At 66.0% G+C, this 54,843-nt stretch carries 54 protein-coding genes, 1 tRNA gene and 2 pseudogenes (1 of these 57 only partly in view); 27 read left to right on the forward strand and 30 right to left on the reverse strand.

Going from position 1 to position 54,843, the window contains the following annotated elements; genetic code table 11:
* Positions 1–1,288 (forward strand): annotated as a pseudogene (locus ACFQ4E_RS07420) (Ti-type conjugative transfer relaxase TraA); the annotation flags it as partial.
* Between the two features lie 130 nt (positions 1,289–1,418).
* A complete protein-coding gene (locus ACFQ4E_RS07425; RefSeq protein ID WP_386802311.1) occupies positions 1,419–1,643 on the forward strand; it encodes a helix-turn-helix transcriptional regulator in 225 nt (74 codons plus the stop codon).
* 213 nt (positions 1,644–1,856) lie between these two features.
* Here ACFQ4E_RS07425 and ACFQ4E_RS07430 read toward each other — a convergent pair whose 3' ends face one another.
* The 10 genes from ACFQ4E_RS07430 to ACFQ4E_RS07475 form a co-directional block, all read right to left on the reverse strand.
* Positions 1,857–2,783 (reverse strand): transglutaminase family protein, encoded by a 927-nt coding sequence (locus tag ACFQ4E_RS07430; protein ID WP_386802312.1) that lies wholly within the window; start codon positions 2,781–2,783, stop codon positions 1,857–1,859.
* A 257-nt stretch (positions 2,784–3,040) separates the two neighbouring features.
* Positions 3,041–3,574 carry a hypothetical protein gene (locus tag ACFQ4E_RS07435; RefSeq protein WP_386802313.1) on the reverse strand — a complete coding sequence of 178 codons (534 nt, stop codon included), beginning with the start codon at positions 3,572–3,574 and terminating at the stop codon, positions 3,041–3,043.
* Between the two features lie 75 nt (positions 3,575–3,649).
* On the reverse strand, positions 3,650–3,829 hold the full coding sequence (locus ACFQ4E_RS07440) for a hypothetical protein (RefSeq protein ID WP_386802314.1): 180 nt from the start codon (positions 3,827–3,829) through the stop codon (positions 3,650–3,652).
* Between the two features lie 90 nt (positions 3,830–3,919).
* Positions 3,920–4,726 (reverse strand): transglutaminase-like domain-containing protein, encoded by an 807-nt coding sequence (locus tag ACFQ4E_RS07445; RefSeq protein WP_386802416.1) that lies wholly within the window; start codon positions 4,724–4,726, stop codon positions 3,920–3,922.
* 34 nt (positions 4,727–4,760) lie between these two features.
* A complete protein-coding gene (locus tag ACFQ4E_RS07450) occupies positions 4,761–5,531 on the reverse strand; it encodes a hypothetical protein (RefSeq protein ID WP_386802315.1) in 771 nt (256 codons plus the stop codon).
* Between the two features lie 212 nt (positions 5,532–5,743).
* Positions 5,744–6,223: a hypothetical protein gene (locus ACFQ4E_RS07455; protein WP_386802316.1), complete on the reverse strand. Its 480-nt coding sequence runs from the start codon at positions 6,221–6,223 to the stop codon at positions 5,744–5,746.
* A 243-nt stretch (positions 6,224–6,466) separates the two neighbouring features.
* Positions 6,467–7,582 carry a protease modulator HflC gene (hflC, locus tag ACFQ4E_RS07460; RefSeq protein WP_386802317.1) on the reverse strand — a complete coding sequence of 372 codons (1,116 nt, stop codon included), beginning with the start codon at positions 7,580–7,582 and terminating at the stop codon, positions 6,467–6,469.
* A complete protein-coding gene (hflK, locus tag ACFQ4E_RS07465) occupies positions 7,579–8,646 on the reverse strand; it encodes an FtsH protease activity modulator HflK (RefSeq protein ID WP_386802318.1) in 1,068 nt (355 codons plus the stop codon). Before hflK ends, hflC begins: the two co-directional genes overlap by 4 nt.
* 107 nt (positions 8,647–8,753) lie before the next feature.
* A complete protein-coding gene (locus ACFQ4E_RS07470) occupies positions 8,754–9,098 on the reverse strand; it encodes a hypothetical protein (protein ID WP_386802319.1) in 345 nt (114 codons plus the stop codon).
* Complete coding sequence (locus ACFQ4E_RS07475; protein WP_386802320.1) at positions 9,095–9,409, reverse strand: hypothetical protein; 315 nt, start codon at positions 9,407–9,409, stop codon at positions 9,095–9,097. Before ACFQ4E_RS07475 ends, ACFQ4E_RS07470 begins: the two co-directional genes overlap by 4 nt.
* Positions 9,410–9,681: 272 nt before the next feature.
* On the opposite strand from ACFQ4E_RS07475, the gene ACFQ4E_RS07480 reads away from it, so the two are divergent.
* The 3 genes from ACFQ4E_RS07480 to ACFQ4E_RS07490 all read left to right on the forward strand — a co-directional run bounded on the left by ACFQ4E_RS07480 (position 9,682) and on the right by ACFQ4E_RS07490 (position 10,925).
* Complete coding sequence (locus ACFQ4E_RS07480; RefSeq protein ID WP_386802321.1) at positions 9,682–10,107, forward strand: hypothetical protein; 426 nt, start codon at positions 9,682–9,684, stop codon at positions 10,105–10,107.
* 89 nt (positions 10,108–10,196) lie between these two features.
* Positions 10,197–10,517, forward strand: coding sequence for a hypothetical protein (locus tag ACFQ4E_RS07485; RefSeq protein ID WP_386802322.1), 321 nt, complete (start codon positions 10,197–10,199; stop codon positions 10,515–10,517).
* A 219-nt stretch (positions 10,518–10,736) separates the two neighbouring features.
* Positions 10,737–10,925 carry a hypothetical protein gene (locus ACFQ4E_RS07490; RefSeq protein ID WP_386802323.1) on the forward strand — a complete coding sequence of 63 codons (189 nt, stop codon included), beginning with the start codon at positions 10,737–10,739 and terminating at the stop codon, positions 10,923–10,925.
* Positions 10,926–10,983: 58 nt separating this feature from the next.
* On the opposite strand, the gene ACFQ4E_RS07495 is transcribed toward ACFQ4E_RS07490, so the two are convergent.
* On the reverse strand, positions 10,984–11,718 hold the full coding sequence (locus tag ACFQ4E_RS07495; protein ID WP_386802324.1) for a Crp/Fnr family transcriptional regulator: 735 nt from the start codon (positions 11,716–11,718) through the stop codon (positions 10,984–10,986).
* Positions 11,719–11,867: 149 nt separating this feature from the next.
* On the opposite strand from ACFQ4E_RS07495, the gene ACFQ4E_RS07500 reads away from it, so the two are divergent.
* The 5 genes and pseudogenes from ACFQ4E_RS07500 to nhaA all read left to right on the forward strand — a co-directional run bounded on the left by ACFQ4E_RS07500 (position 11,868) and on the right by nhaA (position 16,177).
* On the forward strand, positions 11,868–12,104 hold the full coding sequence (locus tag ACFQ4E_RS07500; protein WP_386802325.1) for a hypothetical protein: 237 nt from the start codon (positions 11,868–11,870) through the stop codon (positions 12,102–12,104).
* A gap of 194 nt (positions 12,105–12,298) precedes the next feature.
* The gene (locus tag ACFQ4E_RS07505; RefSeq protein ID WP_386802326.1) at positions 12,299–12,586 is read left to right on the forward strand and encodes a co-chaperone GroES; all 288 of its coding nucleotides are present in this window, start codon (positions 12,299–12,301) and stop codon (positions 12,584–12,586) included.
* Between the two features lie 44 nt (positions 12,587–12,630).
* Positions 12,631–14,294: pseudogene (gene groL / locus ACFQ4E_RS07510) on the forward strand (chaperonin GroEL).
* Between the two features lie 106 nt (positions 14,295–14,400).
* Positions 14,401–14,535: a hypothetical protein gene (locus ACFQ4E_RS07515; RefSeq protein ID WP_386802327.1), complete on the forward strand. Its 135-nt coding sequence runs from the start codon at positions 14,401–14,403 to the stop codon at positions 14,533–14,535.
* A gap of 286 nt (positions 14,536–14,821) precedes the next feature.
* A complete protein-coding gene (nhaA, locus tag ACFQ4E_RS07520) occupies positions 14,822–16,177 on the forward strand; it encodes a Na+/H+ antiporter NhaA (RefSeq protein ID WP_386802328.1) in 1,356 nt (451 codons plus the stop codon).
* Here nhaA and ACFQ4E_RS07525 read toward each other — a convergent pair.
* From ACFQ4E_RS07525 to ACFQ4E_RS07540, 4 genes are all read right to left on the reverse strand, one after another.
* On the reverse strand, positions 16,174–17,958 hold the full coding sequence (locus tag ACFQ4E_RS07525; RefSeq protein ID WP_386802329.1) for an SLC13 family permease: 1,785 nt from the start codon (positions 17,956–17,958) through the stop codon (positions 16,174–16,176). The two genes, nhaA and ACFQ4E_RS07525, sit on opposite strands and share 4 nt — an antisense overlap.
* A gap of 985 nt (positions 17,959–18,943) precedes the next feature.
* A tRNA-Leu gene (locus ACFQ4E_RS07530) sits at positions 18,944–19,030 on the reverse strand.
* Between the two features lie 80 nt (positions 19,031–19,110).
* The gene (locus tag ACFQ4E_RS07535) at positions 19,111–19,899 is read right to left on the reverse strand and encodes a metallophosphoesterase family protein (protein ID WP_386802330.1); all 789 of its coding nucleotides are present in this window, start codon (positions 19,897–19,899) and stop codon (positions 19,111–19,113) included.
* The gene (locus ACFQ4E_RS07540; RefSeq protein ID WP_386802331.1) at positions 19,896–20,888 is read right to left on the reverse strand and encodes a diacylglycerol/lipid kinase family protein; all 993 of its coding nucleotides are present in this window, start codon (positions 20,886–20,888) and stop codon (positions 19,896–19,898) included. The genes ACFQ4E_RS07535 and ACFQ4E_RS07540 overlap by 4 nt, the downstream gene beginning before the upstream one ends.
* 126 nt (positions 20,889–21,014) lie before the next feature.
* Between ACFQ4E_RS07540 and lipB the strand changes: the two genes are divergently transcribed.
* Positions 21,015–21,668, forward strand: a complete 654-nt coding sequence (gene lipB, locus ACFQ4E_RS07545) for a lipoyl(octanoyl) transferase LipB (RefSeq protein ID WP_386802332.1) — start codon at positions 21,015–21,017, stop codon at positions 21,666–21,668.
* Between the two features lie 71 nt (positions 21,669–21,739).
* On the opposite strand, the gene ACFQ4E_RS07550 is transcribed toward lipB, so the two are convergent.
* On the reverse strand, positions 21,740–21,973 hold the full coding sequence (locus ACFQ4E_RS07550) for a hypothetical protein (protein WP_386802333.1): 234 nt from the start codon (positions 21,971–21,973) through the stop codon (positions 21,740–21,742).
* Positions 21,974–22,814: 841 nt separating this feature from the next.
* Here ACFQ4E_RS07550 and ctaD point away from each other — a divergent pair.
* From ctaD to ACFQ4E_RS07570, 4 genes are all read left to right on the forward strand, one after another.
* The gene (ctaD, locus tag ACFQ4E_RS07555; RefSeq protein ID WP_386802334.1) at positions 22,815–24,485 is read left to right on the forward strand and encodes a cytochrome c oxidase subunit I; all 1,671 of its coding nucleotides are present in this window, start codon (positions 22,815–22,817) and stop codon (positions 24,483–24,485) included.
* 90 nt (positions 24,486–24,575) lie between these two features.
* A complete protein-coding gene (locus tag ACFQ4E_RS07560; protein WP_386802335.1) occupies positions 24,576–25,130 on the forward strand; it encodes a hypothetical protein in 555 nt (184 codons plus the stop codon).
* Positions 25,131–25,188: 58 nt separating this feature from the next.
* Entirely contained in the window at positions 25,189–25,683 is a 495-nt protein-coding gene (locus tag ACFQ4E_RS07565) for a DUF2244 domain-containing protein (RefSeq protein WP_386802336.1), read from the forward strand.
* A complete protein-coding gene (locus ACFQ4E_RS07570; protein ID WP_386802337.1) occupies positions 25,683–26,585 on the forward strand; it encodes a hypothetical protein in 903 nt (300 codons plus the stop codon). The genes ACFQ4E_RS07565 and ACFQ4E_RS07570 overlap by 1 nt, the downstream gene beginning before the upstream one ends.
* A 46-nt stretch (positions 26,586–26,631) precedes the next feature.
* On the opposite strand, the gene ACFQ4E_RS07575 is transcribed toward ACFQ4E_RS07570, so the two are convergent.
* On the reverse strand, positions 26,632–26,892 hold the full coding sequence (locus ACFQ4E_RS07575) for a YjhX family toxin (RefSeq protein WP_386802338.1): 261 nt from the start codon (positions 26,890–26,892) through the stop codon (positions 26,632–26,634).
* Between the two features lie 196 nt (positions 26,893–27,088).
* Entirely contained in the window at positions 27,089–27,550 is a 462-nt protein-coding gene (locus ACFQ4E_RS07580; protein ID WP_386802339.1) for a GatB/YqeY domain-containing protein, read from the reverse strand.
* A 193-nt stretch (positions 27,551–27,743) separates the two neighbouring features.
* On the opposite strand from ACFQ4E_RS07580, the gene carA reads away from it, so the two are divergent.
* Together carA and ACFQ4E_RS07590 are read left to right on the forward strand one after the other, a co-directional pair.
* Entirely contained in the window at positions 27,744–28,895 is a 1,152-nt protein-coding gene (carA, locus tag ACFQ4E_RS07585; protein ID WP_386802340.1) for a glutamine-hydrolyzing carbamoyl-phosphate synthase small subunit, read from the forward strand.
* An 84-nt stretch (positions 28,896–28,979) separates the two neighbouring features.
* Complete coding sequence (locus ACFQ4E_RS07590; protein WP_386802341.1) at positions 28,980–30,863, forward strand: glycosyltransferase; 1,884 nt, start codon at positions 28,980–28,982, stop codon at positions 30,861–30,863.
* A gap of 5 nt (positions 30,864–30,868) precedes the next feature.
* Here ACFQ4E_RS07590 and ACFQ4E_RS07595 read toward each other — a convergent pair whose 3' ends face one another.
* Positions 30,869–31,519: a GntR family transcriptional regulator gene (locus ACFQ4E_RS07595; RefSeq protein WP_386802342.1), complete on the reverse strand. Its 651-nt coding sequence runs from the start codon at positions 31,517–31,519 to the stop codon at positions 30,869–30,871.
* Positions 31,520–31,630: 111 nt separating this feature from the next.
* Between ACFQ4E_RS07595 and ACFQ4E_RS07600 the strand changes: the two genes are divergently transcribed.
* Both ACFQ4E_RS07600 and ACFQ4E_RS07605 read left to right on the forward strand, forming a co-directional pair.
* Positions 31,631–32,275 carry a pyrimidine 5'-nucleotidase gene (locus tag ACFQ4E_RS07600; RefSeq protein ID WP_386802417.1) on the forward strand — a complete coding sequence of 215 codons (645 nt, stop codon included), beginning with the start codon at positions 31,631–31,633 and terminating at the stop codon, positions 32,273–32,275.
* Positions 32,276–32,356: 81 nt separating this feature from the next.
* Positions 32,357–33,550, forward strand: a complete 1,194-nt coding sequence (locus tag ACFQ4E_RS07605; protein WP_386802343.1) for a UbiH/UbiF family hydroxylase — start codon at positions 32,357–32,359, stop codon at positions 33,548–33,550.
* A 15-nt stretch (positions 33,551–33,565) separates the two neighbouring features.
* Here the strand turns inward: ACFQ4E_RS07605 and ACFQ4E_RS07610 are convergent, their stop codons facing one another.
* The 3 genes from ACFQ4E_RS07610 to ACFQ4E_RS07620 are packed head-to-tail and all read right to left on the reverse strand — an operon-like array spanning position 33,566 to position 36,545.
* Entirely contained in the window at positions 33,566–34,486 is a 921-nt protein-coding gene (locus ACFQ4E_RS07610) for an endonuclease/exonuclease/phosphatase family protein (protein WP_386802344.1), read from the reverse strand.
* Positions 34,483–35,835, reverse strand: coding sequence for an ATP-binding protein (locus tag ACFQ4E_RS07615; protein WP_386802345.1), 1,353 nt, complete (start codon positions 35,833–35,835; stop codon positions 34,483–34,485). Before ACFQ4E_RS07615 ends, ACFQ4E_RS07610 begins: the two co-directional genes overlap by 4 nt.
* Positions 35,832–36,545 (reverse strand): response regulator, encoded by a 714-nt coding sequence (locus ACFQ4E_RS07620; protein WP_386802346.1) that lies wholly within the window; start codon positions 36,543–36,545, stop codon positions 35,832–35,834. The genes ACFQ4E_RS07615 and ACFQ4E_RS07620 overlap by 4 nt, the downstream gene beginning before the upstream one ends.
* A gap of 232 nt (positions 36,546–36,777) precedes the next feature.
* Between ACFQ4E_RS07620 and ACFQ4E_RS07625 the strand changes: the two genes are divergently transcribed.
* Positions 36,778–37,362 (forward strand): EF-hand domain-containing protein, encoded by a 585-nt coding sequence (locus tag ACFQ4E_RS07625; protein ID WP_386802347.1) that lies wholly within the window; start codon positions 36,778–36,780, stop codon positions 37,360–37,362.
* Between the two features lie 94 nt (positions 37,363–37,456).
* Here the strand turns inward: ACFQ4E_RS07625 and ACFQ4E_RS07630 are convergent, their stop codons facing one another.
* From ACFQ4E_RS07630 to ACFQ4E_RS07655, 6 genes are all read right to left on the reverse strand, one after another.
* The gene (locus tag ACFQ4E_RS07630; RefSeq protein ID WP_386802348.1) at positions 37,457–39,346 is read right to left on the reverse strand and encodes a bifunctional sugar phosphate isomerase/epimerase/4-hydroxyphenylpyruvate dioxygenase family protein; all 1,890 of its coding nucleotides are present in this window, start codon (positions 39,344–39,346) and stop codon (positions 37,457–37,459) included.
* Positions 39,343–40,194, reverse strand: a complete 852-nt coding sequence (locus ACFQ4E_RS07635) for a shikimate dehydrogenase family protein (RefSeq protein ID WP_386802349.1) — start codon at positions 40,192–40,194, stop codon at positions 39,343–39,345. Before ACFQ4E_RS07635 ends, ACFQ4E_RS07630 begins: the two co-directional genes overlap by 4 nt.
* Complete coding sequence (locus tag ACFQ4E_RS07640) at positions 40,191–41,705, reverse strand: tripartite tricarboxylate transporter permease (protein WP_386802350.1); 1,515 nt, start codon at positions 41,703–41,705, stop codon at positions 40,191–40,193. The genes ACFQ4E_RS07635 and ACFQ4E_RS07640 overlap by 4 nt, the downstream gene beginning before the upstream one ends.
* Entirely contained in the window at positions 41,702–42,280 is a 579-nt protein-coding gene (locus ACFQ4E_RS07645; protein WP_386802351.1) for a tripartite tricarboxylate transporter TctB family protein, read from the reverse strand. Before ACFQ4E_RS07645 ends, ACFQ4E_RS07640 begins: the two co-directional genes overlap by 4 nt.
* Positions 42,281–42,380: 100 nt before the next feature.
* On the reverse strand, positions 42,381–43,382 hold the full coding sequence (locus tag ACFQ4E_RS07650; RefSeq protein WP_386802352.1) for a Bug family tripartite tricarboxylate transporter substrate binding protein: 1,002 nt from the start codon (positions 43,380–43,382) through the stop codon (positions 42,381–42,383).
* A 118-nt stretch (positions 43,383–43,500) separates the two neighbouring features.
* Positions 43,501–44,427 carry a LysR family transcriptional regulator gene (locus tag ACFQ4E_RS07655; protein WP_386802353.1) on the reverse strand — a complete coding sequence of 309 codons (927 nt, stop codon included), beginning with the start codon at positions 44,425–44,427 and terminating at the stop codon, positions 43,501–43,503.
* Positions 44,428–44,546: 119 nt separating this feature from the next.
* Here ACFQ4E_RS07655 and ACFQ4E_RS07660 point away from each other — a divergent pair, with 119 nt between their 5' ends.
* From ACFQ4E_RS07660 to ACFQ4E_RS07675, 4 genes are all read left to right on the forward strand, one after another.
* Positions 44,547–46,250, forward strand: coding sequence for an FAD-dependent oxidoreductase (locus ACFQ4E_RS07660; RefSeq protein ID WP_386802354.1), 1,704 nt, complete (start codon positions 44,547–44,549; stop codon positions 46,248–46,250).
* On the forward strand, positions 46,247–47,065 hold the full coding sequence (locus tag ACFQ4E_RS07665; RefSeq protein ID WP_386802355.1) for a sugar phosphate isomerase/epimerase family protein: 819 nt from the start codon (positions 46,247–46,249) through the stop codon (positions 47,063–47,065). Before ACFQ4E_RS07660 ends, ACFQ4E_RS07665 begins: the two co-directional genes overlap by 4 nt.
* Before the next feature lie 103 nt (positions 47,066–47,168).
* A complete protein-coding gene (locus tag ACFQ4E_RS07670) occupies positions 47,169–48,458 on the forward strand; it encodes a PQQ-dependent sugar dehydrogenase (RefSeq protein WP_386802356.1) in 1,290 nt (429 codons plus the stop codon).
* 18 nt (positions 48,459–48,476) lie between these two features.
* Positions 48,477–49,259, forward strand: coding sequence for a hypothetical protein (locus tag ACFQ4E_RS07675; protein WP_386802357.1), 783 nt, complete (start codon positions 48,477–48,479; stop codon positions 49,257–49,259).
* 10 nt (positions 49,260–49,269) lie between these two features.
* Here ACFQ4E_RS07675 and ACFQ4E_RS07680 read toward each other — a convergent pair whose 3' ends face one another.
* Positions 49,270–51,315, reverse strand: a complete 2,046-nt coding sequence (locus ACFQ4E_RS07680) for an oxidoreductase (protein WP_386802358.1) — start codon at positions 51,313–51,315, stop codon at positions 49,270–49,272.
* A gap of 102 nt (positions 51,316–51,417) precedes the next feature.
* Between ACFQ4E_RS07680 and ACFQ4E_RS07685 the strand changes: the two genes are divergently transcribed.
* Positions 51,418–52,065: a TetR/AcrR family transcriptional regulator gene (locus ACFQ4E_RS07685; RefSeq protein WP_386802359.1), complete on the forward strand. Its 648-nt coding sequence runs from the start codon at positions 51,418–51,420 to the stop codon at positions 52,063–52,065.
* Positions 52,055–53,335 (forward strand): NAD(P)/FAD-dependent oxidoreductase, encoded by a 1,281-nt coding sequence (locus ACFQ4E_RS07690; protein ID WP_386802360.1) that lies wholly within the window; start codon positions 52,055–52,057, stop codon positions 53,333–53,335. Before ACFQ4E_RS07685 ends, ACFQ4E_RS07690 begins: the two co-directional genes overlap by 11 nt.
* A gap of 12 nt (positions 53,336–53,347) precedes the next feature.
* Here ACFQ4E_RS07690 and ACFQ4E_RS07695 read toward each other — a convergent pair whose 3' ends face one another.
* Complete coding sequence (locus ACFQ4E_RS07695; protein WP_386802361.1) at positions 53,348–54,238, reverse strand: hydrogen peroxide-inducible genes activator; 891 nt, start codon at positions 54,236–54,238, stop codon at positions 53,348–53,350.
* A 115-nt stretch (positions 54,239–54,353) separates the two neighbouring features.
* Between ACFQ4E_RS07695 and katG the strand changes: the two genes are divergently transcribed.
* Positions 54,354–54,843: the beginning of a catalase/peroxidase HPI gene (gene katG / locus ACFQ4E_RS07700; RefSeq protein WP_386802362.1), read on the forward strand. It continues 1,685 nt past the right edge of the window; the window shows 490 of its 2,175 coding nt (coding positions 1–490); it begins with the start codon at positions 54,354–54,356; its stop codon lies off the right edge, out of view.

A 54,843-nucleotide genomic window follows, 5' to 3' on the forward strand; every position in this document is an offset into this window, starting at 1 on the left:
TTGCTGCTGCTCATCATGGCCTCCTTGCCTCAAAATTAGCGAAGAAGGCGTCCACGATACACGGGGCTATTCAGACAGCGACCGGCAGGCCGACCCCGAGGCCAGCCGCATCATCCTGACCCATACGAACGATGAGGTGCGCGCGCTGAACCTCGCCGCGCGGGAGCGGATGCGGGACGCGGGCGATCTCGGCCCGGAGGTCCGGCTGACGGTCGAGCGCGGCGAGCGCAGCTTCGCCCCCGGCGACCGCGTGATGTTCTTGCAGAACGACCGTGGGATGGGCGTGAAGAACGGCACGCTCGGAACCATCGCGGAGCTCGAACGCCAGGCGATGACGGTGCGCACCGATGACGGCCGCGCCGTCCGCTTCGACCTAAAGGACTACGACCGGATCGACCACGGCTACGCCGCCACGATCCACAAGGCGCAGGGCATGACGGTCGACCGCGCCCATGTGCTGGCGACGCCGGGGCTGAATGCGCATAGCAGCTATGTGGCTCTCACCCGGCACCGCGACGGAGTGGATCTGCATTACGGCCGCGACGACTTCGCGACACCTGAGCGTCTCGCTCGCACCCTCGGGCGCGAGCGGGCGAAGGACATGGCGCTCGACCACACCGGGCCCGATCCGGCGGAAGACTTTGCCGCGCGCCGAGGCATTGACTTCGGACAGCATGTCCCCGAGCCGCCTGAGATGCGCCTGCAGCCCGACGATCTGGCCGAGACCCGCGAGGCTGCGCTCCGGCCGGCCCGTGCCCGCGCGATGATCCGCCATGCCGAGGCCGTTCACGAGGTCTTCGAGGCGCAGGCCGAGGGCGGCAAGGCCAGCTCCGAACAGCTGCGCACTCTCAACCGCGCCCGCGATGCCTTCGACGTTCTGCGCCCCGATGCCTGGCGCGACGCCGAGGCGGCGTACCTGAAGGACCCAAGCCTCGCGCGGGATGCCGCCAAGGGTCAGCTCCCCCGCGCAATCCGCGCCCTGCAGCTCGAGACCGAGCTCCGCACCGATCCCCGTACCCGCGCCGACCACTTCGTCGACCGCTGGCAGACACTGGACCGCCGGAGCAGCGCGCAGTACCGCGCGGGCGATTACACGGGCTACCGCGCCTCCCGGAGGGCCATGACCGACATGGCCCGCAGCCTTCAGCGCGATCCACAGCTGGAATCGCTCCTCGCGAACCGCAAGCGCGACCTCGGTATCTCCAGCGACATGGGGCGGCGACTCGGCCAGGAACTCGCCTTCAGCCACGGGCTGGATCTCGGTCGCAGCCGCGGTCTCGGACTCTGACACCCGTCCGATCTGCCGCCGTCAGTACGCGCTGACCCTACGCCGAGCCGGACGCGCTTGCCCTCCCATCCCGGCCCTGCCTGACTGGATCAAGACCCCTCACGCGACCCCAGCAGGAGCCAGCAAGACCATGCCCGACCCCGACCGCATCATCCGCCTTCGCACCGTCCTCGCCCGGACCGGCCTGTCCCGCTCCACCCTCTACCGCAAGATCGCCGAGGGCACCTTCCCGGCCCAGCTTCGCATCTCCGTCCACGGCGCGGGGTGGCGCGAATCCGAGATTGACCGCTGGGTCGCGGACCCGGTCGGATGGTGGCCGGAGGGGGAGGAATGCGCTACGGTAAAGAATGGCTAGCCAGCGTGCTGCAAACAAATGAAGCGAGTCGCCCTGCGTGGACTTGCCAGCACGAAGACCTACTCGAGGCACGGGGTGCCGACGTGCGCTACACCGCGCGATGCGTATTTTCCTGACGGAGGTCCGAATAGTCGGCCGATCAAAAGTAGGTCTGCCTTTCGAACCCGGCATTTCCTTGTCGGTGATTGCGCACAGAACGCTAACGATGAGCAGCTAGCGCGCTGGTTTCGCGACCAAACTGGTCCGAACCTCAAGAGCAGATGCATGATCCTGTGCTGCAAGTCGCACCACAACTCCGACCGTAAGGTCACAAAGGGCACCAGGCCGTCCTGAATAGCTTCCAGAGACCGGCACGAGATGATGAATGTCGCGCCCGACTGCGACTGGAATCAGGTTCTGAAACCCGACGCTTCGGTTCGTTGGATCGAAGGCAATCCATCCAGCACCGGGAACAAATATCTCGACCCAAGCATGGGTAGACCCTGAACCCGCCGACCCGACGAGGCTCATTTCGGGATCGGACAGATAGCCTGAGACGATGCGGGCGCCAAAACCAAGTCGGCGGGCTGACTCGGCAAGCAGGACCGCGAAATCTCGACAAGAGCCCCATCGCCGGTCGAGCGTCTCGATCGGCGACTGGGTGCCTTCAGGGTCACGGCTCTGGTAGGAAATCTGGGTGAACACACCATTGCTGATGTCCTTCAGCAAGGACAGCGTGTCGGTCGGGCGCGCCATGACAAAGCCCTCGACCCATAGGGAAAGCCGACCGTCCGGGTCGGGGTATTGCGGAACCGTCAACGCGCCCAGATCCGTCCATTCGTCGTCGGCGTAGACAAAGGGGTACTGCGCGGCCGAGGCGGCGATGGCAAAGACCGGCCATGCAGGCGCGGTGAGATCCACTGTGGCACGGCTCTCGATCACCAGATGATCCGTCACGCCGTTAAAGACGGCGGTGGCGACAGCGTTGCCGGCCACGTCATGCGCCCAGGTTACCGTCGCCGTTGGAGAAATGGAGAGGGCATGCGCAAGTAGTCGCAATTCCCTTGTTTCGCGGGGACGCAGCATCAACCTGTGCGGCCCGAGAGACACCTCGTGACGGTATCGGTAGGTTGTGGTGTGAACGATGTCGAGGCAGGCCAAAATGATGTTCCAGTTAGGTTTGAGGAAGACGGCGCGCGGCTGTGGGGATCAGCGGCGGCGAGATGCGCCCGGGCTGATTGGCGCGGCGTTCCGCCAGGCATTCAACCCCTTGCGGCGTCGGCAAATCCGTTCTCCGAAGCCTTCGCTCCAGAACGAGGTTTCACATCGCAGGCATTTGCGGTCTTGCGGAACGTCACCCACGGCTCATGGGGTCGCGATGTCCGGTATGTCACCTTCGGCGATGGCCTCGTCCGCCATCACGTTTTCCCCTCAGCCAGACGGGTGCGCAAGGGCGGCGGCGAGTCCGGTCGCGTAGGCATGCCTTCGTTTTCGGCGGTCCGGATCGACTCTTCGTCCCGCGCTCCTCGGGCGGTCGTCTTCGAAGGCGGCGCAGCCAAGTTCGGATCGGACGTCCCAGACCGGGAATAGAGATGTCGCAGGTGCGCCTCAGAGACCCCGTCGGCCTTCATCACGAGCTGCACCATCGGATCAGCCAGCATTTCTTCAAGGAAAAAGTCGGACAACTCCCTGTCGGTCAGCTTGTCCCTGGCGCGTGCTTGGTCGAGGTCGGCAAGGGAAACAGTCAGAGTCCGTGCAAGCCCCGGATGAGATATCCGGGGATGAAGCTTCACAAGGACGGAGGCTTTCCAGGCTGCGGGATCACGTTGATCAAGGGGTGAAGCCACCTCCGTTTCAATCTCGTACTCTCCCGCCGGGAGCGTCTCGTCAAAGCCTGGCACGCTGAAGGGCCGGGAAAAAACCGCAACGGACTTACTCGTCAGAACTTCCATTGGCGCGTTCCTTTCCCTTGTTGCTGTGAATGGTCCGCGCCCTGACAGGAATGAGGCGCGTAACCTCTGTAGGTCTCAAGATGTCTTGGACTTCGCGGGTGGTTCCTTGCCAGCGGCCTTGGGCTCGGTCTCCTTGGCAGGGGTCGTTGCTGTTTTCGCAGGCTTGGGCTTTAACGCAGCCGCAGCTCTGGCGGTCAGGTCCTTGAAGGACATTTCATCGATCCATTGATGTTCCGAAGCCAACTCCTCGTCCATGTCGGACCGGGGTACTTTGCATCGGTACTGTAGATATGGGGGCTGGCGACCCGAATTGCGATGGTGCATCGAAAAAGAAGCCGAGGTCAGTCAGGCCAATTCATCCGTCCAGACCTTGAATTCCATCAACGTGTTCTGGCCGAATGTCTGGGTCAGAGGGACATCGGCAGCATCGCGACCGCGCGCGATCAGGATTCTCGCAAACCTCGGCTTATTGTTGCGCGGGTCGAACATGTGCCATTCACCAGCAAGGAACACCTCCATCCAAGCGGCGAAGTCCCCAGGCGGATGAGGCAGAGGTTCACCGATGTCGCTCAGATATCCGGTGCAGTAGCGGGCCGGAATGTTCATGCACCGACACAGGGCGATGGCGAGATGGGCAAAGTCGCGGCAGACACCCTGCCCCTCGGCGAGGGTCTGAGACGCGGTGCGCGTCGCCTTCGCCTGCATATAGTCGAAGCGGACATGTGCATGCACGAAATCGCAGATCGCCTGGACGCGTGACCATCCGGCGTCCGAGGTCTCGAATAGGCGCCAGGCCTCCTCCGATAGAAGGTCGGTGTCGCAATACCGGCTGCCCTGCAGAAACACGAGCGTCTCGAAAGGCAGATCCTGAACCGCGTGCTGCCGCGCGCCGGGCATGGAGGGATCAGGCTGGCCCGTGTCGCGGAAGATGCCATCCGTCGACAGGCAGAAGTTGCCCGCCGGAGCCATGAGGCGCGTACACCAGTTGCCGAAGCCGTCGCGGTAGCTTTCGAGCGGTACGCTCGGCGAGGTCACGAGATAATCGGCACGCTCCAGATCACCGAACCGCGAGTAGTGCACGTTCAGAAGCGCAATCAGCGGCGTCGGTTGAAGGAAGCTGTATCGAAGACGACACCCGATGCTGACCCGCATGCCGGACACACGACCGCGCATCGTTCTGTCACCCTCATCTTCCAAGGACGCACGCCCCGTCCGAAAGCTGGAAACCTCGATTGCAGCTCCACCGGTTGCCGGATCGGTCGAGATAGGCGTTCTCTGGCAGATCGATGGCGACGCAGGCGCCATTCAGCACCTCGAATCCGCGCTCGCAGCTCCAGCCCGGTCCATGGGATGCCTCGTCCAGATAAGCATTCGATGGCACGACAACCGCGTCGCATCGGTCGTCGATTCGGACGAAGCCTCTCTCACAAGCCCAGGCGGCGCCGTAGTCTGCGTTGGTCAGATACGCGTTCTCTGGCACGGCAATCGGCGAACATGTCTCTGCAGCGGCCTCATAGCCACGGTCACAGGTCCATCCCCTCCCCGAGGCATCGTCCGTCAGGTAGGCACGCTCGGGCAGAACAATGGGCACGCATGCCTCGTTCTCCTGCCGGAACCCGCGTTCGCATTGCCAATCGTAACCGGAAGACCGGAGGAAGGCATTGGCGGGCACCGGGATGGGATTGCAGGACGTCCCGTCAACCTCCTCGTAACCTCGGTTGCACTCCCACCCCGTCCCGTAGGAGCGCCCGGTTGGATAGGCATGCTCGGGGATATCGAGAGCCAGGCATTCGGCGCCCGCCAACCGGTATCCGGGCGCGCAGTTCCAACCGCCGCCATAGCTGCGCGGCTGGGCGTTCTCCGGCATTGGGCCGGTTCCATCCTGCGCAAGCACGGGAAAGGCGAAAGAGGCGATCATACCGGCTATGGCTGCCGTCCGCGCGATCAGCCTCGCCAAGGGATGTCTCATCGCAACTTGTTCCTTGGCGGACCAGAGCCCGCCGGTTGCCGCGCGAGTCCTCGATAGCCCAAGCGTGAGCGTTCCGGTCAGCCGTCGAGTGGGCGCGGCCGGTAGCGGGGAGGCTCTGGAATTCGATCTCGTTGGCATGCCTTCGTTCTCAGCCACCTGGATCGCGAAGTCCCGCGGGAGTGTCGGGTGGGTGCTGCTGGTCATCGGGGCGACAATTTGTGCAAGGCTGCAGCGGCAATAGCATGTTCCTTCTGGTCGTAGTCGCCCCGGAACTTGCCATCGACCTGCACCTCCCAGATGCCATTTCTTTCGCGCACCTGAACCCCATCGCGCTGCGTCGGCCAGTTCATGGAAGAATCTTGTGCTCCTCTGCTTTTCGGCGGCACGGGTTTCATGTCGGTCATTTCCGGCTCCCTCTCGTTTGGCACGCGCGCGTCTCCGAGGAGCATCACAGCGCGAATGAATTCTTCCGCATAATCATCGGTTTCGCGGTGGTCGTGTTCGCGCTGGGTCAATCTCATCGGTTCTACGAACCGTTCCCGCAGGTGGTCGACGAAATGCGGCTCGGTACGGGCCATGTAGGCGATCAGGGCCTGCAGGATTCGTTCATGGGCCAGCACGCGCCGCTCAAGATCGGTCGTCTCTGCGGCCATCCTGGTGAGATGTTTGCCTGATGTCATAGCGTATTGTCCTCCTCGCTGCGCGGTGCGACGCTGGATGTCGTGTCCTTGAGCCTGGGCAGGCAGGCCCTCGCATCATCGTGATCCAGATCTTGCCATCCACCTACCAGCCAAGCGCAAATCGTGCGCTGACGCAGGTTAGGGGCACGGAATTTAAGTGGGTGTGTCTTGCTCAGAAGCGGACAGAAACCGGCCTCGGTGGTCCAGGTGTCATTGACGTGCTTCCCGATTGATACCCTCTATTCATGCTTGAAACCTTCCACCATGAACCTTTCGGCCTGCTTCGACCTCCGTCTGTGTCAAGATTGGCGTCGCGGGGTCTTGCGCTGGTCGGACCCTGCCGGTTGACGCCACGCCACCGTCGCCCGGGTCACTGCCGGGATCGAGGAAGGGGTCTGCCTCGCCCTGCATGCCGCGCAGGAACCGGAACAGATCGCTGTCCGTCGTCAGGACAAGCGTCGTGTCGTCGGAGATCATGTCGCCGTAGGCCTGCATGGTTCGGGTAAAATCGTAGAATTCCACCGAAACGGCATCGACATTATAGGCGCCCGCATAGATTGCTGCTGCTGCGGCATCGGCGGCACCGCGGATTTCCTCGACGGCGCGATAGGCTTCGGACTGGATCTTGTTCAGATCCCGCACCCTGTTGCCTTGAATACGGGCCGCTTCGCCGTTGCCTTCAGACAGGAAGCGTTCGGCGATCTGCCGGCGCTCCGAGATCATGCGGTCATAGATCTTGGGTCGCACGCTTTCGTTGTAGTTTATGCGTTTGAAGCGGATATCGAGAAGCTCGATCCCGAAAACGCGCACCTTCTCCGCCGCCGCCTCGAAGATCTGCTGCTCGACCAGCGCCCGCCCCTTGGTGATGGGAACCAGTGCGCCAATGTCCTGCGCAAGCTCCTGATCAGTTAGAAGCGTGTCCCGAAGCGGCGTCCGGCCCCTGGTCGTGCGCACAATCTCGATAAGTTCGTGCTTGGCGACGGCGTTCCGCGTCTCGCTACCGAGGATATCATCGAGGCGCGACTGGGCGCTGCGCTCGTCGCGCAGACGCAGAAAGTACTGCAGAGGATCGGTGATCTTCCAGCGCGCGAAGAGATCGACCGAGATATAGAGCTTGTCCTTGGTTGGCATGTCCGATGGCGAGCCGTCCCACTCCAGAACCCGGCTGTCGATCCGGTTGACCTCCTGAACGAAGGGGAGTTTCAACTTGAGACCAGCCTCGGTGATCGGCGCGCCGACCGGCTTGCCGAACTGGGTGATGATGGCCTGTTCGACCTCGCCGACCGTGTAGACGGCGGATGACGCAGCGACGACCCCGGCAACCGCGATCACCGAGGCAATAAGCGAAAGGGTCTTCATCGTTGCTCTCCTGTCTGTCGATCAAGGTTCAAAAGCGGCAGGATGCTTGCCGTGGACCCGTCGACAATGATCTTGGAACCAATTCCCGGCAGAACATCCTGAAGGGTTTCGATGTAGATCCGGCGCCGGGTCACTTCGGGCGCCAGACGGTATTCCGTCAGGAGCGCCGTGAATCTGGCCGCATCGCCCTCGGCTTCGTTGATCCGCCTCAGGCGATAACCATCGGCTTCGCGGATGCGCTGGTCTTTTTCGCCTTCGGCCAGAGGTATGACGCGGTTGTATTCGCGGCGGGCCTCGTTGATGATCCGCTCCTTCTCTTGTTGTGCCTGGTTGACCTCGTTGAACGAGGCTTGAACCGGCTGGGGCGGATTGATGTTCTTCAGCTGTACCTGATCGATGCTGATGCCCATCGCGTATTTGGTCGCGAGCGCCTGCATCTTCAGCAGGGCTTCGCTTTCGATTTCCTGGCGCCCGACGGTGATCACCTCGTCGACTGTGCGGTCTCCCACGACTTCGCGCATGACGGACTCCGAGACGTAACGCAGGGTCGCGCTCGGCTCACGCACCTCGAACAGAAATTTCCGAGGTTCGGAAATCCGGTACTGCACCACCCACTCCACGAGCGCGGCGTTGAGATCGCCAGTCACCATCTCGGTCTCGCGGCGACCGTCCGTCGGGCTCTGATAGGGATCGGAGGCACCCGGAGTCGTGAACCCGAACTCCTGTTTCAGCTGGCGCTTGACCGGGACCAACGTGGTCACGTCAATCCCGAACGGGATCTTGAAGTGCAGCCCCGGAGGGACCTCGGCCGCGTACTTCCCGAACCGTTGGACAATTGCGACGGAGTCGCTCGGCACCGTGTAATATGCGGTCCACGCCCCAAACGCCGCAAGCGCAATGGCGGCCCCGATTGCAAGACGCTTCACCGGTGGCAGACCGTCCGGCAGGATGCCGTGCAGCCGATCCCGGCCCCGCCTGAGAATTGCATCAACCTCAGGGGGAACGCGGGTCTGCTTGTTTTTCCAAGGTCCGCGATCTTCCGGTCCATTGTCATCAGAAGGCATCGCAAGCTCCTGTCTCGGTTTTGGCACTCGGGGCGATGCCTGGCTCGCGCGTTTGACGGTGCGGCCCGTTTTGCGCCATCACATCGTCGGCTCTGAACGGCATGACCTCAGAGGTCCAGTTCCTTCAGGCAGGCTTCAGCAATGTCACGGTCCGGGGCATCGGTTCCTGGCATCGTCGCCCAGCCCGCCTCCATCAGGGCATCGCGCCTCTGGTAGGTTGAAGCTGCCCGGATCGTTGCAAGCTTGTCCGCCCGAGCCGGGTCTGACCGCGCCATGTCGAGGCAGACCGGTACCATTGAGGCGACGACATCGTTACGGGACATCGCCATCGCCCGGTCATTCGAGGTGCCGCCGGTCACCCAGCCACCCCATGAAAATCCGACGACGCCGACAAAGACAGCACCGATCACGGCGCCATAGATGCCGGGTTTGAGCCGTTCGGGAGTATTCATTTCAAGTCCTCCTGCGGAGAAAGCGCCGCTTCGCTGTGGTTGTTCATCTCAGTCCGACCCTGATCCCGGCTCAGCGCCTCATTCAGGCCGCGCTCTGATATCGTGTGCAATTCCATCCAACCCGTCCGATCCCCTCTGCCAGGAACGGTCATATGGGTCGCCTTTCTCTGATACGTTTCGAACCCTTGCCCGCGGAGAAGTTCTTCCTGAATCAGGACTTCGTAGTCCCCGGCCGGTAGTTCGTCCGGAAAATCGGCTAGGCTGAACGGGTACATGAAAGTCACCCTCAAACTGGATGAACGCACGCTCATCTCTGGCCTCCACGATTTTGGCAGATCCGTCGCTCGCCACTGTTGACGGCCCCTTGGATTCCGGACCTGATCAGTCGAACGATTTCTCCTCTTGTACTTCGGAACCGTTCGACTCGTGCTGACACATGTTAGTCCCGGGCGCCGCGCGGGTAGCGAACACCCTGGAGAGGTTTGCGGGCACTGACCTGTGTAAGGGCGCGGGGACCGACCAGCGCGTACATTTTGGGAAACAGGGATGATCTGCATTCCTGCTACCCTTGAAAGGATTGGCTATGGCCGACCCCAATGTACTCAACCCGCACCCGCCCGAGTTCGATCGGTTTCTCCATGCCTCCGTCGGCGAGGACCGGAACGGCTATGCGGTGACTGTGCTCTCCACGCTCGCGCGGCTTGGCCTCGATCCCTGGAAGGAAACTGATGAACTGGTCATGCTGGGGCACGACGCCGCGCAGGCACGCTTGGGAAGGCTGCTTGCCCGATTTCGGGACGTACCCGCGCTCGCCAGCGATCATGGCAGGATCGCACGAGACTTGAGCCAGCTGCTTCCTGAAAAACCTAAGTCAGGTGCCATGCAGCGCGCTGCCTCGACGGTGTGCGGCGGTCGCCCTGAAACAAGTGGAGCGATCTGGACGGTGATCGCGCTCATCTTTGTGCTGTTTCAGATGTTCATGGTTGGCGGGTCGGGGTCAGGCGAATGACAGTCTCAACTGCAGCCATTGGCAGACCGGCACATGCGGCACACAAGTCGAGTACGCTTTCTCCACACGAACAGGGCATACTCTGGGACATGGAGGAACGCTTCTGGACCAGTGGCGCCGACAACGCGCGGGTGACGACAGCGACCAACGCCGTCATGGTCTTCCCTTATCCGCCCGGCATCCTCCAGGGCGACCAGATCTGGACCCACATTCGCGAAAACACTGGCTGGCGCACCGTTGTCATGGCCGAACGGCGCGTGATGCGGTGTCATGACATCGCGATCCTCACCTATCGTGTCTCGGCGGAGAAGCCCGACGTGCCAATCTACAAGGCGCTCTGCGCCTCGGCCTATCTTAACGATGACGAGGCTTGGGTAAGGATTTCCCACCAGCAAACTGCGGTTACTTGAGACGCGCAGAGGCATACGACCTGACCTGCCTCATGCGTCGGGGCTAACCTGCGTCAGTGCGGCGGGGCGCCGACTCCGGTTAGGTGAGACGTGCTCACCGAATATTTGGTGGTGCATCTTTTTCCAAGCACCCGAGAAGCGTGTGGGCGCGTCGGTCCCCAAGGGACGGCGTGTCGACACGCTTCTTATTCTCGGAACGTTCAAGAAAGGACAACTCCAGTGACTCCCGAAAAGGACAAAACCGCCGAGAAGATGACCTCCTTGAAGGCCGCATGGGACAAAGCGCCCGCTGGTCCGAAGAAAGATGCAGCGCTGAAGCACTACCGGGCAGCCGAGAAGGCGCATACGGCGAAGAACGACGCCGAGACCAACAAGGAACTCGATGCGGCGACCCACGCCCTTGCGTAACCTCCGGCGTCTGACGTGAACACTGGGGACGCCTGTAGAGCAAGAGAGGGAGGCTCTCTCACTTCAGGAGCGGGCCGCTCTGATCCAGATAGGCTGCATCAAACTCAGCCAGTTCCACCAACCCGGCATGATCTTCAAAGGACACGCGACCGTCTCGAAAGGTCACCAGCCCTCTTTCGCGCAGCTGGCGCAGGACGCGATTCACATGAATTGCACTTAACCCCAGCACATCCGCGAGGTGGTACTGGGTCAGCGGGCAGTCGTACCCATCCTTGGTCCCCATGCCCACCAGCGCAAGCCGCGATCCCAGTTCCAACAGAAAATGCGCCATCCGGGCGTCCGCATCACGCCGACCGATCCCGACGAGATGTTCGACCACCATTGCCTCGTCCCGTGACGCGGCCCAGAGTATGGCCGTCGCAAGCCTGGGCGTCTGCGCGAAGGCGTCCAAAAGGTCACTCTTGAGAACCTCGGCGGCCATGATGTCCACGATCGGCTCGAAACTGTGGTCCGAGGTCCGCAGCAGCACGCTGCGCAGGCCGAGGAAATCCCCGGGCACCTGGAAGTCGACGATCTGGCGCGTTCCGTCAGGTTGAAGCTTGTAGGAACAGACCCAGCCTTCCGACAGGATATACGCGGCTTGATCGGATTGCCCCTGATGCACCATATCGCGCCCCGCGACGAAGGAGCGACGGCGCTGGTGCAGGCGCTCGAGCACGTCCAACTCTGCCTTTGACAAAGCGACAAAGGCCGAAAGCTTGCGGGTCAAAGGGCTGTGTTCAGTTGATGTCATTGAGTCTCCCGGCGTGTCGCGGCCCAAGAGCGGAAATCGGCCCGGACACTGCTCTGGATCAGTCCAGCATAGAGCACTTCCTGCGAAAAGTACGGATGCATTAGAACCCCACCTTTCACCGGTTCGCTATGCAAAGGAAGGAGACCCAGATGTTCACCGCAAGCGAACATGCAGGTCAGGCCGCCCTTTCGATCTGTGAGGCGCTGCTGCTTGCCATGAACGATCGCGGACTGCTGCCAGAGCACGAGATCGTGGGGGTTCTTCGCGACGCCGCAGCGACCCACGAGAACGCGGTCGGTACCGACCATGAGACGGATATCCACCGAGCTGTCGCGGACCTGATCAACGCGATCATCGCCGGCGGCTACTCAGGTCGACGCTTGTGAAGTCGAGCTTCGACGAACTGCGGGAGCAATTATGGATATCAAGTGATTAGAAGTCGAATGATTATCTTTGAGACGCTATTGTAGACCCCCTGCTGAGCCATCACTTCAATGGCATGGCACTCCGGTATGGCGAGTGCCAAAGCACCTTCGAACATCGCCATGCTCCCTTGGACATCCGAAAAAGGAGCACTCAATTGACGTTCACTCCCCTCCACGACCGGGTGCTCGTTCGCCGCATTGAAGGCGACGAGACGACCAAGGGCGGTCTCATCATTCCCGATACTGCCAAGGAGAAGCCTCAAGAAGGCGAAGTTGTCTCCGTTGGTGCCGGGGGAAGGCGCGAGGACGGCGAGCGCATCCCGATGGATGTCAAAGCCGGCGACCGGATCCTGTTTGGAAAATGGTCCGGCTCAGAGATCAAACTCGATGGCGAAGACCTTCTGATCATGAAGGAGAGCGACATTCTCGGCGTGATCGCCTGAGTCCGAAGCCTTTCACATCAACCTCAGTCTCAGGAATTCACACCATGTCTGCCAAGGAAGTTCGGTTCAGTACCGATGCCCGCGACCGAATGCTGAATGGCATCAACACGCTGGCCAATGCCGTCAAGATCACCCTCGGCCCCAAGGGCCGAAACGTCATTCTCGATAAATCCTGGGGTGCGCCGCGCATCACCAAGGACGGTGTGACCGTCGCCAAGGAGATCGAGCTGTCGGACCAATTCGAGAATATGGGCGCCCAAATGGTCAAGGAAGTCGCGCAGCGCACGAACGACGAGGCCGGCGACGGAACCACCACGGCAACCGTGCTCGCCCATGCGATTGTCCGGGAAGGCATGAAGTCGGTTGCGGCCGGCATGAACCCGATGGATCTCAAGCGCGGGATCGACAAAGCCGTCGCTGCGGTCGTGGCCGAGATCAAGACCATGTCCAGACCGGTCGGCGACAGCGACGAGATTGCCAAGGTCGGCACCATTTCGGCCAATGGAGAGGTCGCGGTCGGCCGCCAGATTGCAGATGCGATGGCCAAGGTCGGCAACGAAGGTGTGATCACCGTCGAGGAAAACAAGGGGTCGGAGACCGAGACCGAAGTGGTCGAAGGCATGCAGTTAGACCGCGGTTATCTGAGCCCCTATTTCGTCACGAATGCTCAGAAAATGGTCGTCGAGGTGGATGACTGCGTCGTCCTGCTTCACGAGAAGAAGCTGACCTCTCTCATATCCATGGTGCCGTTGCTGGAGGCCGTGATGGAGGCCGAGAAGCAACTGCTAATCGTGGCCGAGGATATCGAAGGCGAGGCGCTGGCGACGCTGGTCGTCAACAAGCTGCGCGGCGGATTGAAGGTGGCGGCCGTCAAGGCGCCGGGCTTCGGGGATCGCCGCAAGGCGATGATGGAAGACATCGCCGCAAGGCGATGATGGAAGACATCGCCGTGCTGACGGGCGGTCAGGTGATTTCCGTGGAAATGGGCACCAAGCTGGAGAATGTCACCATGGACATGCTCGGATCCGCCAGAAAGGTCAGGATCACCAAGGATGACACGACCATCATCGACGGTGCCGGCGACAGAGACGCGATCGCTGCGCGCGTGACGCAGATCCGGGCGCAGGTCGAGGACACCACCTCGGACTACGACAAGGAGAAGCTGCAGGAACGGCTCGCCAAGCTTGCCGGTGGCATTGCCGTAATCCGGGTCGGCGGGGCAACCGAGATCGAGGTGAAGGAGCGCAAGGACCGCGTCGACGACGCGCTGAACGCCACCCGCGCTGCGGTTCAGGAAGGTGTCGTGCCCGGCGGCGGCGTGGCCCTGGTTCACGCTAGCAAGGTGCTGGCGACTCTGGAGGGTGAGAACAATGATCAGGATGCCGGCATCAAGATCGTCCGCCGCGCGATCCAGGCTCCGCTGCGCCAGATCGCCGAAAATGCCGGGGTCGACGGATCGGTTGTCGTCGGAAAGGTGATCGAGAACGACAGCCCAAACTTCGGTTTCGACGCACAGGCCGAAGAATACGGCGACATGCTGAAGGCCGGTGTCATCGATCCGACGAAAGTCGTTCGGATCGCCCTGGAAAACGCCGCGTCCATTGCCGGGCTATTGATCACGACCGAGGCGATGGTCGCGCAAAAGCCCAAAGTGGGCGGCGCCGGTAACGAAATGGCCGATATGAGTGGAATGGGCGGATTGATGTGAATGGGCGGGGCCTGTGCGCAGGAGCCTCGGGACGAGAAATCACATTCCTGAAGGATATGAATGCCGATCTGTTCAGCAAAATAATTCACAATCAGGAGAAACGGAAATGACCAAAGGTAACAAGCAACGCGGCAACCGTGAAGCGAAGAAGCCCAAGAAGGTGAAAGAAAAGGTGGTTGCAACAGCCGATTTCACGAAGGGCAAAGCCCTGACCAATCTAGGCGAGCACAAGAAGAAATAAGTAGAGGGCCAAGTGATTGGCTATCACTGAATATCGGCTATCACTGAATACGGAGCCAGATGGCGGCGGGAGACGACGCGCATAACTCTTGGCAGAGCTTCCGCTGCGCAAGGCTGCACCTATGAGACGGGAAGCACCGGAGATTCCTTTCTTTCGCGGAGGCCCGGACGCTTGCCGCCTGAGCCGTCCGGGACGCGGCTGAGGCGCCGGCGACTGCGTCTCGTGGTCAGCGCACCTGCGTTGCGATGACAAAGACTCTGTCGACCCGCTAAGGTATGTTTCTCCCGTGATCGATACTCATCAAGGCCTGCCCCATGAGGCCGCCGACAGCATAACGAAACCCTTCGCACGCTTCCTGAAGATCGAAGCGGCAGCTGGTGGGCTCCTGCTCCTGGCTGTTCTGCTGGCTTTGGGGCTGGCCAACTCGCCGTGGCAAGAAGGCTTTCTTCGTTTCTGGGAGACCCCCATCGGTCTCACATTCGGCTCGTTGGATTTCACCCGCTCTCTGCGGCACTGGATCAACGACGGTCTGATGACCCTTTTCTTCTTCGTGCTTTCGCTGGAACTCAAGCGCGAGTTGGTGCTGGGCGAATTGCGAAACCCTCGACAGGCCGCCCTGCCGTTCGCAGGCGCCTTGGGTGGCATGGTCGTGCCGGTCTCTCTGTATCTTGTGTTGATGTCCGGGCAACCCGGCATGCACGGCTGGGGAACCGTGATGGCGACTGATACGGCCTTCGTGATCGGGTGCCTGGCGCTCTTCGGAAGCCGGATACCGCCCACCTTGCGATTGTTCCTGCTGTCTCTGGCCATTTTTGATGACGTCGGTGCAATCCTCGTGGTCGCCTTCGGTTACGGTGAGGCGTTAAACTGGTCGGCTCTCGGATTGGGCTTTCTGGGGATTGGTATCGTCGCAGGCGCCTCGCGACTCGGGATCAGAAGCGTACCGGTCTATTTCCTTCTGGGAGCGGCAGTCTGGTTATGCTTCGATGTTTCCGGCGTCCACGCGACCATTGCAGGTGTCATTCTGGGCCTGATGACGCCAACGCGCATATGGGTGAGCGATGCCCGCCTGCGTGAGATCCTTGGGCGGGTACTCGCCGTTCCTACTAGCGAACGCCGACAAGGAGATGCGGCAAGCCACCGCGATCTGCGTCAAGCCGGCAGAGCGGTCACAGAGTCGCTCTCACCAGTCGAACGGCTCGAGATGATGCTGCACCCCTGGGTCGGCTTTGCAATCATGCCGATCTTCGCACTGGCAAATGCCGGCATCACGATTGAGGGTGTCGATTTCGTACAACCGGTCTCGCTGGCGATCATTGTCGGCCTCGTGTTGGGAAAACCGATCGGCGTCTTCGTGTTCGGCTGGATTGCCGTACGATCCGGCCTAGCGGCACTCGCGCCGGGCTTGTCGTGGCCGTTCGTTCTGGCCGGCTCTTTTCTGACGGGGATCGGTTTCACGATGTCGTTGTTCATCGCAGGCCTCGCATTCGACAGTTCCGTCCTGAATGCGGCAAAGTTGGGTATTCTCGGCGGATCGGCGCTCTCGGCGACAATTGGCATCCTCATGCTGCTACTCCTGACGCTTCTCGTAGCCCGAACAGGAAGCGCCACGGCAGCTGGGCATAAAGATCAGAAAATCTAGAATGGAAAGAAGATCGGGATCGCACCCACCACCGATCCGCCGACGATAATGTTCATCGGAATACCGATTCTGAGGAAATCGCCAAATCTGTAGTTTCCTGCGCCATACACCAGTGTGTTGGTTTGATAGCCAACCGGGGTCGCGAAGCTGGCGCTTGCACCAAACATCACGGCGACGACGAACGGCCTTGGGTCGACACCAAGTTCTTCCGAAACACCGATCGCGAGCGGTGTAACCACGACGGCCACAGCGTTGTTCGTGACCGCCTCGGTAAGCGCCGAAGACAGTATGTAGATCACTGCGAGCGCGACAATTGGAGGCAAGTCCACGATTGCTGGAGCCAATGTCTCGACGATCAAGCTGACAGCCCCTGCATTCTGCATACCGGTGCCGACGATCAGCATGGAAAAGATCAGCACAAGGACGCTGGCGTCAATGGAGGCCCAGGCCTCGCCGTTGTCGATGCACCGGAGCATGAGGATGGCAGCGACCGCGACAAGGGCAAGCACGCTTATCTCGGCGAACCCGGCAGCGGCGAGCGCCACAACCGCGAAAAGTGCGAATAGAGCAAGCGGCGCTTTCCCGCGGCGGAACGCGCGTCCCCCCGCGTCCGTGATCGCGGCAAGATCGCCCGCCTCGGTCAGACGGTCAAATCCTTCAGGAGTTCCTTCCAGAAGCAGCGTATCGGCAGGGCGCAAAAGTGCGGTGGACAGGTCGGGTCCTAGCAGTTCGCCATGTCGGTGGGCACCGAGTACCCGCATTCCGTAACGGTGTCCCATGGCAAGCTGCGCAATTCGCACCCCGCGGCTTCGGCGCGACAGCGTCACGATTGCCTCGGCGACGATCAATTCGGGGATGTTCTCCGTCGCTGGCCCTTGGCGCAACCCGACTTCGATGCCTGGAAGCTTCCTCAGAATGAGCAGTTCCGATGTGGCCACTTTGGCAATGATCCTGTCGCCAGGTTCGAGTACATGTTCACTCAAACCGTCGCGCTTTACCCCAGACCGCGCACGGATGCCGACGATCTCAACACCTCGTCGATTGAGGGCGGCGATTTCATGAATAGGTCGACCAATGCTCGGGTAGTCCTCTCGTAGGCGTACCTCGGTCAAGAAAATCGCTCCATCGTCGTCGCCCTGTCCTGCAAGATCCTTTCGGTTCGGAAGCAGGACTGGACCCAGCAGGAGGAGCGCCAGGCCGCCTGTGGTCGCGGCGACCAGGCCGACGGGCGTGATCTCGAAAATTGAGAATGGCTCCAAGCCAGACGCCTGGGACACGCCGTCAACTAGGAGGTTGGTCGACGTGCCGATCAGAGTACAAGTTCCGCCCAGGACCGCCATGTAGGATAGCGGGATCAACAGGCGCGTCGCAGCAAAGTCGAGACTCTGCGCCAAACAGATGGCCACCGGTATCAAGACAATGACGACCGGCGTGTTATTCATCAAGCCCGAGGCGACAAGCGTCGCGATGAGAAACGCCGCTGTGCCCGCAATCGGGCGTTTTCTCGCCACGGCGACAACCCGGTTCGCGAGTGCGTCGAGAAGCCCGGTTCGGACCAAAGCGCCGCTGATTACGAACATCGCTGCGATCGTGAGAGGTGCAGGGTTGGCGAATGCCGCCAGAACTTCGTTCGTGGGGACAAACCCGAAGATAACAAACACTGCGGCAGCCCCCGCAGCGGTTACATCCGGCTCGAAGCGCTCTGAAAGAAATGCAGCAAACAAAAGAAGAACTATTGCCAGCGCAATGTAGGGTTCATAGCCATTCGTGAGATCGATCAACCCATCCTCCGAGCTGTAACATCCGCCACAGATGGTCTTTCGGACGGATAATCCATCATCTTGAATAACCAACGGCGGACAGATCGACCTCAATGTCCCCCAACATTCAAGGCCGTATCGAAATTGGACCAGCGGCGACGTGGCCGTCCGCTGCACGACAATAGCCTTGCGCGCCGACCCTATCGCGTGTGTCGAGCACGATCAAACTATCAAAGGCCTCCCGTTCGTCTCGCCCCGCAGGCTCCTAAGGGCTGCTAGTGCCCCGGTCAGCACACAGGTTCCTTCCGCCTACTCCCGAATTACCGTGGAGTCGCACAGCATCTCCACGATCACCGAGTTCTCCGGCAGCAAGGCCATCTCCTCGGCTGCCCGCGCCTGGAACTCCCCGCCATACTCGACGAGCGGCGGACATTCCCACAACGCTCGGCCGTCAGAACTGACCGCTGCGCAACCGCTCAGCCAGATCGTTGCGAGAACAAGGACGACGCGCCGCCGCCTCAAGCATCGGTCGTTCACTCAACCGCACCGTAGTAACACTGCTTCTTTTCGCGCGCGTCAATGTCTGAGAGGTCAGCGCGGAATCGAGTCATTTCATTCGCCTGCGGGCTACATGATCCTACAAGACTCACGAAACTGCGCGATTGAAACATAAACATGAACTGCTCACGCCGTCTCGTAAACCTTTGAAAGGAAGCGTTAAACTCCTCCATCTATCAAGGGAAATGTGTGATTCCGGATTCACTTGGTGGGTCTTGGGTGGGCGAAGCAAGTAATTGAACTGCGTTCGGCATTCAAAGTGGCCTCAGCGCCGACTGAACAAATCGGATAGTGCTGAATTGCCTTGAGAAAACAGCAGGCCTTAACCCTCGGCTCGGGCTTGGCTCGCAGCGACTGTAACGAAACCCATCTTGGGGGACCGTTTGGGGATGAGCGAAGGTTAACGCTGACTAAATACCTAGTATTTGGCCGCTTTTCTCGGATAGAATGGTGCGGTCGAGAAGACTCGAACTTCCACGGGAGTTACCCCACAGCGACCTCAACGCTGCGCGTCTACCAATTCCGCCACGACCGCACTGTCCTTGGCTTGGTAGCGGGGCGTATAGACGAGCCCCCGAAGCTTGTGAAGAGGCAATTCGACGATTTTTTACGCCCTCAGGTCAGGACCTCCCAGCGGGCGTCCTCCTTGCGGAATCGGGTGCGGGAGAGACGCTGGAACTGCGCCTCGTCGCTGCCCGCACCATAGCGGGACACAAGCACGTCGCAGTCGTCGATCTCGAGGAGATTGAAGTCGTTGGGCTCGCCGCGCAGACGGTTCGAGAGCCCCGTCCCCGCCTGCAGCATCAGGATCGAGGCCTCGGCCCGGAGCGGCATCGCCCGCCACACATGGAGATGCCCGCAAAGCACCAGATCGGCGCCCATATGCGCCAGCTCGCGCAGGCCGCGCTCGGCGCCGCGCATGCCGCGCTTGCGGTCGCCGGGTGCCATCTCGGGCGGGTGGTGCATGACCACGAGGCCGAAGCCGTCGCGCTCGGCCAGGGCACGCTCGACATGGCGCAGGCTTCGGCGGCGGAGCTTGCCGGACTGCCATGCCTGCGGATTGACGGTGTTCAGGCCGACGACCGTGTAGCCGTCCCCGAGATGCACGGGCTCAAGCTGCGCGGAGACCGCCGCGCGGAACCGGGAAAAGGGCCGCAGGAAGCGCAGGAAAAGATTGTCGAGCGGCGTGTCGTGGTTTCCCGGAACCGCGAGCCAAGGCAGGCCCAGCCCGTCGAGAAAGGTGCGTGCCTCGGCGAACTGGTGCTTCCGCGCGCGCTGGGTCAGATCGCCCGAGACGATGACCAGCTCGGGCGCGAGCTCTTCGAGGCAGCCGCGCAAGGGAGCGGCAAGCTCCGCGCGGTCGCGGCCAAAATGCAGGTCGGACAGGTGAACGAGCCGCGTCATTGCGGCCCGTTCGGAGCGCTCTCGGACCGATTGTCGCCCGGCCCGCGCTCGGGCGCTGCGACGATCAGCGCATCGGGATGCATCCGGAAGCGGAACGGGCCTTCGAGCATCAGCCGCTCGCCATCCATCGCGACAAGCTGGCGGCGGCGCGAGGTCTCGATGACGATCTCGGAGCCGGTGAAGAGCTCGAAATCCCGGTGCAGCACCATGCCCTTGGTGGCCAGGAGCAGGGCGCGTACCAGAAGCTGCCAGCGGGTGACATCGGGCGCGAGATAGAGCGCGAACTGACCGTCCCGCACCGCGTCCGCCCCCTCGAGCCCGTAGTGATCGAGCTGGAAGGACGAGCGCGCGACGAAGGCCAGCGGTGTCTTCAAACGCTCCGTCGATGAGCCGACCGTGACCCGCATCTTCACCGGGCGGCGGAAGCTCAGGAAGGTGCGCAGCACCGACCAATGCGCCGCGATCTGCGAGCGGCCCCAGCGCTTGTAGGTGCCCTCGCGCTCGCGCAGCACCGCGGGGTAGATGCCGAGGCTCGCATTGTTGAGAAAGATGCGGCCGTTGACCTCGCCCACCGGCAGGGTGCGGCTCTGGTCCGAGGCGATAAGGTTGATCGCCTCGTCGAGATCCTCGGGGATGCCGAGGCCACGGGCGACGAAGTTGAAGGTGCCGAGCGGCAGGACGCCCATCCGGCGGCCGGTGCCGGCGACCTGCCCGGCAACGCCCGAGATCGTGCCGTCGCCGCCAGCGGCGACGATGGTCCCGAACCCGTCCTTCATGGCGCGCTGGCACATGTCGGCCAGGCCGTCGCCTGCGGTGAAGGTGCGCAGTTCGAAGCGGCCGGGATGGCGTTTGAAGCCCTCCTCGAGCCGGGTTTCAATCTCGGGCTTGTCGTCCTTGCCCGAGCTGTGATTCAGTAGCACGCAGATCCGTCGGTCCGAATTCGGCACGATGCTCTGCTTTTCCGCGGACGGGTTAGTGATGAAACTCATGACGGCGGGTATCCCAAGGGGCTTGGCTGTCCGAGAAACGTGGCGCCTCGGCAACGGGTTCCGTCGTGCCGCACGAGCCGGTAAGGCCGATCGGCGGAAAGACGCGGAGGCGCGGGGGACACTCTCATGGTGGAATGGCGGACCGAACCGGGGCTGACCGGGTATGTCGAGGCAGTCGCGGCGATGGAAGCGCGCGCCGAGGCGATCCGGGCGAGAACCGCGTCCGAGTTGATCTGGCTCGTCGAGCATCCGCCGCTCTACACTGCGGGCACCTCGGCGAAACGCGCCGACCTCGTCGATCCCGACCGCTTCCCGGTCTTCGAGGCCAAGCGCGGCGGGCAATACACCTATCACGGGCCCGGGCAGCGGGTGGCCTATGTCATGCTCGACCTGACGCGGCGCGGCCGCGACGTGCGCCGCTTCGTCGAGGACCTCGAGACCTGGGTCATCGCCGCCTTGGGCGAGTTCGGGCTCACCGGACATATCCGGCCCGGCCGCGTCGGGGTCTGGATCGAGCGCCCCGAGAAGCCGCGCGGGCCAGATGGCGCGGTGGCCGAGGACAAGATCGCGGCCATCGGCATCAGGCTCAGGAAATGGGTGAGCTTCCACGGGCTGTCGATCAATGTCGAACCCGAGTTGGAGCATTTCTCCGGCATCGTCCCCTGCGGTATCCGGGAGCACGGGGTCACGAGCCTCGTCGATCTCGGGCTGCCGGTGACGATGGAGGATGTCGACGTGGCGCTGAAGCGCAGCTTCGCCGACATCATGGGTGACGGCTGACGGACGGATGAGGGGCTACGGTGGGGCTCCCCCGGCCGAGGAGGACGGCCGGAGGCTTTACGCGCGGTCCGTCAGAACCCGCGCGACACGTGTTCGTCCATCTTGCGAAGGACATAAGCCAGGATCTCGCGGCGGCGGACGCCGCGCTCGGCCAGTTCGGCATCGGTCAGCGCGCGCATCTCCGCGACACGTTGACGGATCTCGCGCTGACGCGCGTCGAAGGGCGTATCGAAGAACCGGCGAAGCGCCTGGACTGGTTGGGGCAGTCGCTCGCTGAACAGGGTATTCAACTCGTAATGAGCCATGGCAGTCTCCGTAATCAAATACGCACCCGGAGCAGTCGGGCGCAGGCTAAAAATGCGTAGTCCGAGGGTACACCCAAAAACCCGAATCGCAGAGTCCGGGATTGTGTCTGGGCGGGACCACAGCGTTTCTGACCCAAGGACAGATTTACTGCAGAGCAATGCGGCAAGCATGAGGCCGGATCGCGAACCGGGCGGCGCTGTGACGCGCGCGACACGGTCACCTGCAGCCCATTGAGAAGGCCCGAGCTTTCGACCGGACCGCAAGACTTGGCCCCCCAGCGTGCGGCCTGCCCCAACATGTCGGGCACCGTCTTGGGCAAAGCCTCGCCGACGCGGTGCGGGCCTCCAGCGACGAAAATACGACGAATCTTATGCATCCCGACCACGGCGCCGACGCCACCGGACGGGGAACGCGGCGCGCTCCGCACACGTCAATGTGAAGCCCGCGGTCGGCAAATCTCAGCTCCAGACCCGGGACGGCACAGCCTGCACGCCACACCCCCTCGGCGGCCCGGCGGAGCGTCGTCGCACCGACCGGCTCCGAGCCGCGTCCCGCCCACCCCACAAACGCTCCCGGCCCCCGGGTTCCGGCCCTCCGAAACCGAGCCAGCCGAGCCTCGGCCCCCGGATTTCCCACCCAAGCCGAAACCGACGCCGCGCCATCGCGCCGCAAGCACGCCGAAACGCCCGCCTATTCGCCTTTGCCTGCGACAAAAATCTCGTCCCTGCGACGAAAGCGGACATTGCCGATGCGGGCGCCTTTGCCTAAAACGACCCCCACAGTTTATTCGGGCCGGGCGAACTCCGCCCGCTCGACCGTGACACCACGAGGAGGCATTCAATGGCAGACGCCGCCATTCACGGCCACGAGCATGAGGATCAGCGGAGCTTCTTCACCCGCTGGTTCATGTCAACGAACCACAAGGACATCGGTATTCTGTACCTGATCGTTGCGGCTTTCGCGGGCTTCATCTCGGTGGCCTTCACCGTCTACATGCGGCTCGAGCTCATGGAGCCGGGCGTTCAGTACATGTGCATGGAGGGGGCGCGCCTCTTCCCCGCATCCGAAGGGTGTACGCCCAACGGCCACCTGTGGAACGTGATGATCACCGGCCACGGCATCCTGATGATGTTCTTCGTGGTCATTCCGGCCCTCTTCGGCGGTTTCGGCAACTATTTCATGCCGCTGCAGATCGGCGCGCCGGACATGGCGTTCCCGCGGATGAACAACCTGTCCTTCTGGCTTTACGTCGCGGGCACCACGCTCGCGGTGTGCTCGGTCTTCGCACCGGGCGGCAACGGCCAACTCGGCTCGGGCGTCGGCTGGGTTCTCTATCCGCCGCTCTCGGTGCGCGAAGGCGGCATGTCGATGGACCTCGCGATCTTCGCGGTGCACGTCTCGGGCGCCTCGTCGATCCTCGGCGCGATCAACATGATCACCACCTTCCTGAACATGCGCGCCCCGGGCATGACGCTCTTCAAGGTGCCGCTGTTCTCGTGGTCGATCTTCGTGACCTCGTGGCTGATCCTTCTGTCGCTGCCGGTTCTGGCGGGCGCGATCACCATGCTGCTCACCGACCGTAACTTCGGGACGACCTTCTTCGACCCGTCGGGCGGCGGCGACCCGGTGCTCTACCAGCACATCCTGTGGTTCTTCGGCCACCCGGAAGTGTATATCGTGATCCTGCCGGGCTTCGGCATCATCTCCCACGTCATCGCGACCTTCGCGCGCAAGCCGATCTTCGGCTACCTGCCGATGGTCTGGGCCCTGATCGCCATCGGCGCGCTCGGCTTCGTCGTGTGGGCGCACCACATGTACACTGTGGGCATGTCGCTGACCCAGCAGAGCTACTTCATGCTGGCCACGATGGTCATCGCGGTTCCGACAGGCGTGAAGATCTTCTCCTGGATCGCGACGATGTGGGGCGGCTCGATCGAGTTCAAGGCACCGATGGTCTGGGCCTTCGGCTTCCTGTTCCTCTTCACCGTGGGCGGCGTGACCGGCATCGTGCTGAGCCAGGCCGGCATCGACCGCGCCTATCACGACACCTACTACGTCGTGGCGCATTTCCACTACGTGATGAGCCTCGGGGCCGTGTTCGCGATCTTCGCGGGGATCTACTTCTACTTCCCCAAGATGACCGGCCGGATGATCCCCGACTGGATGGGCCAAGTACACTTCTGGGCGTTCTTCATCGGCGCCAACCTGACCTTCTTCCCACAGCACTTCCTGGGCCGCCAGGGCATGCCGCGCCGCTACATCGACTACCCGGAGGCCTTCGCCACCTGGAACTTCGTGTCGAGCTGGGGTGCGCTTCTGTCCTTCGCCTCGTTCCTGTTCTTCTTCTACGTGGTGTTCTACGCGCTGCGCAAAGGCGAGCGGGTGACCCAGGCGAACCCGTGGAACGAATACGCGGACACGCTGGAATGGACCCTGCCCTCGCCGCCGCCGGAGCACACCTTCGAGCAGCTGCCGAAGCAGGAGGACTGGGACAAGGGCCACGCGCACTGATCCCGTCCCCGATCTGACCAAACGAAAGCCCCGGCCACCGCGCCGGGGCTTTTGCATCCCTGCCCCCCTCTTACCGATCAAGGCGCATCGATGCCGCTGTCGCCCCATGCCTTCACCGCCGAGACGCTGATCCTGTCGCTCCTGCTGCTGATCCTGCCGCTAGCTGCCCGGGTTTGGCGGCCGGGACACGCGGTCTGGCTGGCGCTGGCCTGCGCCGCCGCCTGGGCTCTCCTGCAGGCGGGGCTCCTTTGGTGGCCCGACGCGCTGAGCCGGTCCCAGAGCGCGCTCCACGACACCTATTACGTGGTGACAGAGACCGCGATGTTCGGGCCGAGCTACCTGCCCTTCACGGCACTCTTTGTCCTCTTCGCCGCCGCGCTCTGGGCTGTCGGGCGGATCGGGACCGAGCCCTTGCCGCGCTGGACGTCCCGCACGATACTCATCCTGCATATCGGGCTGGTCGCCGCCGCCGAGGCGGTGCGCGTCTACATGGTCGCGGTGGTCTCCGGCGAGGGCGGCGGCAGCGCGGGGCTGGCGAACGCGGTCTCGATCCTGGCGGTGGCGGGCAGCGCGCTTGCGGCCTTCGCGCTCCTGCGGCTCGTCCTCGGCCTGGTGCTCGAGACCTCGCGGCGGCTCAGGGCCTGAGCCTGCGGCAAATTCCGCCTTCGACGCCGCGCGCCCGGGTGCTAGAACGCCCAGCAAGATGCCCTATCGCTGGACCACAGACGACCCCGCCGCGACCGACCAGGAGCTGAGACTCTGGCCGCACAATTCCCTGCCGCCGACCGGCTTCGCGGCCTTCATACTCGCGACCTTCACGCTGGCGACGATCCCGCTCTACGGGCTGCTCGGGACCGCGCTACTCTGGGGCCTCTTGCCGTTCCTGCTTCTGGCGCTCGCGGGGCTCTACTACGCGCTTCGCCGCAACGAGGCCGACCGGCGCATTCTCGAAGTGCTGCACCTGACGCCCGAGGATATGCATCTCGTGCGGCACAATCCGCGCGGAGCGGATCAGGAATGGCACTGCAACACCTATTGGGCGCGGGTCGCGATGCACCAGAAGGACGGTCCGGTGCCCTTCTACGTCACGCTCGCCGGCGCGGGCCGCGAAGTGGAGATCGGCGCTTTCCTCTCCGAGGACGAGCGCAAGGCGCTCTATGCCGAGCTGTCCGAGCGGGTCAGCCGGGTCCGCGCCTGATGGCCCAGGTTCCCGCCGTCCCCAATACGCGTCGCGCCGCGCATCTGGCGCTCCTGTCGGTGCTCGGGCCGGAGAGGCTCTTGCAGCGCCCCGGCCTCGCCGCCTCCGAACGCGCCGCTTTGGAGCTGCGCCGCGCCCGCGCCGGGGGCCCGATCCCGAAACCCGAGGAGGTGGTCTTCCTGATCCCCCTCGTCTCGCCCGACCATGTCGGCGACTGGGAGGCGGTGACCAAGCGTCTGGCGCGCACGTTGGAGAGCTTCCGGGCGCAGGACGACACCCGCTGGCGCGCGGTCATCTGCTGCCAGGAGCGCCCGCCCCTGCCCGACGATCCGCGCCTCACCCATCTGCCCTTCGACGACCCGACGCCGGGCAATGACAAATGGCGCAAGCTCGCGGCGCTCGCGCGGCATCTGGGCGAGACCCAGACGCGCCCCGCCTATGCGATGAGCTTCGATGCCGACGATCTTCTGCGCGCGGGCACTGTCGGACGGATGCTGGCCCGCCAGGCGCCGGGCTATCTCGCATGGGAGGGGTTCGTCCGCGACGTTGCGACCGGGCATGTCGCCCGCGCGTCGTCCCCGAGCCTCCGCCACCCGCGCCAGCGCCCGTTCTGGAAGCTCTGCGGCTCCTGCATGGCGCTCGCGCATGATCCGGCCCTGCCCGAGAGCGCGGCGTTCCTCGGCGCGATGACCCAGCACGAGCACCGTATGTTTCGCTACCTGGCACGGCTGGCCGGTCTCGACCCGGTGCCCTTCGCGCGGCCGTCGGTGCTCTACGAGCTGAACCACGGCGAAAACTTCGGCGCCCGGCGCGGTCGCGTCGGCTTCAAGACGCGCTTCGTCGCCAAGTTCCGCATCACCGACCCCGACACGCTGCGGGATATCATCCGAGAGTTTCCCTGACCCGGGTAGCGGGCGACGGAGACCGGGGCCTCCGCCGCCCTCCCGGTCAGCCGCGGTTGTCGAGCTGCGCGCGCACCGCGCCCAGACCGGACCGGGTGATCCGGTAGGGTCGTCCCTCATGCGAGCGGATGAAGCGCCGTTTGCGCAGACGGTCGAAGACCGCCATCGTGAGGTCCGTGAGGATGTGACCCTCGCGGGTCCGGCAGGTGGCGCTCCGCACCTTGCCGCCGGGCGCGCGCTCCACGTCGATGGCGCCGCCCTGGGCCAGCACGTGCAGCACGCGCTGTTCCGGTTTCGAGATGTTCATTGGAAAGTCCGAGATGTCGCACAGAACGACGGGACGTCCGGCATCCCGCGCGGGCGTCCCGTGGATCAGGTCGGTCCCGTCATCGAGACCTCAGGGACGTGCCACAAGCTCTGACATAAACTCTCCGAGTGCCGGTCCTCCCGGCAGAGCCGTCATACAGCCCGGGGCCCCGCCCGGCAAGGCAGGGCCATAGCGCTCAGCTGGCGAGGCGTTCTTTCACCATCGGGCCGACCGTGCCGAAATCCATCTGGCCGGTATATTTCGACTTCAGGACACCCATGACCCGGCCCATGTCGCGGATCGAATCCGCGCCGACCTCGGCCACCGCGTCATCGACGGCGCGGGCGACCTCTTTGTCGTTCAGACGCCGCGGGAGGAACTCCTCGATCACGACGATCTCGCCCTCTTCCTGGGCGGCGAGATCGAGCCGCCCGGCCTCTTCGTAGCTCTTGGCGCTTTCGCGCCGCTGCTTGACCATCTTGCCGAGGATGCCCAGCACCTCGTCGTCACCGACGCCCTGGTCCTGCCCGTCTCCGCGCAGCGCGATGTCCCGGTCCTTGATCGCGGCGTTGATCAGCCGGAGCGTCGACAGACGCTCGGCATCGCGATCTTTCATCGCCTGTTTCATCGCCGAGGTGATCTTGGTGCGAAGTTCCATCTGGTCTCCCGTTGCGCCTGTTTTCGCAAAGACCGACACTATCGAAAGGCATACCGCCGCGCAATATCGCAGAAGGCAAGGTAAGCCATTGAAAACGCTCATGACGCGACGTCGCGCGCCCTCTTGACCCGGTTGCTGGCTCCCCTTACCTATGGCGCGATTTACCCAGAATCCGCCGCCCGAGGAGCCGCCCATGACGCGCAGCCAGCCCCGCACGCCCACCGCTTGCCTCGCGCTTGCCGACGGCACCATCTTCTACGGCGAAGGCTTCGGCGCCACCGGCGACACCGTCGCGGAGCTCTGCTTCAACACGGCGATGTCGGGCTACCAGGAGATCATGACCGATCCCTCCTATGCCGGGCAGATCGTGACCTTCACCTTCCCCCATATCGGCAATGTCGGCGCCAATCCCGACGATGACGAGACCGGCGATCCGGTCGCGGCGGGCATGGTCGTCAAGTGGATGCCGACCGAGCCCTCGAACTGGCGCGCCGTGCAGGGGCTGTCGGACTGGCTCGCCTCGCGCGGGCGGATCGCCATCGGCGGCATCGACACCCGCCGCCTGACCCGCGCCATCCGCCAGCAGGGCGCGCCGCATGTGGCGCTGGCCCATGATCCCGAGGGCAAATTCGACGTGGCCGCTCTGGTCCAGAAGGCCCGCGGGTTCTCGGGGCTCGAGGGGCTCGACCTCGCCAAGGAAGTCACCTGCGCGCAGAGCTACCGCTGGGACGAGATGCGTTGGGCCTGGCCCGAGGGCTATGCCCGCCAGACCGAGCCCAAGCACAAGGTCGTCGCCATCGACTACGGCGCCAAGCGCAACATCCTGCGGTGCCTCGCGAGCGCGGGCTGCGACGTGACCGTGCTGCCCGCGACCGCGACTGCCGAGGACGTGCTGGCGCTCAACCCCGACGGGGTCTTCCTGTCGAACGGTCCCGGTGATCCGGCGGCCACGGGCGCCTATGCCGTGCCGATGATCCAGGGCGTGCTCGACGCGGACCTGCCGGTCTTCGGCATCTGCCTCGGCCACCAGATGCTGGCGCTGGCGCTCGGCGCCAAGACCGTCAAGATGAACCACGGCCATCACGGCGCGAACCACCCCGTGAAGGATATGGAGACGGGCAAGGTCGAGATCACCTCGATGAACCACGGCTTCGCGGTGGACAGCCAGACCCTCCCGACCGGCGTGCTCGAGACCCATGTGTCGCTCTTCGACGGCTCGAACTGCGGCATCCGGATGAAGGACAAGCCGGTCTTCTCCGTCCAGCATCACCCCGAGGCGAGCCCGGGCCCGCAGGACAGCTTCTATCTCTTCGAGCGCTTCGCCGAGCACATGGCCGCGCGCTGAGGCTCGGATTTTTTCACCGGGCTTAATCGGCTGTTAACCGCGCTGGCCTGAAATGACCGCCGTCGACGTGACGGAGACGCGGTCATGAGTGATATGCAGATCGACCTCAGCCGGGCCGACCGCCTGGAGGCCAGCCCCGATTGCGGGCGGCCCCTGGGCGGGCTTCTGCTCGAGACCGGCACCATCGAGGCCCAGACGCTGGTCGACGCCCTTGGCCGGGCGCGCCGGATCGGCGCCCGGACCGAGCGCGTGCTTCTGGCCGAAGACCTGGCGCCCCCCGACCGGCTCCGCGCGATGCACGCGAAAAGCTGGGGCTGCATGGCGCTCGACCGTACCGACACGCCGCCCGATCCGGAGCTGGCCGAGCTTCTGTCGCCCGCGACCTGCCTGACCCATAACGTTCTGCCCTGGATGCGGCTTGGCCGGTCGCTGGTGCTGGCCGCGGCCGACCGCGACGGGTTCGACCGTGTCGCGCCGGTTCTGCGCGAACGCGGCGAGACGGTGATCCTCGCAGCCGCGACCGAGGCCGATATCGAGGCCGAGATCGCGCTGCGCCACGGCGAGCGGATGGCCCGCGCCGCCGAATCCTCGGTGCCCGCCGACGAAAGCTGCCGCGATCTCAACCGCGGCAGTGCCGCTGGTCGCGCCATGGCCGCCGCGCTGGCCGGGCTCTGCCTCGGCGTCCTGCTCTTCGCGCCGACGCTGTTTTTCGCCGGCATCGTGTTGCTGGCGATCCTGTCGATGGCCGTCGGGCAGGTCCTAAAACTGGCCGCCTGCCTCGCCTCGCGCCGCCCCGGACGTGCGCCCGAGCCGATGCCCGCGCCGCCCCTGCCCGAGGTCTCGATCCTCGTGCCGCTCTTCCGCGAGGAGCGGATCGCGGGCGCCCTGATCGACCGGCTCGCGCGCATCACCTATCCCCACGCGCTGCTCGACGTGATCCTGATCCTCGAGGCTGGCGACGACGTGACCGCCGCCGCGCTCGACGCAGCCGAGCTGCCGCCCTGGATGCGGGTGATCACCGTCCCCGACGGGCCGATCACCACCAAGCCGCGCGCGCTGAACTACGCGTTGAACTTCGCCCGCGGCAGCATCGTCGGCGTCCTCGATGCCGAGGACGCGCCCGCCCCGAACCAGATCGCGCGCGTGGTCTCGGCCTTCCGCGCCGCCCCGCCCGAAGTCGGCTGCGTGCAGGGCATTCTCGATTTCTACAACCCGCGCGCCAACTGGCTGTCGCGCTGCTTCACCATCGAATACGCGACCTGGTTCCGGCTGGTCCTGCCGGGGTTGGCCCGGCTGGGCCTTGCCGTGCCGCTTGGCGGGACCACGGTCTATTTCCGCCGCGCTGCGCTCGAGCGGGTCTCGGGCTGGGACGCCCATAACGTGACCGAGGATGCCGATCTCGGCATCCGCCTCGCGCGGCATGGCTACCGCACCGAGCTTCTCGCCACGGTCACGCGCGAAGAGGCCAACAACCGCGTGCTGCCGTGGATCCGGCAACGCTCGCGCTGGATCAAGGGCTACATGCTCACCTGGGCGGTGCATGCCCGCGCCCCGCGCAGGCTCTGGCGCGACCTGGGACCCTGGCGCTTCCTCGGTTTCCACGCGCTCTTTCTCACCACCATCGCGCAGGCGCTTCTCCTCCCAGCGCTCTGGAGCTTCTGGCTCGTGCCCTTCGGCCTGCCGCATCCTTTGGCGGACTTGATGAGCGCACCGGCCCTGACCGCGCTCATCGGCCTCTTCCTGACCGCCGAGGCGGCGACGCTGGTCCTCGCGCTTGTCGCGGTCTCGCGCAGCCCGCATCGGGGGCTGGCGCTCTGGGTGCCGACGCTCTTTCTCTATTTCCCGCTCGCCGCCGCCGCGGCACTCAAAGCGGCCTGGGAAGGCATCGCGCGGCCCTTCTACTGGGACAAGACCATGCACGGGCATTCGCCGCCCGACCATGCCGGCGCGGACCTGCCCGAAAGCTGAGCTTCTCAGCGCATGGTCAGAGGGCGCGAGTCGAGCTTCAGGCGTGTGACGAAGGCTTCCGAGATATGGTCGCGCAGCGCCTGGTAGGCGGCCTGCTCGTCCCGCCGGGCGATGGCCTCCACGATCGAGGAATGCTCGCCGAGCGCCACTTCGCCCCGCCCCTCGGCCGCCAGCGACGTGGTCGCCATCAGCGCCATCGAGCGGTAGACCAGATCCAACTGCTGGACGAGGTAGCGGTTATGCGACGCCAGGTGGATCTGGCGATGGAACCGCCGGTTGGCGCGCGCCAGCGACGACGGATCGCTCATCAGGCCGCGATCCTCCTCGACCATCCCGCGCAAGACCAGCACCTCTTCGTCGGTGGCATGCCGCGCCGCCAACCGCGCCGCCAGGCCCTCAAGCTCGCAGCGCACCGCATAGAGCTCGGCCATCTGGTTGTGATCGAGCGAAGCCACGATCAGCGACCGCCCGTCCCGGGTCAGGAGCGACTGAGTCTCGAGCCTCTGCAACGCCTCGCGGATCGGCGTGCGGCTGACCCCGAAACGCTCGGCAAGGTCGCTTTCCACCAGCCGGTCGCCCGGACGGTAGACGCCCGTGTCGATCGCCTCCAAAATCAGCGAATAGGCGTCCTTCTGGCTGGCGCGTGGCTGGCTCATCGCCGGTTCCTCCCGATAGTTGATGCACTTAGACATGACCGCGCGCACCGATCAACCGCGCGGATGGTCACGGCCATTGCCTGCGCCCCGCGCGCGACTTAGGTGTTCCCCATCATGAAGCCGCTGTTTTCCCATATCGAGCACTGGGTCTTCGACCTCGACAACACGCTTTACCCGCCCGCGATGCGCCTCTTCGACCAGATCGAGCGCAAGATGGCGGGGTTCGTCATGCGCACTCTCCGCGTCGAGGAGGCCGAGGCCAACCGCCTGCGCGACCATTGGTGGCGGACCCACGGCACCACGCTCGCGGGGCTCATGCGCGACCACGAGATCGACCCCGAGGCCTATCTGCACGAGGTCCATGACATCTCCTTCGACGCGCTCGAGCCCGATCCCTATCTCGCGGGGCTGATCGCCGATCTGCCGGGGCGCAAGATCGTCTACACCAACGGCTCGGCCCCCTATGCCGCGCGGGTGCTCGAGGCGCGCGGGCTCGCGCAGGCCTTCGACGCGATCTACGGCGTGGAGCATGCCGATTACGCCCCGAAGCCCGAGGCGCGCGCCTTCGAAACGGTGTTCGGCAAGGCCGGAACCGTGACCGCCCGCGCCGCGATGTTCGAGGACGACGCCCGCAACCTCGCCGCGCCGCACGCGATGGGGATGCGCACCGTGCATGTCGCCCCGGAGCCCGAGGACCATCCCCATATCCACCATCACACCGACGATCTGGCCGCCTTTCTCGCCCGGCTCGTGTGACCGCGACACCGCGGACACTGGCCGCACGGAACCATCCGGCTTAGCTGATCCCCGACAAGGAGCGCGGCCAAGGAGCGCGACATGGACCATGACATCCTCATCTCCGGCGGCGGCATCGCCGGTCTGACCGCCGCGGCGGCCTTCGGGCGCGCGGGCTTCCGGGTGCTCTGCGTCGATCCCGCGCCCCCCGTCACCACGCGCGAGGCCGAGGGCGCGGACCTGCGCTCCACCGCCTTTTTGCAGCCCGCCCGTGCCTTTCTGGGCCGCACCGGTCTCTGGGAGCGGCTCGAGCCGCATGCGACCCCGCTCCAGACCATGCGGATCGTCGATCTCGACGCCGACGGCGCAGTGCGCGCCACCCGCGATTTCGACGCAAGCGACATCTCGGAGGCGCCCTTCGGGTGGAACCTGCCGAACTGGCTTCTCCGCCGCGAGTTGAGCGCCGCGCTCGAGGCGCTCGACACCGTCACCTTCCGCCCCGGCACCGCCACCACCTCGCTCTTCACGCGCACGACGTCCGCCCGGGTCGGTCTTTCCGATGGCAGCCGCGCCGAGGTGCGCCTGGTGATCGCCGCCGACGGGCGCGGCTCGCCGATGCGCTCCGCCGCCGGGATCGGTGTCCGGACCCACCGCTTCGGCCAGAAGGCGCTGGCCTTCGCCATCACCCACGACGCGCCGCACGGACAGGTCTCGACCGAGATCCATCGCTCCGGCGGTCCCTTCACTCTCGTGCCGCTGCCCGACCATGAGGGGCGACCGTCCTCGGCGATCGTCTGGATGGAAAGCGCGGGTGAGGCCGAGCGGCTCGCCGCGCTTGACGAGCCCGCCTTCGAAGCGGCGATGACCGAGCGCTCGGGCGGGCTTTTTGGTCCGCTGAAGCTCGCCTCGCGCCGCGGCCTCTGGCCGATCATCGCCCAGCATGCCGAGGCGCTGGTCGCCGAGCGGCTCGCCCTCGTCGCGGAAGCGGCGCATGTCGTCCCGCCGATCGGCGCGCAGGGCCTGAACATGAGCCTCCGCGATCTCGCGGCGCTTCTGGACCTCGCCGAGGCCCGTCCCGAGACGCTTGGCGACCGCGCCATGCTCGATGCCTACGAGCGCAAGCGCCTGCCGGACATCAAGCTGCGCTATGCCGGGATCGCCGCGCTGAACCATGTCTCAATGGCCGAGGACCCGCTCCTGCGCTCGGCCCGCGCGATGGGGCTCACGGCGCTGCACGACATCGCGCCCCTGCGCCGCGGCCTCATGCAGCTCGGCCTCGGCACTTCGGGGCGCTGAGCGCCACCCGGCGGCCTATTGCGCCCCGGCTGCCGCGATATCGACGAAAACCGGGTAGTGATCGGTCGGCCAGACCGCGCCCAGCTTCTCGCGGAAGACCACGGGCGGCCCGGTCTCGGTCAGCTCCGGCGACAGAGCGATGTGGTCGATGGCGCCGAACAGGTTCAGACCCAGGTCGAAATGATAGGTCGCGCCCTCGACCGGCAGGAACCGCAGCCCCGCCGTCTCGTGCGCGTCGTGCAGGTCCGATCCGAGCCGCGCGTTCAGATCGGCGGCCAGGAGCACCCTGCGCCCCTCGGCCCGCCACGCGCTGACCCTCTCGACCATGAACGCGGTGGATTTCCGGCGGTTCTCGCGGCTCGAATAGTCGAGATGCGCGTTCAGGACCCGGATCGTGCGACCCGTGTCCCGCGCCCGCAGATCCGCCCAGGACGCGAAGGCCGGATAGGAACCGTCGAAGGTGCGCGAATAGATCACCTCGGGCGTCTCGGAGAAGAAGAACCAGCCCTTGTCGACCTCTTCGAACTTTGCCATCCGGTAGGAGATCGGCTGGGTCGAGGGGAAACTGCGCCAGTCGCCGATGGCCGCGGCGGCGTAACCGGGGTTCTGTTCCAAGAGCCAGAAGCGCGCGAGATTGACGCTGTCGTCATCGCCGCCCGCGAAGCTCTCCATCTCCTGGAACGCGACGATATCGGCGTCGATGGCCTTGAAGGTCGCGTCGAGCGGTGCCTTGCGGCGCTCCCAGGCGCCGCGGGACCAGCGGCCCTCGGCCTGGTTCATCAGGATGTAATGCACGTTATAGGTCGTGACGCGGATGCCGTTCTCGGGCGACGGTCGCGGTTCAGGACCGCCGGAATTGCGCAGCTGCTGGCAGCCGAGAAGAAGCACAAGCATCAGGAGACCGCCGAGAGCCAGGCGGAGGAGACGGCGCATCATGGCATGACCTTTCCGAGCGGGAGGGTGACGGTCGCGCGCAGACCGTGGCCGGTATTGTCGAGATCGACGCGCCCGCCATGGGCCAGCACGATATTGCGCGCAATCGCGAGGCCGAGCCCCGCGCCGCCGGTCTCGGCGCTGCGGCTGTCCTCGCCGCGCACGAAGGGCTCGAACATCGCCTCAAGCCGCTCGTCCGCGATGCCCGGGCCGTCATCCTCGATGGTGATCCGCGCCGCGCCCGTGGCCTCGGCAAGCGCGATCCGCGCCGCGCCGCCATAGCGGATCGCGTTGTCGACGAGATTGCCGATGGCCCGCTTCAGCGCCACCGGGCGACCCGCGACGACAAGCGGCACGCTGGCGGTGATCTCGCCGCCCCGCTCCTGGGCCAGCTCCGCGAGCAGCCGGTCCAGATCGACGCGCTGCGTCTCCTCGGCCTCGCCCGCCCCCTTGGCATAGGAGACGAGCCCCTCGGCCATCACCGTCATCTCGTCGAGCGTGCGGATCATCGGCAGCGCCTCCTCCTCGTCCAGAAGCTCAACGCGGATCCGGAGCGAGGTGATCGGCGTGCGCAGATCGTGCCCGACCGCCGCCAGCGTGCGCATGCGTTCGGCATCGAACCGGCCGATCCGGGCCTGCATGTCGTTGAAGGCGCTCGCGAGATCGCGGACTTCCCGTGAGCCTTCGACGGCGACGCGCACGCTCCGATCCCCCGCCCCCGCGGCGCGGGTCGCCTCGGTCAGGCGGACAAGCGGACGGGTCAGCCGCCGCAGGAACAGCCAGCCGACGCCCAAGACCGCGGCCAGCGACAGGCCGAGGACCAGCGCGAAGACATCGTCGTCGATCCCCGGGCCGCGCGGCGGACCGGCGCGGGAGACGATGTTGAGCCATTGCGGACGCGCGGGCGCGGTGCCCGAGAGCCGCACCGACAGCGCGACGGTCTCGACCTCGCGATGCCACGCGCCCGGGGCAAGGCTGCGGCGGACGCGGATCGCGCCCCGGGCCTCGCGGTCGGGCAGTGCGGCGGCCAGGTCATCGGTAAAGGCAAGGGAGCGGGGCGATGTGACGGCGTCGGGCACAAGCGGGGTCGGCTCGACCGACACGCGCGAAAACCGGGTCGAGGCGCGCCGCGCGATGTCTCCGCGCGCGCCCGGGCGTGCCGCCTCGACCGCCGGCAGGAGCGACACGACCCGTTCGATCTCTCGCGCCTCGACGGCGGCGCGATCGAGCCGCAGCCGCTCCACCGACAGAAGCGCCAGCGCCACGAGGTTCGCGGCGATGAGCGCGGCCGCGAGGAGCAGCATGAACTGCCCGATCAGGCCCGAGGGCAGCGCGGCGCGCAGGGCCTTCATGTCGTCTCGACCTCGGCGGCAAAGAGATAGCCGCCGCCCCATTCGGTGAGGATGAGGCGCGGCGCGGCGGGGTCGTCCTCGATCTTGCGCCGGAGGCGACTGACCACGTTGTCGATGGCGCGGTCATAGGCCTTGGCATCGCGCCCCGCCGTCAGATCGAGAAGCCGCGCGCGACTGAGGACGGTCCTGGGATGGTCGAGAAAGATCTCGAGAAGCCGGTTTTCACCCGAGGTCAGCGCCACCTCGCGGCCATCGGTGTGGGAAAGCGCGCGCGCATCGGCATCGAGGGTCCAGCCCTCGAAGCGCCGCGGTCCGGTCGAAGGCTTCGGCGTCGCGCTCGGCACCCGCCGCAGCACCGCCTTGACCCGGGCGAGCAGCTCGCGCGGATTGAAGGGCTTGGTGACGTAATCATCCGCGCCAAGCTCGAGCCCGACGATCCGGTCGGTTTCCTCGGCCATGGCGGTCAGCAGGATCACCGGCGGTCCGTCATGTTCGACCATCCAGCGGCAGAGGCTCAGCCCGTCCTCGCCCGGCATCATGACATCGAGCACAACGAGGTCGATCCGCGCCTCCGCCAGGATCCGCCGCGCCTCGCCCGCATTGGCGGCGAGTTGCGTGCGGAACCCCTGCTTGCGCAGGTACTGCCCGAGCGGCTCGCGAATGTCGCGGGCGTCGTCGACGATGAGGATCTGGGCCTCGGCGGGCGTCATGGTGCGGCGGTCCCTCGGTTTTCCTGAAGATAAGGCGGGAGAGAGGCGCTGTGCCAGCCGCACCGACGCGCCGAGACCCGCTTTCTTTGTCGCAATCTGTCGCAAGACCCGTCACAGCGACAGGCTGCGACAAAACCCCCTCGGCGTTGACACACATCGGCGGCGCGGAGCCGCTAGCTCTGGGTCACCGGGGCGGCATCGCCCCTGCTCTCAACAAGAAAGGATGAGGCACATGACGACCAACCGGATTCTTCCGCTCGCCTTCGTGACCGCCATGCTGATCGGCGGCGGCGCGATGGTGGCCACCGCGCAGGATGCGGCGCAACCCGCCCAGCCCGAGACCTCGGCCTCGGAGACGGCACCGATGCGCGCGCATTTCCGCGGCGAGCACGGCGAGCGTGGTGAGCATGGCGGCCGGGGCGAGCACGGCGCGCACGGGATGCGCGGCGGCAAGCATGGCCCGCAGGGCGGCATGTTCGGCGGACGCGGCCAGGGTCAGATGTTCGCGACGCTCTTCGCCGAGATCGACGCCGATGGCGACGGATCGGTGACCCAGGACGAGATCGACACCTTCCGCGCCGCCCGGGTGGCCGAGGCCGATGCCTCGGGCGATGGCGCTCTGTCCATCGAGGAGTTCGACACGCTCTACCGCGCCTTCACCCGCGCGCGCATGGTCGACCAGTTCCAGGAGCTCGACGCCGATGGCGACGGCTCGATCAGCGCCGCGGAGATGGATGCGCGGTTCGGCAGCATCGTCGAGCGGATGGACCATGACGGCGACGGGGCGCTGACGCTCCAGCGCGGCCGCCGCGGGTAAGCGAGATTGGGCGGGCGCGGGCGGAGAGCCTGCGCCCGCACTGCCCTTGCTACGGCGTCGCCGCGCGATCAACGAACCCCGCCGAGCGAGCCGCTCACTCCTTGGGCATCCCCTTCGGCCGCATCATCCGCTTCTGCGCGGCAATCCGGAACGGGGCGTTGGGCGCGCCGTAGCCGTCATAGCCGCCGGTCCGCTGCACGATCTCGAAGAAGAGCCCGCCCGCGAAAGGCTGGCTGTAGAACTGGTAGAACGCGCCGTCGCTGTCCTCGTCATAGAGGATGTTGAGCGCCTTCATCTCGGCCACGCGCGCGGGCTCCAGCCCGAACCTCGCCTGCAGATCGCTGTAGTAATTGTCGGTCATCGGCAGCGGCGCGAAGCCCGCCTCGGCCGTCCGGCGCGCCGTCGCAAAGACGTCGTCCGTCGCAAAGGCGACATGCTGGACCGCGCCGCCGAAACTGTCGGCCAGGAAGCTTCCCGCGAGGGTTCGGTGCGTCTCGGCCCCGTTCAGCGTGATCCGTGCGGCACCGGAGGGCGTCTTGATCGCCTGGCTGCGCACGAGCCCGTCCGGGTCGACCACGTCGACCATCGCCGTGCGGGTCATGTCGAAGATCGAGGTGTAGAAGAGCGACCAGCTCAGCATCTCGTCGTAGTTCATCGTCTCGGCGACATGGTCGATGCGGCTGAGCCCCGCGCCCGGCGTCCCGTCATCCTCCGAGGCGCGGAACTCGATCGACCAGACATCGGACAGATCGCTGCGGTCGTCGATGAAATGCATCACGCTGCCGCCGACGCTGCGGATCGCGGGGATGTCGAGCTCGCCCGGACCAACCGGCTGGTCGAAGGGCGCGGCCCCCAGCGCCACGGCCCGGCGCGTGGTCGCGCCGGCATCCTCGACCTTCAGGCCCACGTCGCAGATCGCGGTGCCATGCGTGGCGAAGGCGGAACTGGCGAAGCCCGTCGTCTCGCGGTTCAGGATCACCCTGATCTCGCCCTGCTGCCAGAGCGCCACGCGCTTCGAGATGTGATCGCCAACATGCGCAAAGCCCATGCTGTGAAGGACGCGGGCCAGCGCCTCGGCCTCGTCGCCCTGGGTCGCGAACTCGATGAAGGCGACGCCGTTCACCGAGATACGCGGAGGAATGTCCGGCACCGCGATGGAAATATCGGGCTCGACGCGCCGGACATCGTCCATCAGCGCCACGAGCGAGCGATAGCCGTCGAGCGCGAGCCCCTCGGGACGGCCGCCGCGGAACTGGTCGTTGAAGATCTCGAGGCTGATCGGTCCGTCATAGCCGGTGGCGGCGACGGCGCGCATGAAGTCGGTCACCGCCAGATCACCCTCGCCCGGCATGTTCCGGAAATGCCGCGACCAGTAGAGCAGGTCCATGTCGATCAGCGGCGCATCGGCCAGCTGGACGAAGAAGATCTTGTCGCTGGGCACCCGGCGGATCGTGTCGGGATCGATCTTGCGGGCGAGCGTGTGGAAGCTGTCGACGATAAGCCCGATCGACGGGTGATCCGCCCGGCGCACGATCTCCCAGGCGTCGCGGTGGTCGTTGACATGCCGCCCCCAAGCGAGCGCCTCGTAGCCGACCCGGATGCCGTTCGCCTCGGCGAACCCGCCCAGCTCCTGGAAATCCTCGGCGGCGCGGTCGATGCCGCCCAGCGCCTCGGGATGGACCGAGGAGCACACCAGCATCAGGTCCGTGCCGAGCTCGTTCATCGTGTCGAACTTGTATTTCGCGCGCTCGAAGGCGCGTTTGCGCGCGTCGCCGGTCAGCCCTTCGAAATCGCGAAACGGCTGGAAGAGCGTGATCTCCAGCCCGTGGTCGCGGATCATGTCGCCGATCTCGCGCGGCGAGCCGGTGGCGGCGACGAAATCCTGCTCGAAAATCTCGATCCCGTCGAAGCCGGCCTTGGCGATGGCGTCGAGCTTTTCGCGCAGGTTGCCCGAGATCGAGACAGTGGCGATCGAGGTCTTCATGCCGCTTCTCCCTGCTCCAGTAGGTCGGCCCGGAGCTGCGCCTCGTCGAGCGGCAGGCCGGAGAAATGCGCCCAGGCATGAACGCCCTGGTAGAAGAACAGCTCGTAGCCCGAGATCACCGTCAGGCCGGAGGCCTCGGCATCGGTCAGGAATTGGGTGTCGACCGGGGTGTAGACCGCGTCGAAGGCCCAGTCCGCCCCCTCCATCGCGTCGCGCGGCAAGGGCGTGCCGCCATAGCCGACCATGCCGACCGGCGTGCCGTTCAGAAGACCGGTGGCGCCCCGCGCCGCCTCGGTCGCCTCCGCATGGACCGTGACCGCAGGCGCCGAGGGCACCGCGCGCAGATCGTCGGCCAGGGCCCTGGCCTTGGCCTCGTCGCGGTCCACGAGCCGGATCTCCTCGGCCCCGAGCGCCACCAGACCGAAGGCCAGCGCGCGACCGACGCCGCCCGTGCCGATCAGGCAGGCGATGCCCGGGGGCGTCTCGCCCCGGACGCTGCGATAGCCGGCGATGAAGCCGGTGTAATCGGTGTTCTGCCCTTTCGGTCCGTCGGCCTCGAACAAGACGGTGTTCACCGCGCCGATGGCCCGCACCAGCGGATCGTCGACCGAGACCTTGCGCGCCGCGCGCTCCTTGTAGGGATAGGTCACGTTGATGCCCCGATAGCCGCGCCCGACACAGGCGTCGAAGACATCGTCGAACTCCTCGTCCATGTCCTTGGGGATCAACCGGTCATAGGTCACGGTCATCCCGTTCTGGCATCCGGCGAGCCGGTGCAGGAGCGGCGACCGGGAGCGCGCGATATTGTCGCCGATCAGGCCGAGCTTGAGGTCGGGTGCTTCGCTCATGACTGGGTCTTTCCCTTGCTGGAGACGCGCGCCTTGGCCTTGGCCCAGAACGGTGTCTGCGACGCGAAGATCAGGATCACCGACACCAGGAGCACCAGCGACAGCGGGCTCGTGACGATGCCTTCGAAGAACCGTCCCAGGTCCTCGCGCTCGGAGATGATGGCGCGGCGCCAGTTGTCGTCCAGAAGCCGCGACAGGATCACCCCGAGGATCACCGGCCCCAGCGGATAGCCGTAATGGCGCATGAAGTAGCCGAAGACGCCGAAGCCCAGCATCCAGTAGACATCGGTGATCGAGTTGTTCACCGCGTAGGCGCCGACGATCGACAGGAGCATGATCAGCGGGATCAGCACGCTGCGCGGCATCTCGACGATCTTGGTGAAGAGCTTGATGCCGGTCAGGCCGAAAAGCAGCATGAAGCAATTGGCGGTGACAAGGCAGCCGACGATGAACCAGAACATGTCCGGCTGGTCGATCATCAGCATCGGCCCGGGGTTCAGCCCGTGGATGAAGAGCGCGCCGATCATGATCGCGGTGACCGCGTCGCCCGGGATGCCAAGCGTCATCATCGGGATGAAGGCGCCGCCAACGGCCGCGTTGTTGGCGGTCTCGGGGGCGACGAGCCCCTCCATCGCGCCGTCGCCGAAGGGACGCTCGGGGTTCTTGGTGACGCGCTTGGCGTGGTCATAGGCCATGAGCGCCGCGATATCGCCTCCGGTGCCGGGCAACGCGCCGATGGTCACCCCGATGGTCGAGGTCTGGAGCGACAGCGGCAGGTGCTTCTTGACGGTGGCGAGCGAGGGCACGATGCGGCTGATCTTCTGGCGCACCGCGTCCTTGTCGACATGGTGAAGCTGCAGAAGCGCCTCGGAGACGCCGAACATGCCGATCATCACCGCGATGAAGGAGATGCCGCCTTCGAGAAGCTGGAAGTCGAAGGTGAAACGCTCCGCGAAGGTCAGGGGGTCGCGACCGACCGCGCCGATGGCGATGCCGAGCGCACCGGCGAAGATGCCCTTGACGAGGCTGCCCTGGCTCAGCGAGCCGACCAGGAGGATGCCGAGGATCGCCAGCAGCATGTAGTCGCGCGGCTGGAAGCCCAGTGCGAAATCCGACACGAGCGGCGCCGCCAGCGCCAAAACGCCGATGCCGACGAAGCCGCCGATGAAGGACATCACCGTGGTGACGCCGATGGCGGTTCCGGCCTCGCCCCGCTGGGCCATCGGATAGCCGTCGAGCGCGGTGGCGATGGCCGAGGGCGCACCGGGAATGTTGAGAAGGATCGCCGTCCGCGAGCCTCCGTAGACGCCGCCCATGTAGATGCCGATCATCAGCGAGATCGCCGGGTAGACATCCCAGGAGAAGGTGAAGGAGATCAGGATCGACACGGCCATGGTGACCGAGAGCCCCGGGATCGCGCCGACATAGACGCCCGCGAAGGTGCCGAGCCCCACGAGCAGCAGGAGCTGCGGCTGCGAGAAGACGGTGAGAAAATCCATCAGCGCGGTCATTGGGCGGCCTCCCCTGCGCCGGTGCCGCGGAAGAGCTGGATCAGCTCGGCTTCGGGCACGATGCCCGAGGGCATGAGCACGCTGAAGACGATGCGGAAGATCAGCCAGATCACGAACAGGCTGCCAAGCGAGACCGCGAGGGTCCAGAGCCAGCCACGCTTGGCGAGGATCTTGATGCAGGCGATCAGGAAGATCGCCGAGGTCGGCAGGAAGCCCAGGGGCCGCAGCACGATCCCGTAGAGGATCAGCAGGACACCGAAGATCAGGACCACCGGCGGCAGGATGTCCTTGGCCACCGTCTCGGTCCGGTCGAGCGGCAGCTTGGCCGTCTTGAGAAGGACCGCAGCCGCCGAGATCACCATCACCAGCGTCGTGGCCATCGGGATCGAGCGTGGCGAGGACAGGCCATTGGGACCGAAGGGATTCTCGATGCCGTAGGCGCTCCAGAGCAGGAACAGCGAGGCACCCACGAGGAAGGCGGCGAAGACCAGCTCTCCCGGCCGCCGCTTGTCGGCGATGCCGCCCGGCACCGCGTCGGACGCCCCGTCGTGATGGTCTGGATCGATTGGGTCCATGGTCTCCTCCCTGGCCCTGAATTGATCGGGCGCTGCACTTCGCTGGGAAATGCAGCGCCCGGAGGGTGCCGGCCGCGTCGCGGCGGCCGGCCGAGGGAGCTCACTCTCCCGGACGCGCGATCCCGAACTCTTCGGGCGAGGTCTTGGTCAGACCGGCGTCCTGCAGGAGCCACGCGGTGCCCTGCTGCCACTTGCTGAGGAAGGCTTCCGCCTCGTCACCGTAGATCGCCATCATGGTGAAGCCGCGGTCATCCATGAGCTGGATGAAATCCGGGTGCTCGGCACCCTTGGCATAGGCGTCCGACAGCTTGGCGACGACATCCTCGGGCGTGTCCTTGGGAACGAAGACACCGAAGAACGGGCCCCAGGGCAGGTAGGTGCTGTAGGCCTCGTTGAAATCGGTCACGATCGGCGCGTCGGGCAGCTTGTCGCTGGCTTCCACGTCGAAGATCGCGAGCGGCTTGATGTTGCCCGCGCGGATGCCCTCGATCGCGGCGCCGAGCACCGCGGGCATCACGTCGATGGCCCCGCCCTGCAGCGCGGTGAGCGCCGGGCCGTCGCCGTCATAGGGCACGGCCGTCACGTCGAGACCGCCCTCGACCGTCGAGATCATCGCGGTCACGACCGACGGCAGGCCGCCGGGTCCGGTCGAGCCGAACTTCACCTCGCCGGGGTTCTCGCCGATATAGGCCATCATCTCGGCATAGTCGTTGAAGGGCGCGTCGGGATTGGCCACCAGGATCGGCGTGCCGCGGGCCAGGATCGAGATCGGGGTGAACTCGCTGTAATCCTTTTCGCCGAGGCCCATCACCTTGTAGAGCATCGGGTTTTCCGCGCCCATCAGGAGCGTGTAGCCATCCGCGGGCGAGCCCGCCACGTGATTGAGCGCGATGGCGCCCACGGCGCCGGTCATGTTCTGCATGACCACGGTGCCGCCCAGCGCCTCTTCGGCATGGGGCGTGACCGAGCGCATCACCGTGTCGGTGGAGCCACCGGCCCCCCACTGGATGATGCCCTGGATTTCCTTTTCGGGGTATTCCGCGACAGCCGCGGTGGCCGTCAGTGCAAAGGCGCCAAGCGCGCCGATAATGATCCGCTTCATGGGTCTCCTCCCTCAAATTGCGTCATGTGGCCGACAAAGATGCCAACCGGTGCCCTCATAACTGCCGCTCCAGGACCTTAACGTCAAATACCTGTTTTTCGCATTCATTAACGTCATGTTATTTCTCGATCCGCGACCAGGGCCGTCCCGCGACGGCCTTTCCGAGCTCGCGCTGGAACTGGGCGATGGCGTATTCGGCGAAGCCCGAGAGCACCCGGCCCTTCTTGCGCGCCACGAAGCTCTTGACCCGGACATCCTCGGCCAGCGCGCGGCGTTCGAGCCCCGGCATGTAGACCTCGGCCACCGAGAACTCGTCGATCACCGCGACCCCGAGCCCGTGCCGGACAAGGCTCACCACCGTCTGCGCAAATCGCCCGCGCATCGCGTGCGGAACCGATACGCCCGCGCGCACGAAGGGCTGGGCGAGAAGCGCGCCGTAAGGATCGGCGGGATCGACGCCGATCAGCGGCTCGCTCGCAAGATCCGTCGCCGAGATCACGTGTTTCCGGGCCAGGGGATGCCCCTCGGGCAGCACCACGACCAGCCGCCCCTCGCCGATCTCCTCGTTCTCGATGGCGGCATTTTCGACGGCGGAGCTCATGATGACGAACTCGCCGCGCTCGAGCAGGAGATAGTCGACCGTCTCCTCGATCTTCAGCACGTTCATGTCGACGAAAAGATAGTCATACCGGTTGCGAACGCTCCTCAGCGCCCGCGCGGCGATGAATTGCGCGATGGAGGGCGCGGTCGCGAAGGCCAGCCGCACATCCTCGCCCTTCTGGAGCGTGCCGACCGCAAGCTGCAGGTTCTCGACGCCCTTGTAGACCTCGCGCAGCTGGTCGAAGACGCGGCTCGCCTCGACCGAGGGCGTGAAGAGCCCCGCCTTGCGCTCGAAGAGCCGGATGCCGAGCGATTCCTCGGTATGCTTGACGAGGCGGCTGATCCCGGGGGCCGAGACGTTCAACATGTCCGCCGCACCGCTGATCGTGCCGGTCATCATGACCGCACGGATCACCTCGATCTGCCGCAAAGTCATTTCCGGCATCGCGTCCTCCCTCGAGAGCGAGGTTAACATCATGTTACCCCAAGGCAAGAACAAGCATTTGACGTTACGCCCTGTCCTGACCGACGCTCTGCGCGGATCGTGAGACCAGGAGGATATCGGTGCCGTCTGAGACTGCCCCATGGGACGAAGGCTGCGACCTGCTCGTTGCGGGCTCGGGTGCGGCCGGGCTTGCCGCCGCGGTGACCGCCGCGCATCACGGGCTCAAGGTGATCGTGGTCGAGAAGGACAGCGTGTTGGGCGGCACCTCGGCCTGGTCCGGCGGCTGGATCTGGGCGCCGCGAAACCCGGTCGCGCGGCGGCACGGCATCTCCGAGGAGCGCGCCGAGCCGCGGCGCTATCTCGAAGCGGTGCTCGGCAACAATTTCAACGCCGAACTGGTCGATGCCTTTCTCGACGCCGCGCCCGAGATGGTCGGCTTCTTCGAGACCGAGACGGCGCTGCGCTTCGATCCCGGCCTGCACATTCCCGACACCTACGGCCACCAGCCCGGCGCGGGCACCGGCGGGCGCTCCGTCATCGCGCAACCTTATGACGGGCGCGCGCTCGGACCCGAGATCGCGCGGCTGAGGCGTCCCCTGCCGGAGACGAGCTTCATGGGGCTGACGATCCAGGCGGGCCCCGATCTCAAGGCCTTCCTGTCGGCGACGCGCTCGGCCCGCTCGGCCGCCTATGTCGCCCGGCGGCTTGGCCGGCATCTCTGGGATCTCGCGCGGCACGGGCGGGCCATGCAGCTCCGAAACGGCAGCGCGCTCATCGCGCGGCTGATCCGCTCGGCGCTCGATCTGGGCGTGGAGCTGAGGACCGAGACGGCCATCGCCCGGCTGGAGACCGGAGCGACCGGCATCACCGGCGCCACCGTCAACGGCCCCGACGGCCCCCGGCGCATCGCCGCGCGCCGAGGCGTCGTCCTGGCCTGCGGCGGGTTCCCGAACGATGCGGTCCGGCGCGCCGCGACGTTTCCGCATCCCGAGACCCACGCCACCCTCGCCGTGCCCACCGCCTCGGGCGACGGGCTTCGGATAGGCGAGGACGCGGGCGGACAGGCGGCGGAGACCCTCGCGTCTCCCGGCGCGTGGTGTCCGGTCTCCGAAGTCACCTGGCCCGACGGCACGCGCGGCGTCTTTCCCCATATCATCGACCGCGGGAAACCCGGCGTGATCGGCGTCCTCGCCTCGGGACGCCGGTTCTGCAACGAGGGCCTCGGCTATCACGACTATGTCCGCTCGATGCTGGACGCGATCCCCGAGGATGCCACGCCCGAATCCTGGCTGGTCTGCGACCATCGCTTCCTGCGCCGCTACGGGCTCGGCATCGTGCGCCCCGCGCCGGTTCCGATCGGGCCCTGGCTGAAGAGCGGCTATCTGAAGACCGGGCGCAGCCTCGCCGATCTGGCCAAGGCCTGCGGGATCGACCCGCCCCGGCTGCAAGAGACCGTCGCCACCTACAATGCCGACGCAAGACGCGGCGAGGACAGCGCCTTCGGGCGCGGCACGAGCCCCTACATGCGGCTTCAGGGCGATCCTTCGGTCGGGCCCAACCCCTGCATGGCTCCGCTCGAGACCGCGCCTTTCTACGCCGTGCGCGTCATCCCCGGCAGTTTCGGCACCTTCTTGGGGCTCCAGACCGACGGTCAGGCGCGCGTACTCGGACCGGACGCGGCACCGATCCCGGGCCTCTATGCCGCCGGGACCGACATGGCGAGCGTCATGGGCGGGCACTACCCGGCGGGCGGCATCAATCTCGGCCCGGCCCTCACCTTCGGCTTCATCGCGGGCCGAGATGCCGCCGGAGCCGCCCCATGACCCGCCGCCTCTCGCTTGCGCATCTGACCGCCATCAACCTGCCGCCCCCGGCCCTGATCGAGGCGGCGGCGCGCGCGGGCTTCGACGCGGTCGGACTGCGGCTCATCCGCGTCACCGACACCAGCCCCGGATACCCGCTGATGGACGACCGAGCGGCGCTTCGGGCGACGAAAGCGGCGCTGGGCTCCACCGGCATCGCGGTCAGCGACATCGAGTTCGTCAAGATCACGCCCGAAATCGACCTCGCCGCCCTGGAGGGCTTTCTGGACGCGGGCGCGGAGCTTGGCGCGCGCGAGGTGATCTCGGCCCCCTACGACCCCGACCTGCCCCGGCTCGCCGACCGCCTCGGGCAGCTTTCCGAGATGGCAAGCGAGCGCGATCTCGGCCTGTCGCTGGAGTTCTTCCCCTGGACCGTCGTGCCCGACCTAACGACGGCGCTCCGCATCGCGACCGAGGCCGGACCCGGACTGGGCATCCTCGTCGACGCGCTGCATTTCGACCGCTCGGGCAGCGCGCTCGAGGAGCTGCGCGCGCTCCCGCGCGACCGGCTGCGCATGGCGCATCTCTGCGACGCCCCCGTCCATGCCGCCTACTCGACCGAGATGCTGCTCGACGCCGCGCGCGCCGAACGGCTGCCCCCGGGCGACGGGCAGATCGACCTTCCGGCCTTCCTTGCCGCCCTGCCGGACGACCTCCCCCTCGGGCTCGAGGTGCCCATGACCCGCGCCACTGCGAAAGACGGCATCGACGCGGTGCTCTCCCGGGTGATGCGGGCCACCCGACGCCTCCTCTCCGCGACCGAGCGCACATCCTAGCGGCCGCCGCACCGATTGCCGGGTTTTTCCCGCCCGCGCTCTCGGTCATAAAGGCGAAAAGCGCGCAGCGCGCCTGCGCCCGGAGCCGCAGAGGGAGAGTGTCATGGAACCATTCGCACGGGTCGCAGCCGTGGTCGGCGGAGGCATCGCCGCGCTGCGCCGCATGTCCGAGCCGAAGACCGCCGTGATGGGCAGCAGCCCCACGATCCCCGCGGCGCGGGCCCAGGGCATCATGACGCTGAAGATGCCGACCGCCACCGGCTGGGAGCCCGGCCATGTCCCGAGCGCCGCCCCGGGCCTAAAGGTTCAGGCCTTCGCCAGCGACCTCCAGCATCCGCGCTGGATCGAGGTTCTGCCCAATGGCGACGTGCTCGTGGCCGAGGCGACCGAACAGGCGCCACCCCCGACCACGCTTTTCCAGCGCGCCCAGCAGGCCACCATGCGCCGTGCCAAGGCCATCGGCCCCAGCGCCAACCGGATCACGCTCTGGCGCGACGGCGATGGCGACGGGGTCGCCGAGGAGCGTCACGTCTTCGTCGAGAACCAGAACCAGCCCTTCGGCATGGCGCTGAAGGACGGCACCTTCTACGTCGGCAATACCGACGGCATCGTCTCGTTTTCCTACAGCGAGGGCGCGACCCGGCTCGAAGGTCCCGGCGAGACGCTCGTCAGCTTCAAGCCGCACGGCCACTGGACCCGCAGCCTTCTCCTGTCGCCGGACGGCAAGACGCTCTATTGCGGCGTCGGATCGCTGTCGAACATCGCCGACGACGGCATGGAGGTCGAAGAGGGCCGCGCCTGCATCTGGGCGCTCGATCTGGCAAGCGGCGCGGCGCGGATCTTCGCCTCGGGCCTCCGCAACCCGGTCGGCATGGCTTTCGAGCCCTCGACGGACGCGCTCTGGACCGTGGTCAACGAGCGCGACGGTCTGGGCGACGAGACCCCGCCCGACTACCTGACCAGCGTTACCGAGGGCGGCTTCTACGGCTGGCCCTATTGCTACTGGGACCGGATCGTCGACGACCGGGTGCCGCAGGACGCGGACCTCGTGTCGCAGGCGATCACGCCCGATTACGCGCTCGGAGGCCATACCGCGTCGCTCGGGCTTTGCTGGATGCCCGAGGGCACGCTCCCGGGCTTCGGCGCGGGCATGGTGATCGGCCAGCACGGGTCGTGGAACCGGTCTGTCCTGAGCGGCTACAAGCTGATCTTCGTGCCGTTCGAGAACGGCCGTCCGTCCGGCGCGCCGCGCGACATCCTCTGGGGCTTCCTGTCCGAGGACGAGACCAAGGCCTATGGCCGCCCGGTCGGCGTCACCCTCGGCGCGGATGGCAAGTCGCTCCTGATGGCGGATGATGTGGGCGACGTGATCTGGCGCGTGTCGGCGGCCTGATCCCGGCCGGTCGCAGAGATGAAGGTCCTCCTCCATCCGGGCTTTCACAAGACCGGCACGACGACGCTGCAGAGGACGCTGGCCGAGAACCGTGCCGTGCTCGGGGATCGCCTGTCGGTCCTGCTGCCCGAGGATCTCGACGAGGTCGCTGCGGCCGCACGCCGCCAGTCGCTCGCGCCGTCGCCGCGGCTTCTGGCGCGGGTGCGCAAGCGGCTGGCTGAACGGCTGCGCGAGATCTCGGACGCGCGACCGCTTCTGATCACCTGCGAGCATCTGGCCGGAGCGATCCCCGGTCGGAAGGGCCTCTGGAGCTACGGCGAAACTCCGGCGCTCGCGGTCGCACTTGTCGAGGCGGTAACCCAGCGCTTCGTTGCGGAGACCCAAGTGACGGTCTTCTTCACCACCCGCGCCCCGGAGCCGTGGATGCGCAGCGTCTACTGGCAGAACCTGCGCTCGAACCGGATCACCGAGAGCTTTGAGGACTATGCCGACGCCCTGGGCTCAGCCGCCGATCTCGACGCGGTCGTCGCCGCGACCCGCGCCGCGCTCGGGACACGGGCCGAGACGCTCTCGGTCGATATTGACACCGCGTCGGACGGCCTCGGCCCGCTCGCCGTGGCGCTCGATAGTCTGGGCGTGTCGCCGGACGGCCTCGTCCCGGCGAAAAGCCAGAACGTCCGGCCCGCCGACGGGATCGAGACGCTCCTCGCCCTCAACCGCTCGGATCTCGACGACGACGCGCTCTCGCGCGAGAAGCGGCGCTATCTCGATCGCATCCGGCGCGAGAAACACCGGGGCTGACGCGCCCCGCTCAGAGATCCTTCACCAACCGAAGCGCATCGTAGATCGCCGCGTGGGTGTTGCGCGCCGAGACCGCGTCGCCGATCCGGAAGAGCTGGAACTGCCCTTCGGGATTGCGGCTCACGGTCTGCGGACGCCCGGCAATCAGCGCCTCCTGGTCGACCGCGCCGCCGTTGGAACTGAGCGGCTTCAGCTCGTGATAGAGATCGTCGAGCGGCAGCGTGCCGTAGTTCACCACGACCTGATCGTATTCGGCCTCGTAGCGGTGATCGCTGTAATCCGTGCCGATCACCGCGATCAGGCGGTTGCCATCGCGGCGCACGTCGACCAGCCGCCGCGTGACGGTGAAGGTCACGTCCTTGTCCTGCAGCGCGCGCATGTAGGGCACGAGGTTCATGCCCATGATCTCGGGCGCGAAACTGCGATCGGGCGTCATCACCTCGACCGACGATCCAGCCGCCGCCGCCAGTTCCGCGGCCTGAAGCGCGGGATGATCGCCCGCCTCGTCATAGATCAGCACCCGCTGCGCGGGCTTCACGTCGCCCGAGATCAGGTCCCAGGCGGTGACGACATGCGCGGCCTCGCGACCGCTCTCGTAGAGCTCGGTATTGGGCATGCCGCCGGTGGCGACGATCACCACGTCGGGCTCGATCGCGGTCACGTCCTCGGCCTCGGCCCAGGCGCTGAAGCGAAACTCCACGTCGCGGGCGGCGCATTGCGCCATGCGCCAGTCGATGATCGAGATCATCTCGCGCCGCCGTGGCGATTGCGCGGTCAGGCGCACCTGCCCGCCCGGCTCGGCGGCGGCCTCGAAGACGGTGACGGCATGCCCGCGCTCGGCGGCGACCCGCGCCGCTTCAAGCCCGGCGGGACCGGCGCCCACGATCACCACGCGCCTCGGCGTTTCGGAGGGCGCGATCTCGTGCGGCATGGTCAGCTCGCGCCCGGTCGCGGCGTTGTGCAGGCAGAGCGCGTCGCCCGCCTGGTAGATCCGGTCGAGGCAGTAGGTCGCGCCGACGCAGGGCCGGATGTCGTGCTCGCGGCCCTCGACGATCTTCCTGACGATATGCGGATCGGCCATGTGGGCCCGGGTCATGCCCACCATGTCGAGAAGCCCCTCGGCCACCGCATGGCGCGCGGTCGCGACATCGGGGATCTTGGCGGCGTGGAAGGTCGGCATCCCGGTCGCCCGGCGCACCGCGCCCGCGAAATCGAGATGGGGCGCGTTCTTCATGCCCTGCACCGGGATCACGTCGGTCATCGCCGGATCGGTATGGATGCGACCGCGAATGACGTTGAGGAAATCGACCTGGCCGGTCTCGGCCAGCCGCTTCGAGATCTCGACGCCCTCCTCGGCGCTGATCCCGCCCTTCTGCGCCTCGTCGGCGGTGTAGCGGAACCCGACGATGAAATCGTCGCCCACGCGCTTGCGGACCGCCGCCAGAACGTCGAGCGGAAAGCGCAGGCGGTTCTCCAGCGTGTCGGCGCCGTAGGGGCCGGTCAGGTCGTTGGTGAGCGGCGACCAGAACTGGTCGAGGAGGTGCCCGTAGGCCTGTAGCTCGATCCCGTCCATGCCGCCCTCCTTCATCCGCTCGGCGGCATCGGCGAAATCGGAGATGATCCGCTCGATATCCCAATCCTCGATCAGCTTCGGAAAGGCGCGATGCGCCGGTTCGCGATGCTTCGAGGACGAGACCGAGGGCAGCCAGTCGCCCTTGTTCCAGCCGGTGCGGCGCCCGAGATGGGTGAGCTGGATCATCACCGCGCAGCCATGCTCGTGGCAGCCATCGGTCAGGTGGCGGATCCACGGCACCACCTCGTCCTTGTAGGCGAGGATGTTGTTGAAGACCGGCGGACTGTCCCGCGACACCGCCGCCGAGCCCGCCGTCATCGCCAGGGCCACCCCCGCCTTCGCCCGCTCGGCGTGATAGGCGCGGTAGCGGTCCTTGGGCATCCCGTCCTCGGGATAGGCCGGCTCGTGGCTGGTGGTCATGATCCGGTTGCGCAGCGTCAGATGCTTGAGCTGGTAGGGCTGGAGAAGCGGGTCCTTCGACATGCGCGATCCTTTCCGGCTGGCGACTCGGGCGCGCGTCAGCCGCCCGTGAACACTCGTGTCGCGCCAATTGACATATGTGTCAAGTCGCGATATCCGAGGTGCATGACAATCCAGGATCCCACCCTCGCCCGCAGCACCGAAGAGGCCTGGCTCGCCGCCGCCTACGAGGTCCTGACCGAAAGCGGTGTCGAGGCGGTCAAGATCATGCCGCTCGCCAAGCGCCTCGGGCTGACCCGCACCGGGTTCTACTGGCATTTCAAGGACCGCGACGCGCTGCTCGAGGCGATGATCCGGCATTGGGAAGACACCAATACCGGCAATCTCGTCGCCCGCTGCGAGGCCTATGCCGAAACCATCGCCGAGGCGGTGCTGAATCTCTTCGACTGCTGGTTCGATCCTGCGCTCTTCGACGGGCCGCTCGATCTCGCGATCCGCAACTGGGCGCGCAACGATGCGGGCCTGCAGGCGCGGCTCGACCGGGCCGACGCCCGCAGGCAGGCGGCGATCGAGGCGATGTTCGCGCGCTTCGGCTATCCGCCCGCCGAGGCCGAGATCCGCGCGCTGACGATGATCTACACGCAGATCGGCTATATCTCGATGCAGGTCACCGAAGACCCCGCGCAGCGCTTCGGGCGTGTCGCCCGCTATGTCGAGGTCTTCACCGGCCGTCGCCCCTCCGAGAGCGACCTGCGCCGGTTCCACGCCCGCCACGGCACAGCCCTGCCCGACGGGGCCACCGATGACGACTGACAGCGGCCGCGGGCTTTGGGAGGCGAGCCTGTCCGACCCGGTCGAGGCGCCGCCGCTGACACGCGACGTGACGGTCGATCTCGCCATCATCGGCGGCGGCTTCACCGGCACCGCTGCCGCGCTCGAAGCGGCGCGGCAGGGTGCGTCGGTCGCGCTTCTGGAGGCGCAGGAGATCGGCCATGGCGGATCGGGCCGCAATGTCGGGCTGGTGAATGCCGGGCTCTGGCTGCCGCCCGAGACCATCCTCTCACGGCTGGGCGAGGCCGCAGGACGGCGGCTGATCGAGGCGCTCGGGGCCGCGCCGGACCGGGTCTTCGAGATCATTAACCGCGAGGACATCGCCTGCGAGGCCACCCGGAACGGCACGCTGCACCTGGCGCATGCGCCCTCGGCGCTCTCCGACCTCCGCGACCGGCAGCGACAGGGCAATGCGAGCGGCGCGGCGCTGAGACTGCTCGATGCCGAGGAAACCCACCGCAGGACCGGTGCGCGCGGCTTCGCGGGCGCGCTGCTGAACCCCGCCGCCGGGACGATCCAGCCGCTCGCCTATTGCCATGGGCTCGCGCGCGCCGCCGTCCGGTGCGGCGCGCAGGTCTTTGCCCGGAGCCCCGTGACCGCGATGCGCCATGACGGGGCATGGCATCTCGAGACCCCCGGCGGTCGAGTGCGCGCCGACAAGCTGCTCATCGCGACCAATGCCTATCCTGAGGGCGCAGCCCGCGCGAGGCGCCCACAATTCGCGGCGCTCTCCTACGTTCAGTTCGCCACCGCGCCGCTGCCGCCGGAAGTGTCCGAGACGATCCTCCCCGGTGGCGAGGGCTGCTGGGACACCGGGCTCGTCATGTGCTCGATCCGCCGCGATGCGCGCGGACGGCTGATCCTCGGGGGGATGGGAGACGCGCGCGGTCTCTCGGCCCGCGTCCATGCGGGATGGGCGCGCCGCAAGCTCGCCGCGCTCTACCCCGCGCTCGCCCATGAGCCCTTCGAACACGCCTGGTCCGGCCGGATCGCGATGACCTCGGATCACTTGCCGCGCATCACGACCCCCGGTCCTAACAGCCTGTCGATCTTCGGCTATTCCGGCCGCGGCATCGGCCCCGGCACCGTGCTCGGCACCGAGGCCGCGCGGGCGCTTCTGGGTCTCATCGCGCCCGAGGACCTGCCCGTGCCGGTCATGGCGGACTATGCCGAACCGCTGGCCGCCGCGCGGAGCGCCGTCTACACCACGGGCGCGGCCCTCGTTCACGCGATCTCCGCCTGGCGGCGCTGACGCGGCGCGCGGCTAGCGCGGCCCAAGATCCGCCAGCACCTCGGAAATCTGCTCCATCTGCGGCCCGAACGGGCTGGTCCGCCGCCAGACGAGCCCGATCTGACGGGTCGCCACGGGAGCAGGCAGCCGCGCGACCGAGACATTGGCCGAGCGGGTCTCGAGAGAGATCGCCATCTCGGGGATGAGCGTCACGCCCATGCCCGCGCCGACCATCTGCACCAGCGTCGAGAGCGAGCTCGCCTCGAGATGCCGCCCCGGCGAGACCGAGGCCAGGTCGCAGTAACTCAACGCCTGATCGCGGAAACAGTGCCCTTCTTCCAAGAGAAGAAGCCGCATCGTCGCGAGGTCCTTGGCCTCGGGCACTGGGCGCCCGCCGTCGGCGGCAGGGCGCAGAAGCACGAACTCCTCCTCGAAGAGCGGACGGGCGGTGAGCCCCGGATCGTCGAGCGGCAGCGCCAGGATCGCGGCATCGAGACCGCCCTGCCCGACCCCGTCGAGCAGCGTCTGGGTGACCGCCTCTCGCGGGTGCAGCTCGAGCCCCGGGTGGCTCGCCGCCAGTCGCCGCACGATCTGCGGCAGGAGATAGGGCGCGACCGTCGGGATCAGGCCCAGAGGGAACGGCCCGCTCAGCGCCCCGCCATGGGCCCGGGCAACGTCCTCCAGCTCGTCGACCGCGGCGAGAATGGATAGGACCCGCTCGGCGATCTCGACGCCGAGACCGGTCAGCCTAGTTTGGCGGTTGCCGCGCTCGACCAGGGTGGCGCCCAGCGCCTGCTCGAGCTCCTTGATCTGCAGCGACAGCGCAGGCTGGGAAATCGCGCAGGCTTCGGCGGCATGACCGAAATGGCGATGCTCGGCGAGGGCATGGAAATAGCGCAGGTGGCGCATCGAGACACGGGCCATGGGAGCTCCTGAAGGCAACGAGAAAAACTTATCGCTTCGGTAAGAATTCTCAAATTCTCATTATGGCCACGGCTTGATAGGGTCACCTCAGAATCATTCTAAAACGGAGGATCCCATGGACGGGAACGATCAGCCGACAGGCGGCAAGTGCCCGGTGATGCATGGCAGCATGACCGAAACCGGGGCGAGCGTGCTGGATTGGTGGCCGAACGCGCTCAATCTCGACATCTTGCACCAGCACGACAGCAAGACGAACCCGATGGGCAAGGATTTCTCCTATCGCGACGCGGTCAAGAAGCTGGATTACGACGGGCTCAAGGCCGACATGAAGGCGCTCCTGCAGGAAAGCCAGGAGTGGTGGCCGGCCGATTGGGGCCATTACGGCGGCCTGATGATCCGTCTCGCCTGGCACGCCGCGGGCACCTACCGCCTGGCGGATGGCCGTGGCGGCGGCGGCACCGGCAATATCCGCTTCGCGCCCCTGAACTCCTGGCCGGACAACGCCAGCCTCGACAAGGCGCGGCGTCTCCTGTGGCCGCTCAAGAAGAAATACGGCAACAAGGTCAGCTGGGCCGACCTGATCATCCTCTCGGGCACCGTCGCCT

The sequence above is a fragment of the Litorisediminicola beolgyonensis genome (genome assembly GCF_042679605.1).
GTDB classification, from domain to species: domain Bacteria; phylum Pseudomonadota; class Alphaproteobacteria; order Rhodobacterales; family Rhodobacteraceae; genus Litorisediminicola; species Litorisediminicola beolgyonensis.

Excerpts from the sequence above, each read along its gene's own strand:
- ACFQ4E_RS07425 (WP_386802311.1), top strand. The coding sequence starts at position 1,419 with ATGCCCGACCCCGACCGCATCATCCGCCTTCGCACCGTCCTCGCCCGG.
- ACFQ4E_RS07435 (WP_386802313.1), bottom strand. The coding sequence starts at position 3,574 with ATGGAAGTTCTGACGAGTAAGTCCGTTGCGGTTTTTTCCCGGCCCTTC.
- ACFQ4E_RS07440 (WP_386802314.1), bottom strand. The coding sequence starts at position 3,829 with ATGGACGAGGAGTTGGCTTCGGAACATCAATGGATCGATGAAATGTCC.
- ACFQ4E_RS07445 (WP_386802416.1), bottom strand. The coding sequence starts at position 4,726 with ATGCGGGTCAGCATCGGGTGTCGTCTTCGATACAGCTTCCTTCAACCG.
- ACFQ4E_RS07455 (WP_386802316.1), bottom strand. The coding sequence starts at position 6,223 with ATGACATCAGGCAAACATCTCACCAGGATGGCCGCAGAGACGACCGAT.
- hflC (WP_386802317.1), bottom strand. The coding sequence starts at position 7,582 with ATGAAGACCCTTTCGCTTATTGCCTCGGTGATCGCGGTTGCCGGGGTC.
- hflK (WP_386802318.1), bottom strand. The coding sequence starts at position 8,646 with ATGCCTTCTGATGACAATGGACCGGAAGATCGCGGACCTTGGAAAAAC.
- ACFQ4E_RS07470 (WP_386802319.1), bottom strand. The coding sequence starts at position 9,098 with ATGAATACTCCCGAACGGCTCAAACCCGGCATCTATGGCGCCGTGATC.
- ACFQ4E_RS07475 (WP_386802320.1), bottom strand. The coding sequence starts at position 9,409 with ATGAGCGTGCGTTCATCCAGTTTGAGGGTGACTTTCATGTACCCGTTC.
- ACFQ4E_RS07480 (WP_386802321.1), top strand. The coding sequence starts at position 9,682 with ATGGCCGACCCCAATGTACTCAACCCGCACCCGCCCGAGTTCGATCGG.
- ACFQ4E_RS07485 (WP_386802322.1), top strand. The coding sequence starts at position 10,197 with ATGGAGGAACGCTTCTGGACCAGTGGCGCCGACAACGCGCGGGTGACG.
- ACFQ4E_RS07495 (WP_386802324.1), bottom strand. The coding sequence starts at position 11,718 with ATGACATCAACTGAACACAGCCCTTTGACCCGCAAGCTTTCGGCCTTT.
- ACFQ4E_RS07500 (WP_386802325.1), top strand. The coding sequence starts at position 11,868 with ATGTTCACCGCAAGCGAACATGCAGGTCAGGCCGCCCTTTCGATCTGT.
- ACFQ4E_RS07515 (WP_386802327.1), top strand. The coding sequence starts at position 14,401 with ATGACCAAAGGTAACAAGCAACGCGGCAACCGTGAAGCGAAGAAGCCC.
- ACFQ4E_RS07535 (WP_386802330.1), bottom strand. The coding sequence starts at position 19,899 with ATGACGCGGCTCGTTCACCTGTCCGACCTGCATTTTGGCCGCGACCGC.
- ACFQ4E_RS07540 (WP_386802331.1), bottom strand. The coding sequence starts at position 20,888 with ATGAGTTTCATCACTAACCCGTCCGCGGAAAAGCAGAGCATCGTGCCG.
- lipB (WP_386802332.1), top strand. The coding sequence starts at position 21,015 with ATGGTGGAATGGCGGACCGAACCGGGGCTGACCGGGTATGTCGAGGCA.
- ACFQ4E_RS07550 (WP_386802333.1), bottom strand. The coding sequence starts at position 21,973 with ATGGCTCATTACGAGTTGAATACCCTGTTCAGCGAGCGACTGCCCCAA.
- ctaD (WP_386802334.1), top strand. The coding sequence starts at position 22,815 with ATGGCAGACGCCGCCATTCACGGCCACGAGCATGAGGATCAGCGGAGC.
- ACFQ4E_RS07560 (WP_386802335.1), top strand. The coding sequence starts at position 24,576 with ATGCCGCTGTCGCCCCATGCCTTCACCGCCGAGACGCTGATCCTGTCG.
- ACFQ4E_RS07565 (WP_386802336.1), top strand. The coding sequence starts at position 25,189 with ATGCCCTATCGCTGGACCACAGACGACCCCGCCGCGACCGACCAGGAG.
- ACFQ4E_RS07570 (WP_386802337.1), top strand. The coding sequence starts at position 25,683 with ATGGCCCAGGTTCCCGCCGTCCCCAATACGCGTCGCGCCGCGCATCTG.
- ACFQ4E_RS07575 (WP_386802338.1), bottom strand. The coding sequence starts at position 26,892 with ATGAACATCTCGAAACCGGAACAGCGCGTGCTGCACGTGCTGGCCCAG.
- ACFQ4E_RS07580 (WP_386802339.1), bottom strand. The coding sequence starts at position 27,550 with ATGGAACTTCGCACCAAGATCACCTCGGCGATGAAACAGGCGATGAAA.
- carA (WP_386802340.1), top strand. The coding sequence starts at position 27,744 with ATGACGCGCAGCCAGCCCCGCACGCCCACCGCTTGCCTCGCGCTTGCC.
- ACFQ4E_RS07590 (WP_386802341.1), top strand. The coding sequence starts at position 28,980 with ATGAGTGATATGCAGATCGACCTCAGCCGGGCCGACCGCCTGGAGGCC.
- ACFQ4E_RS07595 (WP_386802342.1), bottom strand. The coding sequence starts at position 31,519 with ATGAGCCAGCCACGCGCCAGCCAGAAGGACGCCTATTCGCTGATTTTG.
- ACFQ4E_RS07605 (WP_386802343.1), top strand. The coding sequence starts at position 32,357 with ATGGACCATGACATCCTCATCTCCGGCGGCGGCATCGCCGGTCTGACC.
- ACFQ4E_RS07610 (WP_386802344.1), bottom strand. The coding sequence starts at position 34,486 with ATGATGCGCCGTCTCCTCCGCCTGGCTCTCGGCGGTCTCCTGATGCTT.
- ACFQ4E_RS07615 (WP_386802345.1), bottom strand. The coding sequence starts at position 35,835 with ATGAAGGCCCTGCGCGCCGCGCTGCCCTCGGGCCTGATCGGGCAGTTC.
- ACFQ4E_RS07620 (WP_386802346.1), bottom strand. The coding sequence starts at position 36,545 with ATGACGCCCGCCGAGGCCCAGATCCTCATCGTCGACGACGCCCGCGAC.
- ACFQ4E_RS07625 (WP_386802347.1), top strand. The coding sequence starts at position 36,778 with ATGACGACCAACCGGATTCTTCCGCTCGCCTTCGTGACCGCCATGCTG.
- ACFQ4E_RS07630 (WP_386802348.1), bottom strand. The coding sequence starts at position 39,346 with ATGAAGACCTCGATCGCCACTGTCTCGATCTCGGGCAACCTGCGCGAA.
- ACFQ4E_RS07635 (WP_386802349.1), bottom strand. The coding sequence starts at position 40,194 with ATGAGCGAAGCACCCGACCTCAAGCTCGGCCTGATCGGCGACAATATC.
- ACFQ4E_RS07640 (WP_386802350.1), bottom strand. The coding sequence starts at position 41,705 with ATGACCGCGCTGATGGATTTTCTCACCGTCTTCTCGCAGCCGCAGCTC.
- ACFQ4E_RS07645 (WP_386802351.1), bottom strand. The coding sequence starts at position 42,280 with ATGGACCCAATCGATCCAGACCATCACGACGGGGCGTCCGACGCGGTG.
- ACFQ4E_RS07650 (WP_386802352.1), bottom strand. The coding sequence starts at position 43,382 with ATGAAGCGGATCATTATCGGCGCGCTTGGCGCCTTTGCACTGACGGCC.
- ACFQ4E_RS07655 (WP_386802353.1), bottom strand. The coding sequence starts at position 44,427 with ATGCCGGAAATGACTTTGCGGCAGATCGAGGTGATCCGTGCGGTCATG.
- ACFQ4E_RS07665 (WP_386802355.1), top strand. The coding sequence starts at position 46,247 with ATGACCCGCCGCCTCTCGCTTGCGCATCTGACCGCCATCAACCTGCCG.
- ACFQ4E_RS07670 (WP_386802356.1), top strand. The coding sequence starts at position 47,169 with ATGGAACCATTCGCACGGGTCGCAGCCGTGGTCGGCGGAGGCATCGCC.
- ACFQ4E_RS07675 (WP_386802357.1), top strand. The coding sequence starts at position 48,477 with ATGAAGGTCCTCCTCCATCCGGGCTTTCACAAGACCGGCACGACGACG.
- ACFQ4E_RS07680 (WP_386802358.1), bottom strand. The coding sequence starts at position 51,315 with ATGTCGAAGGACCCGCTTCTCCAGCCCTACCAGCTCAAGCATCTGACG.
- ACFQ4E_RS07685 (WP_386802359.1), top strand. The coding sequence starts at position 51,418 with ATGACAATCCAGGATCCCACCCTCGCCCGCAGCACCGAAGAGGCCTGG.
- ACFQ4E_RS07690 (WP_386802360.1), top strand. The coding sequence starts at position 52,055 with ATGACGACTGACAGCGGCCGCGGGCTTTGGGAGGCGAGCCTGTCCGAC.
- ACFQ4E_RS07695 (WP_386802361.1), bottom strand. The coding sequence starts at position 54,238 with ATGGCCCGTGTCTCGATGCGCCACCTGCGCTATTTCCATGCCCTCGCC.